Source organism: Acinetobacter sp. YH12128 (assembly GCF_013418655.1).
Classification (GTDB): Bacteria; Pseudomonadota; Gammaproteobacteria; order Pseudomonadales; family Moraxellaceae; genus Acinetobacter; species Acinetobacter amyesii.
Genome location: NZ_VPBO01000021.1, coordinates 1 through 57,671 on the forward strand (window position 1 = coordinate 1; position 57,671 = coordinate 57,671).

The 57,671-nt window shown below is 41.7% G+C and carries 53 protein-coding genes (1 of these 53 running past the window's edge); 14 read left to right on the forward strand and 39 right to left on the reverse strand.

Annotated features, from left to right (window positions below; all coding sequences use genetic code 11):
- Positions 1 to 268 precede the first annotated feature (268 nt).
- Positions 269 to 1,450, reverse strand: coding sequence for a sorbosone dehydrogenase family protein (locus tag FTU64_RS11830; RefSeq protein ID WP_180059793.1), 1,182 nt, complete (start codon positions 1,448 to 1,450; stop codon positions 269 to 271).
- Between the two features lie 208 nt (positions 1,451 to 1,658).
- Positions 1,659 to 1,904: a hypothetical protein gene (locus tag FTU64_RS11835; protein WP_180059795.1), complete on the reverse strand. Its 246-nt coding sequence runs from the start codon at positions 1,902 to 1,904 to the stop codon at positions 1,659 to 1,661.
- Positions 1,905 to 2,153: 249 nt separating this feature from the next.
- Between FTU64_RS11835 and FTU64_RS11840 the strand changes: the two genes are divergently transcribed.
- Positions 2,154 to 2,960, forward strand: coding sequence for a tetratricopeptide repeat protein (locus FTU64_RS11840; protein WP_180059796.1), 807 nt, complete (start codon positions 2,154 to 2,156; stop codon positions 2,958 to 2,960).
- A gap of 72 nt (positions 2,961 to 3,032) precedes the next feature.
- Here the strand turns inward: FTU64_RS11840 and FTU64_RS11845 are convergent, their stop codons facing one another.
- The 4 genes from FTU64_RS11845 to FTU64_RS11860 form a co-directional block, all read right to left on the reverse strand.
- The gene (locus FTU64_RS11845) at positions 3,033 to 3,962 is read right to left on the reverse strand and encodes an AEC family transporter (protein ID WP_180055562.1); all 930 of its coding nucleotides are present in this window, start codon (positions 3,960 to 3,962) and stop codon (positions 3,033 to 3,035) included.
- An 81-nt stretch (positions 3,963 to 4,043) separates the two neighbouring features.
- Complete coding sequence (locus tag FTU64_RS11850; RefSeq protein WP_180055563.1) at positions 4,044 to 5,159, reverse strand: NADH:flavin oxidoreductase/NADH oxidase; 1,116 nt, start codon at positions 5,157 to 5,159, stop codon at positions 4,044 to 4,046.
- Positions 5,160 to 5,171: 12 nt separating this feature from the next.
- Positions 5,172 to 7,340 carry a TonB-dependent receptor gene (locus tag FTU64_RS11855; RefSeq protein WP_180055564.1) on the reverse strand — a complete coding sequence of 723 codons (2,169 nt, stop codon included), beginning with the start codon at positions 7,338 to 7,340 and terminating at the stop codon, positions 5,172 to 5,174.
- A gap of 18 nt (positions 7,341 to 7,358) precedes the next feature.
- Positions 7,359 to 8,621 carry a carbohydrate porin gene (locus FTU64_RS11860; protein ID WP_180055565.1) on the reverse strand — a complete coding sequence of 421 codons (1,263 nt, stop codon included), beginning with the start codon at positions 8,619 to 8,621 and terminating at the stop codon, positions 7,359 to 7,361.
- 389 nt (positions 8,622 to 9,010) lie between these two features.
- Between FTU64_RS11860 and mutM the strand changes: the two genes are divergently transcribed.
- Positions 9,011 to 9,865, forward strand: coding sequence for a bifunctional DNA-formamidopyrimidine glycosylase/DNA-(apurinic or apyrimidinic site) lyase (gene mutM / locus FTU64_RS11865; protein WP_180059797.1), 855 nt, complete (start codon positions 9,011 to 9,013; stop codon positions 9,863 to 9,865).
- Positions 9,862 to 10,146, forward strand: a complete 285-nt coding sequence (locus tag FTU64_RS11870) for a peptidylprolyl isomerase (RefSeq protein ID WP_086198859.1) — start codon at positions 9,862 to 9,864, stop codon at positions 10,144 to 10,146. The genes mutM and FTU64_RS11870 overlap by 4 nt, the downstream gene beginning before the upstream one ends.
- Positions 10,147 to 10,259: 113 nt before the next feature.
- Here FTU64_RS11870 and mscL read toward each other — a convergent pair whose 3' ends face one another.
- Both mscL and typA read right to left on the reverse strand, forming a co-directional pair.
- Positions 10,260 to 10,691, reverse strand: a complete 432-nt coding sequence (gene mscL, locus FTU64_RS11875; RefSeq protein WP_078192339.1) for a large conductance mechanosensitive channel protein MscL — start codon at positions 10,689 to 10,691, stop codon at positions 10,260 to 10,262.
- A gap of 290 nt (positions 10,692 to 10,981) precedes the next feature.
- Positions 10,982 to 12,817: a translational GTPase TypA gene (gene typA, locus FTU64_RS11880; protein WP_180055567.1), complete on the reverse strand. Its 1,836-nt coding sequence runs from the start codon at positions 12,815 to 12,817 to the stop codon at positions 10,982 to 10,984.
- 173 nt (positions 12,818 to 12,990) lie between these two features.
- Here typA and FTU64_RS11885 point away from each other — a divergent pair, with 173 nt between their 5' ends.
- From FTU64_RS11885 to FTU64_RS11895, 3 genes are all read left to right on the forward strand, one after another.
- A complete protein-coding gene (locus FTU64_RS11885; protein ID WP_078191151.1) occupies positions 12,991 to 14,361 on the forward strand; it encodes a uracil-xanthine permease family protein in 1,371 nt (456 codons plus the stop codon).
- A gap of 66 nt (positions 14,362 to 14,427) precedes the next feature.
- Positions 14,428 to 15,462, forward strand: a complete 1,035-nt coding sequence (locus tag FTU64_RS11890; protein ID WP_180055569.1) for a methyltransferase — start codon at positions 14,428 to 14,430, stop codon at positions 15,460 to 15,462.
- Positions 15,462 to 16,925 carry an amino acid permease gene (locus FTU64_RS11895; protein ID WP_078192342.1) on the forward strand — a complete coding sequence of 488 codons (1,464 nt, stop codon included), beginning with the start codon at positions 15,462 to 15,464 and terminating at the stop codon, positions 16,923 to 16,925. Before FTU64_RS11890 ends, FTU64_RS11895 begins: the two co-directional genes overlap by 1 nt.
- A gap of 241 nt (positions 16,926 to 17,166) precedes the next feature.
- On the opposite strand, the gene ligA is transcribed toward FTU64_RS11895, so the two are convergent.
- From ligA to FTU64_RS11920, 5 genes are all read right to left on the reverse strand, one after another.
- Positions 17,167 to 19,200, reverse strand: a complete 2,034-nt coding sequence (gene ligA / locus FTU64_RS11900; RefSeq protein ID WP_180059798.1) for an NAD-dependent DNA ligase LigA — start codon at positions 19,198 to 19,200, stop codon at positions 17,167 to 17,169.
- 98 nt (positions 19,201 to 19,298) lie between these two features.
- Positions 19,299 to 20,351 carry a cell division protein ZipA C-terminal FtsZ-binding domain-containing protein gene (locus tag FTU64_RS11905; protein ID WP_180059799.1) on the reverse strand — a complete coding sequence of 351 codons (1,053 nt, stop codon included), beginning with the start codon at positions 20,349 to 20,351 and terminating at the stop codon, positions 19,299 to 19,301.
- Position 20,352: 1 nt separating this feature from the next.
- Entirely contained in the window at positions 20,353 to 23,802 is a 3,450-nt protein-coding gene (gene smc, locus FTU64_RS11910) for a chromosome segregation protein SMC (protein ID WP_180059800.1), read from the reverse strand.
- A gap of 10 nt (positions 23,803 to 23,812) precedes the next feature.
- The gene (locus FTU64_RS11915) at positions 23,813 to 24,508 is read right to left on the reverse strand and encodes a GntR family transcriptional regulator (protein WP_180059801.1); all 696 of its coding nucleotides are present in this window, start codon (positions 24,506 to 24,508) and stop codon (positions 23,813 to 23,815) included.
- Positions 24,509 to 24,655: 147 nt separating this feature from the next.
- Positions 24,656 to 25,468 (reverse strand): sulfite exporter TauE/SafE family protein, encoded by an 813-nt coding sequence (locus tag FTU64_RS11920; RefSeq protein WP_180008514.1) that lies wholly within the window; start codon positions 25,466 to 25,468, stop codon positions 24,656 to 24,658.
- A 29-nt stretch (positions 25,469 to 25,497) separates the two neighbouring features.
- On the opposite strand from FTU64_RS11920, the gene FTU64_RS11925 reads away from it, so the two are divergent.
- The 3 genes from FTU64_RS11925 to FTU64_RS11935 all read left to right on the forward strand — a co-directional run bounded on the left by FTU64_RS11925 (position 25,498) and on the right by FTU64_RS11935 (position 27,907).
- The gene (locus FTU64_RS11925) at positions 25,498 to 26,253 is read left to right on the forward strand and encodes a biotin--[acetyl-CoA-carboxylase] ligase (RefSeq protein WP_180059802.1); all 756 of its coding nucleotides are present in this window, start codon (positions 25,498 to 25,500) and stop codon (positions 26,251 to 26,253) included.
- Between the two features lie 22 nt (positions 26,254 to 26,275).
- Complete coding sequence (locus tag FTU64_RS11930; protein ID WP_180040873.1) at positions 26,276 to 27,004, forward strand: type III pantothenate kinase; 729 nt, start codon at positions 26,276 to 26,278, stop codon at positions 27,002 to 27,004.
- Positions 27,005 to 27,229: 225 nt separating this feature from the next.
- Positions 27,230 to 27,907: a hypothetical protein gene (locus FTU64_RS11935; RefSeq protein ID WP_180055574.1), complete on the forward strand. Its 678-nt coding sequence runs from the start codon at positions 27,230 to 27,232 to the stop codon at positions 27,905 to 27,907.
- 146 nt (positions 27,908 to 28,053) lie between these two features.
- Here FTU64_RS11935 and FTU64_RS11940 read toward each other — a convergent pair whose 3' ends face one another.
- Complete coding sequence (locus FTU64_RS11940) at positions 28,054 to 28,647, reverse strand: alpha/beta hydrolase (protein WP_168378521.1); 594 nt, start codon at positions 28,645 to 28,647, stop codon at positions 28,054 to 28,056.
- Between the two features lie 282 nt (positions 28,648 to 28,929).
- On the reverse strand, positions 28,930 to 30,333 hold the full coding sequence (gene ffh, locus FTU64_RS11945; protein WP_078191163.1) for a signal recognition particle protein: 1,404 nt from the start codon (positions 30,331 to 30,333) through the stop codon (positions 28,930 to 28,932).
- Positions 30,334 to 30,471: 138 nt separating this feature from the next.
- On the opposite strand from ffh, the gene FTU64_RS11950 reads away from it, so the two are divergent.
- Positions 30,472 to 31,281 carry an inner membrane protein YpjD gene (locus FTU64_RS11950; protein ID WP_180059810.1) on the forward strand — a complete coding sequence of 270 codons (810 nt, stop codon included), beginning with the start codon at positions 30,472 to 30,474 and terminating at the stop codon, positions 31,279 to 31,281.
- A 152-nt stretch (positions 31,282 to 31,433) separates the two neighbouring features.
- On the opposite strand, the gene FTU64_RS11955 is transcribed toward FTU64_RS11950, so the two are convergent.
- The gene (locus FTU64_RS11955) at positions 31,434 to 31,643 is read right to left on the reverse strand and encodes a cold-shock protein (protein ID WP_067761877.1); all 210 of its coding nucleotides are present in this window, start codon (positions 31,641 to 31,643) and stop codon (positions 31,434 to 31,436) included.
- Between the two features lie 449 nt (positions 31,644 to 32,092).
- On the opposite strand from FTU64_RS11955, the gene FTU64_RS11960 reads away from it, so the two are divergent.
- Positions 32,093 to 33,025, forward strand: a complete 933-nt coding sequence (locus tag FTU64_RS11960; RefSeq protein ID WP_180005012.1) for a tRNA-dihydrouridine synthase — start codon at positions 32,093 to 32,095, stop codon at positions 33,023 to 33,025.
- Between the two features lie 56 nt (positions 33,026 to 33,081).
- On the opposite strand, the gene FTU64_RS11965 is transcribed toward FTU64_RS11960, so the two are convergent.
- From FTU64_RS11965 to FTU64_RS12000, 8 genes are all read right to left on the reverse strand, one after another.
- Positions 33,082 to 33,450 carry an SseB family protein gene (locus FTU64_RS11965; protein ID WP_180059812.1) on the reverse strand — a complete coding sequence of 123 codons (369 nt, stop codon included), beginning with the start codon at positions 33,448 to 33,450 and terminating at the stop codon, positions 33,082 to 33,084.
- Positions 33,451 to 33,512: 62 nt separating this feature from the next.
- Positions 33,513 to 34,166, reverse strand: a complete 654-nt coding sequence (locus FTU64_RS11970; protein WP_180059814.1) for a nuclease-related domain-containing protein — start codon at positions 34,164 to 34,166, stop codon at positions 33,513 to 33,515.
- A gap of 39 nt (positions 34,167 to 34,205) precedes the next feature.
- Positions 34,206 to 34,688, reverse strand: coding sequence for a methylated-DNA--[protein]-cysteine S-methyltransferase (locus FTU64_RS11975; RefSeq protein ID WP_180059816.1), 483 nt, complete (start codon positions 34,686 to 34,688; stop codon positions 34,206 to 34,208).
- Between the two features lie 37 nt (positions 34,689 to 34,725).
- Positions 34,726 to 35,043 carry a quaternary ammonium compound efflux SMR transporter SugE gene (sugE, locus tag FTU64_RS11980; protein ID WP_078191206.1) on the reverse strand — a complete coding sequence of 106 codons (318 nt, stop codon included), beginning with the start codon at positions 35,041 to 35,043 and terminating at the stop codon, positions 34,726 to 34,728.
- A 54-nt stretch (positions 35,044 to 35,097) separates the two neighbouring features.
- Positions 35,098 to 35,415: a multidrug efflux SMR transporter gene (locus tag FTU64_RS11985; RefSeq protein WP_078191168.1), complete on the reverse strand. Its 318-nt coding sequence runs from the start codon at positions 35,413 to 35,415 to the stop codon at positions 35,098 to 35,100.
- Positions 35,416 to 35,715: 300 nt separating this feature from the next.
- Positions 35,716 to 36,672: a copper resistance protein B gene (locus FTU64_RS11990; RefSeq protein WP_180059817.1), complete on the reverse strand. Its 957-nt coding sequence runs from the start codon at positions 36,670 to 36,672 to the stop codon at positions 35,716 to 35,718.
- Positions 36,659 to 38,641, reverse strand: a complete 1,983-nt coding sequence (locus tag FTU64_RS11995; RefSeq protein WP_180059819.1) for a multicopper oxidase domain-containing protein — start codon at positions 38,639 to 38,641, stop codon at positions 36,659 to 36,661. The genes FTU64_RS11990 and FTU64_RS11995 overlap by 14 nt, the downstream gene beginning before the upstream one ends.
- 46 nt (positions 38,642 to 38,687) lie before the next feature.
- The gene (locus FTU64_RS12000) at positions 38,688 to 39,149 is read right to left on the reverse strand and encodes a hypothetical protein (RefSeq protein ID WP_180059820.1); all 462 of its coding nucleotides are present in this window, start codon (positions 39,147 to 39,149) and stop codon (positions 38,688 to 38,690) included.
- A 30-nt stretch (positions 39,150 to 39,179) separates the two neighbouring features.
- Here FTU64_RS12000 and FTU64_RS12005 point away from each other — a divergent pair, with 30 nt between their 5' ends.
- Positions 39,180 to 39,398 (forward strand): hypothetical protein, encoded by a 219-nt coding sequence (locus FTU64_RS12005; protein ID WP_180059822.1) that lies wholly within the window; start codon positions 39,180 to 39,182, stop codon positions 39,396 to 39,398.
- Positions 39,399 to 39,797: 399 nt separating this feature from the next.
- Here the strand turns inward: FTU64_RS12005 and rpe are convergent, their stop codons facing one another.
- Positions 39,798 to 40,484, reverse strand: a complete 687-nt coding sequence (gene rpe / locus FTU64_RS12010; RefSeq protein ID WP_168378513.1) for a ribulose-phosphate 3-epimerase — start codon at positions 40,482 to 40,484, stop codon at positions 39,798 to 39,800.
- A 605-nt stretch (positions 40,485 to 41,089) separates the two neighbouring features.
- Between rpe and FTU64_RS12015 the strand changes: the two genes are divergently transcribed.
- Positions 41,090 to 41,386 carry a DUF2218 domain-containing protein gene (locus tag FTU64_RS12015; RefSeq protein ID WP_168378512.1) on the forward strand — a complete coding sequence of 99 codons (297 nt, stop codon included), beginning with the start codon at positions 41,090 to 41,092 and terminating at the stop codon, positions 41,384 to 41,386.
- Positions 41,387 to 41,417: 31 nt separating this feature from the next.
- Here FTU64_RS12015 and FTU64_RS12020 read toward each other — a convergent pair whose 3' ends face one another.
- The 9 genes from FTU64_RS12020 to FTU64_RS12060 form a co-directional block, all read right to left on the reverse strand.
- Positions 41,418 to 42,479, reverse strand: a complete 1,062-nt coding sequence (locus tag FTU64_RS12020) for a M48 family metallopeptidase (RefSeq protein ID WP_180026914.1) — start codon at positions 42,477 to 42,479, stop codon at positions 41,418 to 41,420.
- Between the two features lie 14 nt (positions 42,480 to 42,493).
- Positions 42,494 to 43,600, reverse strand: a complete 1,107-nt coding sequence (locus FTU64_RS12025) for a YjgN family protein (protein WP_180059824.1) — start codon at positions 43,598 to 43,600, stop codon at positions 42,494 to 42,496.
- Positions 43,601 to 43,730: 130 nt separating this feature from the next.
- Positions 43,731 to 44,576 carry an S-formylglutathione hydrolase gene (gene fghA / locus FTU64_RS12030; protein WP_180055587.1) on the reverse strand — a complete coding sequence of 282 codons (846 nt, stop codon included), beginning with the start codon at positions 44,574 to 44,576 and terminating at the stop codon, positions 43,731 to 43,733.
- A gap of 27 nt (positions 44,577 to 44,603) precedes the next feature.
- Positions 44,604 to 45,995 carry a C13 family peptidase gene (locus tag FTU64_RS12035; protein WP_180055588.1) on the reverse strand — a complete coding sequence of 464 codons (1,392 nt, stop codon included), beginning with the start codon at positions 45,993 to 45,995 and terminating at the stop codon, positions 44,604 to 44,606.
- Positions 45,996 to 46,120: 125 nt separating this feature from the next.
- Positions 46,121 to 46,939: a class I SAM-dependent methyltransferase gene (locus FTU64_RS12040; RefSeq protein WP_218950862.1), complete on the reverse strand. Its 819-nt coding sequence runs from the start codon at positions 46,937 to 46,939 to the stop codon at positions 46,121 to 46,123.
- Positions 46,933 to 47,757, reverse strand: a complete 825-nt coding sequence (locus FTU64_RS12045) for an undecaprenyl-diphosphate phosphatase (RefSeq protein WP_180008558.1) — start codon at positions 47,755 to 47,757, stop codon at positions 46,933 to 46,935. Before FTU64_RS12045 ends, FTU64_RS12040 begins: the two co-directional genes overlap by 7 nt.
- Before the next feature lie 12 nt (positions 47,758 to 47,769).
- Positions 47,770 to 48,435 carry a tRNA (adenosine(37)-N6)-threonylcarbamoyltransferase complex dimerization subunit type 1 TsaB gene (tsaB, locus tag FTU64_RS12050; protein WP_180059826.1) on the reverse strand — a complete coding sequence of 222 codons (666 nt, stop codon included), beginning with the start codon at positions 48,433 to 48,435 and terminating at the stop codon, positions 47,770 to 47,772.
- Between the two features lie 162 nt (positions 48,436 to 48,597).
- Positions 48,598 to 49,128 (reverse strand): gamma carbonic anhydrase family protein, encoded by a 531-nt coding sequence (locus FTU64_RS12055; protein ID WP_078192364.1) that lies wholly within the window; start codon positions 49,126 to 49,128, stop codon positions 48,598 to 48,600.
- 36 nt (positions 49,129 to 49,164) lie between these two features.
- A complete protein-coding gene (locus FTU64_RS12060) occupies positions 49,165 to 49,773 on the reverse strand; it encodes a CoA pyrophosphatase (protein ID WP_078192365.1) in 609 nt (202 codons plus the stop codon).
- A 126-nt stretch (positions 49,774 to 49,899) separates the two neighbouring features.
- Between FTU64_RS12060 and FTU64_RS12065 the strand changes: the two genes are divergently transcribed.
- On the forward strand, positions 49,900 to 50,448 hold the full coding sequence (locus FTU64_RS12065; protein ID WP_078192366.1) for an NUDIX hydrolase: 549 nt from the start codon (positions 49,900 to 49,902) through the stop codon (positions 50,446 to 50,448).
- 68 nt (positions 50,449 to 50,516) lie between these two features.
- Here the strand turns inward: FTU64_RS12065 and FTU64_RS12070 are convergent, their stop codons facing one another.
- The 5 genes in view from FTU64_RS12070 to FTU64_RS12090 are tightly spaced (at most 60 nt apart) and all read right to left on the reverse strand, a layout consistent with a single transcriptional unit that may run on beyond the window.
- A complete protein-coding gene (locus FTU64_RS12070) occupies positions 50,517 to 52,532 on the reverse strand; it encodes a hypothetical protein (RefSeq protein WP_180059828.1) in 2,016 nt (671 codons plus the stop codon).
- 22 nt (positions 52,533 to 52,554) lie between these two features.
- Positions 52,555 to 53,904 (reverse strand): putative pilus assembly protein FilE, encoded by a 1,350-nt coding sequence (gene filE / locus FTU64_RS12075; RefSeq protein ID WP_180059830.1) that lies wholly within the window; start codon positions 53,902 to 53,904, stop codon positions 52,555 to 52,557.
- Between the two features lie 14 nt (positions 53,905 to 53,918).
- Positions 53,919 to 55,583 carry an OmpP1/FadL family transporter gene (locus FTU64_RS12080; protein ID WP_078192369.1) on the reverse strand — a complete coding sequence of 555 codons (1,665 nt, stop codon included), beginning with the start codon at positions 55,581 to 55,583 and terminating at the stop codon, positions 53,919 to 53,921.
- A gap of 12 nt (positions 55,584 to 55,595) precedes the next feature.
- Positions 55,596 to 56,795, reverse strand: coding sequence for a hypothetical protein (locus FTU64_RS12085; RefSeq protein WP_180055592.1), 1,200 nt, complete (start codon positions 56,793 to 56,795; stop codon positions 55,596 to 55,598).
- A 60-nt stretch (positions 56,796 to 56,855) separates the two neighbouring features.
- A protein-coding gene (locus FTU64_RS12090) for a C39 family peptidase (RefSeq protein ID WP_180059832.1) crosses the window boundary here: on the reverse strand, positions 56,856 to 57,671 show its 3' portion. It continues 18 nt past the right edge of the window; 816 of the gene's 834 nt are visible here — the last part of the coding sequence; its start codon lies beyond the right edge, outside the window — the gene reads right to left on this strand; the stop codon is at positions 56,856 to 56,858.

The window sequence follows — 57,671 nt, forward strand, 5'->3', positions numbered from 1 at the left end:
AACTGAGGATCAGAAAGCTTGTTTGAATCGATGTATTTCATCCGCAGATTATGCACGAATGCTAAGAAATCCGGAGTGCAAATATTAACCAAAAAGAAGATCGTTTTTTGATTTATGAAAGAGATCTTATGTTCTTACGTTTTAGAAAAATTTTAAAAGAAACTCTACAGCAAACATAGAAATAGAAGAGTTAGAAACATCTCTCATTAATGATCATATTTTATAACATCAAACCCACAGCCAAAGCCTAAAAATTTTGGCTTTTTAATCACTCATTTTTTTCCCTCACATAATAAATCACCCCTGCCCGATCATCTGAAAAATAAAATGATTTTCCATCGATCTTATAAATATCTGCGGGTCGCCCATACACCGTTTTACCGACTAAAAAACCATCCATAAAGGTTTCTAGCTTTTGTCCTTTGCGCATAATTGTAATTTGATAGCCATGACCAATGGCTGCGTCGGTAGAACCATGCAAAGCCACTAAAAAAGCATTTTTAATCGTATCGTCCGTGTTTGGATCATCAAAATAATCAAAACCCAATGCAGAGGAATGTGAAGAAAAATAAGCATAGGGCGATGGAACATTTTTACAGCCTGATGCACGTTTAAATTTAGCATCCGCCAAGACTTTGCCCTGCCATGAATAACATGCGGGCCAGCCATAATCGGTATCATGCTTTAACGCATAAAAAGTTTCATCTGGCTTTTTATTTCCCAAATGATCAGAACCTTGATTAGTTGCAAATAGAAATCTACCGATCCATTTTAGCCCAACAGCATTACGCAAACCTGTCGCATACATCCGTTGCTCTGAACCATCAGGATTCATCTCGATGACTGAGGCTCGCACTTTTTCTTTTTCTACACAGGCGTTACAACTCGAACCAACCGACACATAAACTTTTCCATTCCCACCAATAGCAATCGTCCGCGTCAGATGCCAACCGCCGTATTTATAACTCAAACCATAATCTGGAAATGTCGCTAAAACCTCAGCCTTACCCGAAGGCTGAGTTTCACCTCTGTTGAATTTTTGCCGTGTCAGTTGGTGCGTTTCTGCCAAATAAAGCCAATCCTGTCCTTGAGCATCGGTATAAAACTGAACTGAATTTGGATTTCTCAAACCGGTCAGATAAGGAATGATTTTGCCAAATTTACCTGTGTCAGCATTCCAATCATCCAATATATAGACAGTACCTTTTTTATTATCTGTTAGATCATACATATCCGTGACAAACATTCTGCGATCAGGCGCTTGCGCAAAAAAGCGTACCCGTTTGAGACCTTCAGCAGCAGGAATGATCTCGAAATTTGCAGGCAAATTTAATGAAAACTGCTTGCCATTTTTTAAATGGATTGGATGAGGTACAAGCTTGGGTTGTTGAGCCCAACTGGTCATTGAACAGACGAAACCAAGGATCAAGATGGCGCTTATTTTTATCATATTTAAATACATCTCAATGAATCATGTATATCTGTATTCATCATAGATGCCTTGTATCTATTTTATTCAATTTATATTTTTAGAAAACATTATACTTTTGAAAAGAAAGGTTTTTTTAAATCACATATGCTGGTGCAGCACACAACAGTCAAAAATAAGGAGGAACTTTATTCCCCCTCACGTCTTCGTTTTTAAATCATGATTTTAATCAAAATCCATGAAACAACTTATTCATGTCTTTGCATACATATTCTTTAAAATGATAGGCGCGCGCATATTTGGCATCAAATTTAGCTTCTAAATCGCCTTTTTTGAAAATATAAACCCGATCCTCTTTACTGACTAAAAACTCTGCACCCAGTTTCATCAAAAGCGCATCAATTTTATCTTCATCTGCAATCGATTCATCTGCATTGATTTTATCGTAATTGCGTTTAATGCCTTTAATAAACATCGCGCTGCCTCTGAGAAAATAACAATGCGCGATTAAATCAGAGTCCTGCTTTTTTGCAAAGGCTTTTGATGCAATAAAGTCATGGCATTTAAAGCGCTAAGGGCAATCAACATTATTTTATAAAAACGCTTTAAATCACAATTCCTCACTTTACATTTACGTAAATCTACCTATGATGTAAAAACCGACAAAAATAACCACCAAAACACATAAACGGAATTATGTGCATGATTTACAAAAGGTTTTAAGATGAAAAAAATCCTACTTGCAAGCATTTTGGCAATGAGCACTCAATTCGCTTTTGCTGAAACTAAAACAGATGCCGTCGATCCTGAATTTGCTAAAGTGGAAGCCATGGTCAAGGCCAAAGATATGAATGGCGCCTACCAAACACTGAGCAAGCTTGCAGCAAAAGGTAATGCTCAGGCCATTTATAATTTGGGCTATCTTACTCAAACAGGTCAAGGCGTAGCGAAGGATGAGAAAAAAGCCATCCAACTCTATGAACAGGCTGCAGCCAAAGGCTACCCTGTTGCTAACTATGTTTTAGGTAAAAATTATGCAACGGGCACACTGGGCTTAAAACAAGACACCAATAAGGCCAAACAATATTTAGAACGCGCATCTTCGGCAGGTTTTGACGATGCCTCCATCGACTATGCCATTTTACTTTTTGCAGAAAATAAACCTGAGTCAGATAAATTGGCACTCAGCAAACTTGATCCGCTGATTAAAAAAGGCAACTACCCTGCGATTCATGCCAAAGCACTTTATGACATCAGTGCGGGCTTTAAAGCTAAAAATGAAAAGCCTATTCAGCAAGGTCTAAATAGCATTCAAGAGTTAGTAAAAAAAGGCTATGTCCCTGCATTGATGGCGGTGGGCAATATGTTTGTAAATGGCAATATCATCCCGCAAAATTTGCCTGAAGCTAAAAAAATATTCAGTGCATTAGCCAAAGAAAATATTCCACAAGCCAAAGAATCTTTGGCAACCGTGGATAAAATGATTGCTGAACAAGCCAAAGCACCTAAAGCCAATGCGAAAAAGAGTTAATTGAGCATTAAAAAAAGCCCTGCACATGCAGGGCTTTTTCATGGGTTTAAGCAAATCTTGAGCTGATCAAAATCACGCCCACCACAGACTGATTAATACACCTGTTACGACAAAGCCCAAGATAGTACTCATCAACAAAGGCGTTAAGGTCTTTTCATTTAAGCCATAAACTTGTCCAAGCATGGCAAAAATCGTCGGCATCGGTAATGCGGCAATAATCGTCCCTGCATATAACATCTCTTGGCTGACATCGGTCAAATAACGTAAGCCTAAATAAGTCAGTAAAGGCATCACCAAGTTGCTTGAAATCACCAAATAGAAGCTCTGAGCATTCACATACTTTAAGCTCATACCGACAATCCCACCACCAATTGCAAACAGCGCCAATGGTGAAGCCGTTTGACCTAACATCGCCAGTACATCATTGATTTGATGAGGCAAACGGATTTGGAAAATTGCAAAACCAATCCCTAGCATTACCCCTGCAAAGAGTGGATTTTTTAACAGGGTCAATAAGGTATTTTTGATGATGTCGCCAATATTGGCTTTTTGCTGTGAACTTCCTAATTGCGCAAGGACCAGCACCGTTGGAATCAGCAGCACACTTTCAATGATGACGATTAATGAGGTATAGGTCATCGCATTTTGACCGACCAATAAGCTTAGGACTGCAGTGCCAATTAAACCTGTATTTGACATACCAGCGCCTAATGAAAGTACCGCTGTTTGCGACATATTATTTTTAAAATGTGTCGACAATAGCCAATAGGCCATGCCATACAATAAAAATGTGACTCCGGTATAAACAAAGAAATAGCCGGGATACCAAATTTGATGCAAATCTTTAGAAGCTAATGACTGAAAAAACAAAGCAGGCAGTGCAATCTTAATCACAAATGCGCCAATGGTTCCAACTTGTTCTTTACTCAATAAACTGCATTTTACCGACAGATATCCCAAGGCCAAAAGAAAAAAGATTGGACCAATCACCTCAAAGACCATACGAAATATCCTGTGTAATAGACTCTTCCATCCACACCCTCAACCTGAGAGTGTAGATCGGACCGCTATAAATTTTGAAAATTAGAAAGCCGTAAATTGACTTCTTTGTGCATGCGGCTGACAGCGTAAGTACTGCGGAGAAATTTTTAGGTTTTCACCGAGTTCAGCAGCGGCATGCCATGGCCAACGCGGGTCATATTGAATTGCACGAGCAAGACCAATCGCATCTGCCATGCCATATTGTAAAATGCCTTCGGCTTGCATTGCTTCGGTAATTAAACCCACAGCAATTACGGGAACCTGAACGGCTTGCTTTATGGCTTCAGCAAAAGGCACTTGATAACTGGCTTGTAATTGAATTTTTTGCGCAACATCTAAGCCGCCACTAGAGACATGAATATAGGCTGTGCCTAGTTGTGCAAGCGCTTTTGACAAGCCAACAGCCGAGTCTAGATCCCAACTCGGTGCTTCAGTATATTCCATCCAGTCGGTTGCGGAAATACGTACCCCAATTGGATAATCTTCAGGAACGGCATTTTTCATGGCTTGGAACACTTCAAGCGTCAGCCGAATGCGATTTTCCAGACTGCCACCATATTCATCGCTACGTTGATTCGACAATGGTGACATAAATTGATGCAGCAAATAACCATGTGCAGCATGTAGCTCAATTAAGTCAAAGCCCGCATCTACTGCACGTTTTGTTGAATCGGCAAAGTCTTGAATGATCTGCTGGATTTCATCTCGGCTTAAAGCATGGGGGGCATGATCTGTGGCATTAAAGGGCAAATCACTTGCTGAAACAGTTTGCCATCCTTGAGGATGATCTGGGGGTAATTGTCCATGTCCTGCCCATGGTTTATCTGTCGATGCCTTACGACCCGCATGTGCCAGTTGGATAGCAAATGGCATAGGTGAAAGTGATTTCACCTTGGCCAATAGTGCCTTCATCTGTGCGCGTTGCATATCATTCCAAAGACCGAGGTCTGCATAGCTAATGCGTCCCTCTGCCTGTACAGCCGTTGCCTCGACGATACAAAGTCCGGCACCTGACAAGGCATAATTCGCCCATTGTTGTTCATGCCAATAGCTTAACTCCCCTTGCTCATTGGCAGAATATTGACACATGGGTGCAATCACGATTCGATTACTCAGCCCCAATGTTCCAAACTGAATTGGTTGAAATAACAACGCCACATTACTCTCCTTTTAGAAGGCTTTGGTCACACTTAATCCTGCACTCCAATTCAAACCATCAGCAGGCTCATAATAACGATAGACGCCTTGTGATCCTGATGTATTGACGATAACTGAACCCACATAGTCTTCATCAAAAAGATTATCTATTCGTGCATAGCTACGTACTTTCCAATCATTGTTTTTCCACAAATAGCCAACATTAACAGACGTCACGCTATAGCTTGGAGCTGTTTCAGAATTAGCATCATTGGCATAAATCTTGTCCATATAACGCACTTCAACACCCGCATTAAAACCAGCTTCAGGTTGCCATCCTAGCGCAGCATAAGCTTGGTTCTTTGCAATACCTGGGATGTAATTACCCTTTTCAATTGCTATACCATCAGAATTTGAATAGGGAGAATCAAATTTTGCATCAATATAGCTATAACTCGCTTGTGCAGTTAAATCGTTCCAAAGCTTATGTTGCCAAGAAAACTCAATACCTTTTCTCAATGTTTGATCGGCATTTTTATAAACTGTGCGACCTGCATCACTCAGGTATGAAACAATATCATCATGCGTTTTTATATAAAAACCTGCCAAAGTGAATAAACCATAATCATTTTGCGCCTTAAAGCCTAACTCATAGTTATCACTTGAAGATGGATCTAAATCATTATTTATTCCGCCGATGATTTGACTCGGTTCAACTGGATCTAAACGGTAGGCACTTTCTGTAAAGGTCGGTGTTTCAAAACCTTTCGCAAAACTGATATAACTCGTCAAATCATGAGTAATTTCCCAAGATAATGCCGCTGATGGTAAAAATTTATCATACTTATTTTTACCACTATCATCACCATTAGCTAAATAGCGATCTTTAGATTCATAACGAACATTGCTATAACGCAAGCCAGTGTCTAATCGAACTGTAGGTAAAAATTGCCACGAAGCTTGTAAATAAGGATCTATATTCCAAAGGGTATTATTTTCTTCTCGGCGTAAATTTCCCTTATGACCAAAATCATAATCTGTTGCAGAAGTATTAACAGAAGTTCTTTTGAAATTTTCATAACCACGTCGTTCTTCATCCATTTGATCAACAGCCAAGCCTAAGCTAAGACGTGTATTTGGCAATAAATCCTTACCTGTCCAACGGAAATTTGCTCCATAATAATCCCTATCAAAATCAATCACCCCACCTGCATGCTCGGGATTTCTTTGCACAGTATTTGGAATACCTTGATACTGAGTGACTTCACGATGTCCTACATAACCCATTACATAAATTTCATGACGATCATTGATTGGTTTAGTCCAAGTTAAACCTGTTTGTGTTTGTTGAATCTCTTTACGTACATCATATTTCAAAACATTTGCTTGAACTTGCTTAGGATTTTCTTTCCATTCTTGTTGACTCAACCCTTGTGGATCATCGGCATTAATATCCACATGATTCACAATCCAATTAACCTTGGAACCATCATCCAGATCCCAAGTCAGTTTTGCATTGCTGAGTACCTTATTTGCAGCACTATGATCACGGTAACCATCAGTTTCAAAATAAGAAGAACTGACAACATAGCTAGGCTCATTGGCCCGTTCTGAGCCACCTTGCAGCACAATATCAGCACGACTTTTATGATGACTGCCGCCCGAATAGCCGAGTTCGATAGAGTCTTTTCCAGTACCTTGCTTGGTTGTTGTTAAGATTGCCCCACCCGAAGAATTACCGTATAAAGAGGAAAATGGCCCGCCCAATACCTCGATATGATTTAAGCTACTCATATCGATATTTGACGTCTGTCCCTGACCATCCGGCATGGTCGCAGGGATTCCATCAACATATAAACGGATACCACGCACACCAAATGTTGAACGAGCGCCAAAGCCTCGCATAGACAGTTGCAAGTCTTGTGCATAGTTTTCACGGTTATTCAGTTGTAGTCCGGGCACACCTTTTAAGGTTTCAGACAGATTCACACCCGTATTGTTATTATTTTCAGCTTGCTGTACCCGGTATACCGATGCCGGTGTTTTTAACCATGTGGTATTGGTTCGTGGTGCTTCAATGGTAATCTCAGGAAGTAAAACAGGTTCCGTAGAACCTGTTTCTGCATACAACTGTTGACTAATACATGCCGTCAGGCAAAGTAAATGTGTCTTAAATGATGTGACGTTAAATTTACTTTGCATAGAGCACCTATTTTGACATTAGAATATTACCTTAGAGCTTAAACCAATTAGGAAAGCATCATCAACCCGATTTGTTGAGCCTGGGTTAATCACATATTGTAAACTTGGGCGAATCATCAACCATTTCGTAGGGTTATGGCTATAGTTCAACTCGACATTATATTCTGCGCTTGCATCAAATTTCTCAGCAGAAAGTCGATCATTGACATGCACACGGTTCACGCCCAAGCCAACCATATCGTTTGGTAAACGATCGGCCAATCCAATATATTTCAAACCCAGCTGCTGTGAGTTATCAACTTTTGTGGTGACACGATCATGCCAAGTAAAATTAGCAAAGCTATGCAAGCCACGTTTGCCTTCACCTGTAGACGTTAACTGTTGCTCAATCGCTACCCAACCACCAAAGGTACGATCTTCAGCTTCACCCGAAATAATGTCTTTTTGATTTTTTACATTATCTGCAGTGTTGTACATCGCACCAAAGCGGTAGCTGCCCGGTAAGCCATTGACCAATGATTTTGGTGTCCAAACCAATTCTACGGGAATGGTTACGCCATCAGCATGATCTGTATCTAGACTCCAACCTTGACCTTCTGCTTTGGCATTACCATTGTCAGGGTTAAATTCATAAACACCGACTTGTGCCGCAAGTTCTGGTGTCGCTTGGTATTTCACACGTCCACCCCATTGTGAAACTGGGGTATTCATCCACATAGAACCTTGCCATTTACCCATTTGTGCAGCACAAAAGGCATTGCTGGCAAAATCACACGCCATCACGTTAAAGTCCATACCTAGACCTAAACGGCCTGCTTTAATGCTTAAGCCTTGCTGTTTAAATTGCTTTTCAATAGACAGTTCAGATAAGCGAGTTTTCTGATTACCACGGCCAAAATTGGCTTGTGCATTTGCCAATTGAGGAACATCCCCTTGCAAATCACGAACTGAGGTACTTTGACCTTGACGAGCAGTCATTACAGCACGCACAGTCACGCCATCCCAACCTGCGAGTTTTTCCATATCAAGCTGTGTACCTAACCACAATTGGCTGGCTACCGTTGCTGAATGTCCCGGATTACGACCGCCATCGGCAAGATAGGCAGCATCAGCAGCAATATTGGCCTCAAACTTCACACCTTGTTGTGCAAGTTCGGTACGTTTACCATCCCAATCCCCGAGCATGTACTGACCTTTAGTGTCGAATGCTTCTGCGGCGTGAACATGTGTCATGGCTGCTGCAACAAATGCAGGTAGAAAAGCTAGACTGTATTTTTTCATGGTAAAACCTAAATCTGGAGAGAGTCTCTAGACAAGCCACATGGCTTAAAATCTAATGTCACAAAAATTACATAATTTTTCACGTTCTATCTCAGCATTATTTTTATCATTCACAAAACTTTAATTTATCAATAAGTGATTTTAAATAAATCTATTGTTATGAAATATTTTTAGTTATTATTTTTCAATATTTTATAATTTTAATAATTCAAACTATCTACTTCCAATCTATTATTCCAACTCATTATTGTGACTTATTGGTTTACTATTCTCACAATTAATAATCAATAGCCTGTTCAAACATCCCCTCAGACCGCGATGAAACTTGCATTCTGTTGGGCTAGACCCAATAGTATGCATAACTTGAATGACCCATTGCTTCGACCTTTATGCCTGAATTACCAGAAGTAGAAACCACTAAAACCAGTTTATTGCCATTATTGAATGAAAAGGTTCTCAAAGTTGAGGTTTTTCAGTCGAGCCTGCGTTGGCCTATTCCTGACGACATTCAAAAACTCGTCGGACAAAAGCTGCTTCAGCTCAGCCGTCGATCAAAATATATTTTGGCTGAATTTGAACAGGACAGCATGCTATGGCATTTGGGCATGTCTGGCAGTTTTCGGATTTGTGAAGGTCATGAAGCATTACGAAAGCATGATCATCTGGTGATTCATTTTGAAGATATGCAATTACGCTATCATGATCCGCGCCGTTTTGGCTGTATTTTATGGTTAGATGCATCATCTCAAAGCAAACTGATTGACACGCTTGGCCCTGAACCGCTGAGTGATGCGTTTAATGCTGAATACTTATTCCAAAAATTTAAAAATAAACAGACCGGTATCAAAGTGTCGATCATGGACAATCATATTGTGGTTGGTGTCGGCAATATCTATGCAACGGAAAGCTTATTTAACTTAGGCATACACCCTGCGCAGCCTGCATCAAGTTTGAGTTTTGAACAAGTTGAAAAAATGGTCATCGAAATCAAACGCATTTTAAAACAGGCAATTGATTTAGGCGGTTCGACGTTACGTGATTACACCAATGCGATGGGCGAAAATGGTTATTTCCAACAAACTCTGCTCGCCTACGGACGTGCCGGTGAAATGTGCATCAACTGTGAAACCATCTTGCAAAATATCAAACTAGGGCAACGTGCATCGGTGTTTTGCCCAGAGTGTCAGCCTTTAAAAAAGGTTAAAATGCTGAGTAAGAAAACCGTGAAAGGAAATAACGCATGAAGTCTGCGATTGTTCGCCACATATTAGTTAAAGATAAAGAACTATGTGAGCAACTGAAAAAGAAAATCAAAGGCGGTGCGGACTTTGCCAAAATTGCAAAGCAGCATTCGACATGCCCTTCGGGTAAAAAAGGCGGTGAGCTTGGCGACATTAAAAAAGGCCAACTGGTTGGTCCAATTGATAAGGCAGTTTTTACTTTGCCCGAACGTGAACTGCATGGCCCGATCAAAAGCCAGTTTGGCTGGCATTTGTTAGAAATTAAGTTTCGGATGGATTTTTAATCTCCTAAATCCCCCCTTTGAAAAGAAGGAATTCTCCTCCCTTTTTAAAATGGAGGTCGGAAGGGATTCAATAAAAAACGGCACTTCAAAGTGCCATTTTAAATGCTAAAGGATTAACCTTTACGTTTTAATTCATCACGAATTTCACGAAGTAATTCGATATCTTCTGGAGTCGCCTCTGGAGCTGGCTCTTCAACTTTTTGACGGCGCAATTTGTTCATCAATTTCACTAACCAGAATACGACCCATGCCAAAAGCAAGAAGTTGATTAAGATAGTTAAGAAGTTACCGTAAGCCAACACATTAAGGCCTGCATCCTGTGCTGCTTTGAGCGTGGTGAGGTTATTTGGATTATCGCCCAATACTAAGAACCAATTTGAATAATCAACGTCACCACCAAGGATCCAAGAAATAAAAGGCATGATAATGTCTTTTACCATGGAATCGATGATTTTACCGAAAGCACCACCAATGATGACACCTACAGCCAAGTCCATCACGTTGCCTTTTACGGCAAATTCTCTAAATTCTTGAATAATACTCATGTGATCTCCAGAAATTTTTTCAGCTTTAATTTTGTGACGAAGTATACATTATATCTGTATAACTATTTCCACCTAATTTACTTGGTTTATATTAGATTCTAAATACCATGTATAAAAATTCACACAAAACATTTTTGATTTTGGTAATACATTCTATTAAAAAGGATTTATCAAAATTATGCATGTCGAATTAAATGAATAAAGTCATTCAATTTTTGCATTTTTATTCAAAACGCCCATGCATAAAAAAACCGCTAACCTAAGTCAGCGGTTTTTTTGAAACTGTAAAATTAAACGTTACGGTTACGTTTACGTTCGTTTTCAGTCAACCAGCGTTTACGGATACGGATTGACTTAGGCGTTACTTCAACTAATTCGTCGTCTTCAATAAATTCAAGCGCTTGTTCAAGCGTAAATTCAATGTGCGGAACAAGAGTCAACGCATCATCAGTACCAGAAGCACGTACGTTAGTTAGCTGTTTCGCTTTAGTTGGGTTAACAGTCATGTCGTCTGAACGTGAGTTAATACCAACGATCATGCCTTCATAAACTTCTAACTGAGGTTTAGCGAATAGACGGCCACGGTCTTGTAAGCTGAATAGTGCATAGCCCAAGCAAGTACCTTGAACCATAGAAATCAACACACCATTTTGACGTTTCGCAACAGTACCTTGTTTCATAGGACCGTAGTGCGAGAAGCTTGAAGTCATGATACCTGTACCTGAAGTCATAGTTAAGAATTCAGAACGGAAACCAATCAAACCACGTGAAGGAACTGTTGCTTCAATACGGATACGGCCTTTACCGTCAACTTCCATATTGGTCATTTCACCTTTACGGTGACCCATTTGTTCCATTACAGCGCCTTGGTGCTGCTCTTCAACGTCAAACGTTACGTTTTCGTATGGCTCTTGTTTTTCACCATCAATTTCTTTGATGATTACTTGTGGACGTGATACGCCCATTTCAAAGCCTTCACGACGCATGTTTTCAATAAGAACTGAAAGGTGAAGCTCACCACGACCAGATACTTTGAAACGGTCAGGACTGTCAGTATCTTCAACACGTAATGCTACGTTGTGAATCAATTCGCGATCTAGACGTTCACGGATATTACGTGAAGTTACGAATTTACCTTCTTTACCAGCAAACGGTGAGTTGTTTACTTGGAAAGTCATCGATACTGTAGGTTCGTCTACAGAAAGTGCAGGTAAAGCTTCAACTGCTTTTGGATCACAGATTGTGTCAGAGATATGAAGTTCATCGATACCCGTTACACAAACGATGTCACCAGCAGAAGCTGATTCAACATCGATACGCTCTAAACCATGGTAACCCATGATTTTTAAGATACGACCGTTACGTGTTTTACCGTCTTTGTCGATTACAGTTACAGGAGTGTTTAATTTCACTGAACCACGTTGGATACGACCAACACCGATAACACCTACGAAGCTGTTATAGTCAAGTGAAGACACTTGCATTTGGAATGGACCATCAACGTCAACTGCTGGTGGCTCAACGATGTCTACAATTGTTTCAAACAATGGAGTCATGTCTTCAGCAAGTTCTTCTGGAGAAGGACCCGCTACACCGCGAAGACCAGAAGCATAAACAACTGGGAAGTCTAGCTGTTCGTCAGTACCACCAAGGTTGTCAAACAAGTCAAATACTTGGTCAATTACCCAGTCAGGACGCGCGTTTGGCTTGTCTACTTTGTTGATAATTACGATTGGTTTCAAACCACGTGCGAACGCTTTTTGCGTTACGAAACGAGTTTGTGGCATTGGACCTTCTTGAGAGTCAACAAGAAGAAGTACGCAGTCAACCATCGACATTACACGTTCAACTTCACCACCGAAGTCGGCGTGTCCCGGGGTGTCCACGATGTTAATACGGTATTCAGTGTCAGTACGTTTGTCTAACCATTTGATTGCAGTGTTTTTTGCAAGAATGGTAATACCACGTTCAGACTCAATCGCGCCTGAATCCATTACACGTTCGATCTCGCCTGCACGATCACCAAGAGCACCTGATTGCTGTAAAAGTTTGTCTACAAGAGTAGTTTTACCATGGTCGACGTGCGCGATGATGGCAATGTTACGGAGAGTTTTAATATCTGACATGTGAATTCGATACGCCTAAAGTTTGAGGGCAAATTATACAGAAAAAATATAGATTTTAGTAGTGACAGTTTATTGACAATCGCATTTTTTTTGACGACTGGTACGCTTTTGGTTTTGTAAAGCTGTGTAAACAGATTAGAATAGCGCCACCTAGCCTTAATTTTCAGTGCCGCATGTCTGATTTAAACCAATCTCCCGAAGCAAAAGATCAACTCGATTTAGTCTATGGATTGAATGATCGACCAAAACCTTTTATTGCTTTTCTCGCTGCGTTCCAACATTTATTGGCCATTATTGTCCCGATTGTGACGCCGGGTCTGCTGATCTGTTTAGCACTTGGTGTATCAAAAGAAGACACTAATATGATTCTTTCGATGTCATTGGTGATCTCTGGTATCGCAACTTTTTTACAATGTAAAAAAGTCGGCCCATTTGGTGCAGGTCTCCTGATTGTACAAGGAACCAGCTTTAACTTTATTGGTCCTATTATCGGTATTGGTTCTGCGATGGTTGCGGCAGGCACACCTGTAGAAGCAGTCATGGCATCTATCTTTGGTGTGGTGATCGCGGGTTCATTCATTGAAATGGGTGTGTCACGGATCTTACCGTGGGTGAAAAAACTGATTACCCCATTGGTAACAGGTATTGTGGTGCTCTTGATCGGTCTGACTTTAATTAAAGAAGGCCTGATCAGCATGGGTGGTGGTTATCAAGCTATGGGCGATAAAACATTTGCCAATGCAGACAACCTCATCATGTCATGTACCGTTTTGGCACTGATCATTTTATTGAACCGTGTGCGTATTACATGGGTAAAAAGTTCTGCCATCCTAATTGCCTTAGTCGTGGGTTACATCCTTGCAGGCTTTATGGGTCATTTAAACTTTGATGGCTTAAAAGATGCGCCACTGGTTCAAATTCCAACACCGATGCACTTTGGCTTAAGCTTCTCTTGGAGCTTGTTTATTCCAATGGCATTTATCTACCTTGTGACATCTTTGGAAGCGATTGGCGATATTACCGCGACTTCTAAGCTTTCAAATCAAGCTGTAGATGGCCCTGAATGGATGAAGCGTATTAAAGGTGGTGTATTGGTGAATGGTGCAAACTCATTCCTTGCCGGTATCTTTAACACGTTCCCAAGTTCTGTTTTCGCGCAAAACAACGGTGTCATTCAGTTAACAGGTGTTGCAAGCCGCTATGTAGGCATTTGGATTGCTGCCCTATTGGTTATTTTAGGCTTACTTCCTGCTGTAGCAGGTGTCATTCAGGCAGTTCCACAAGCCGTGCTTGGTGGTGCTGTGATGGTGATGTTTGGTGCCGTGGCTGCCTCGGGTATTAATATCTTGTCAGGCATTCATTTAGACCGCCGCGCACTATTAATCATTGCAATTTCACTGGCATTGGGTCTAGGTGTTGCACAAGTACCACAAATCCTTGAACATCTTCCTGAATTGTTCCGTAATATCTTCAGTTCAGGCGTTGCCACTGGTGGTATCGCTGCCCTTATTTTGAATATTGTTCTTCCTGAAGTGAAGAAGTAAGTTCATTTGTCAAAGAACACTGCCTAGGTTCCGCCCTAGGCAGTGTTTTTTATGATGGAGAAATCTATGGATCTCACAAGTGAAGTCGTTATACGACAGATCGATTTATTACAAGATCGCGTGCTTTTCGTAAATGCACCGACAGATGACTTACTCAGTCAATTGAATGACAATATTAAGCCATCGATTTGGTGCTGGAATTTTAATGATTTTCAGTACTTTCAAAATCAACAGTCAAACGTCCATTTTGGTGTCGATTTTCCTGAAGGTCAGTTTGATCAAGCGGTTATTTTTGTTCCTAAATCAAAAGAACTGCTGAATTATTTATTACACAATGTGGCAAGTCACCTTGCTCAAGGTGCGTCTATTTTCCTCGTGGGTGAGAAAAAAGGCGGTGTTGAACGCGCAGCAAAACAATTACAACCCTTTGGTAAAACCCTAAAAATTGATAGTGCGCGTCACTGTCAAATGTGGCAAACCCTCTTAGAAAAAACTGTAACACTCAAGCCACTACAAGATTGGGTGCAAAAATATCCAGTTGAGACTCCAAATGGTGAGCTTACGATTTGCGCACTGCCGGGCGTATTTAGCCAGAACCGTTTAGATGTGGGTACGGCTACCTTATTGCCTTATTTATCACAAGTCACTTCGGGCAAAATTGCTGATTTCGGCTGTGGTGCGGGTGTCATCAGTGCTTATTTAGCCAAACTGAATCCTAAAAATCGTATCTTTGCCATGGATGTAGATGCTTTTGCACTGGCTTCTACACAAATGACATTTGAACAAAATTTGCTTGAACCTGAACAACTTGAGATTAAAGCGGTCACAGGAATCGAGGATGCACCACTATTTTTACATGCCGTAGTCAGCAATCCACCCTTCCATCAAGGGATTCAAACCGACTACAATGCCAGTGAAAATCTATGCAAAACTTCGCGCAGACATTTGAAGTCTGGGGGTGAGCTTTGGATTGTTGCCAACCGATTCCTCAATTATCCGACTTTAATTGAGCAGCATTATGGTCAATGTACAATCAAAGCCGACCAACAAGGATTTAAAGTCTTGTTTGCGAGCACGCAAAAAAATCTTAAGGAACAATGATGAGCGAAACTCAAAAACCAGCTCAGCTTCAGCGTAAGTTGGGTGCTCGCCATCTCAACATGATTGCAATTGGTGGATCAATTGGTACAGGTTTATTCCTTGCCTCAGGTGCAACCATTGCCAATGCAGGCCCGGGTGGCGCCCTGCTTGCATACTGCTTAATTGGTATCATGATTTACTTCTTGATGACCAGTCTAGGTGAGCTTGCAACACATAATCCAACTTCGGGTGCATTCTTTACCTACGGCACCAAATATGTCGAGGGTGGTTTCGGCTTCGCTTTGGGTTGGAACTATTGGTATAACTGGGCGATTACCGTGGCATTTGAATTGGTTGCAGTCCAATTCATTATGAAATTCTGGTTTCCAGATATTCCGGGCTTTTACTGGAGTGCGATTTTCCTCGCAATCGTCTTTGCCATTAATGCGCTGACCGTAAAAGGCTTCGGTGAATCCGAATTCTTCTTCTCGCTTGTTAAAGTGCTCGCAATTGTTGCCTTTATCATTATCGGCCTGTTTATGATTGGTAAAATCATGCTGACACCGGGCGTAGAAACATTTGCCAACTGGACCAAGGGTGAAGCCCCATTTGTCGGCGGTTTATCTGCCTTGATTGGTGTGGCCATGATTGCCGGTTTCTCTTTCCAAGGGACTGAAATGGTTGGTGTGGCTGCAGGTGAATCGAAAGATCCTGAAAAGACCATTCCTATTGCCATCAAGCAAATTTTCTGGCGTATCTTGTTGTTTTATATCGTGTGTATCTTTATTATCGGCACTCTCATTGCCTATGATGACCCACGTTTATTACAAGCAGCATCTACTGAAAATATTGCACTTTCACCATTTACCTTACTGTATGAAAAAGCAGGTTTTGCTTTTGCTGCATCGGTGATGAATGCGGTGATCTTGACTGCGATTTTATCAGCGGGTAACTCTGGTATGTACTCCTCTACTCGTATGCTGTTTGATATGGCACGTAAAGGCAGTGCGCCGAAAGTCTTTGGTCGCTTAGATGCACGTGGCGTACCGATGAATGCGCTTTATGCAACAACGGCGATTGCGGCACTGTGCTTCTTAACCACTTTTATCGGTGAACAAGCGGTATTTAACTGGTTACTGAACATGTCAGGTATGTGTGGCTTTATTGTGTGGCTCGGTATTGCAGTTTCACATTATCGCTTCCGTAAAGGCTACTTGGCTCAAGGCAATAAATTAGAAGATCTTGCTTACCGTGCAAAATTCTTCCCATTTGCACCGTGGTTTGCCTTTATTTTGTGTGCCATCGTGGTCCTTGGTCAGAACTATCAAGCCGTTTTAGATGGTGAGTGGTTAGCCGTTGTTTCTACCTATATTGGTATTTTCTTATTCCTTGCCATTTGGTTCGGTTATAAGTGGAAACACAAAACTAAGTTTGTTTCATATCAAGAAATGGATGTAAAACCGATGAAAGTTGATCAAGAATAATGTGATCACTGAATAAAAAAAGCAGCTCCTAAGCTGCTTTTTTTATGGCTAAAATTGTATCTCAATACATTCACGCTTTAACAAAATATTTCGTGAGTGATGTTGAGGAATGATGTCTGATCTATCATCAACAACTGATAGGCTGACGCAATCATGTTAAGCAGCAAAATAAAAACGCCCAATGCAATGCATCAGGCGTTTGTTCAAAAGTAACTACGTTTTCAGGTTTGATTTTCAATACTTAAGAAGCATTATGCTGTTGTACAAAGGCAATAAACTCGTCTTCGCTCATCACAGGTACACCCAGCTTTTCAGCCTTTTCTAATTTAGAACCTGCCTTTTCACCTGCAACTACACATTTGGTTTTACCCGAAACACTACCACTGACACGTGCGCCTAAGGCTTGAAGCATTTGCGTCGCTTCATCACGCCCCATGGTACTCAATGTTCCAGTAATCACCCAACTCTCGCCATTCAGCGGCTGACGACTTGGTGCAACAGGTGCATCCCAATGAATCCCAGCTGCCAACAAACGATCAACCACTTCGAGGTTATGCGGCGCTTGGAAAAAGTCGACAATCCATTCAGCGGTAATATCACCAACGTCTGGCGTTTTTTTCAAGGATTCGAGATCTGCATGACGAATCGCATCAAAGGTTTGGAAGGTATTGGCGAGCATGCGTGCCGTGGTTTCACCCACGCCTCGAATGCCAAGTGCATAAATAAATGCGCCTAGTGTCGTTTTCTTACTATTTTCAATAGAATCGATGAGGTTTTGAACCGACTTCTCGCCCATTTTTTCAATAGTCAGTAATTTTTCACGATGCGCATGCAAGCTATAAATATCAGCAACATCTTTGAGCAGATCCAAATGTAAAAGTGATTCCGCCCAACGGTCGCCTAAGCCCTCAATGTCCATAGCTTTACGCGATACAAAGTGACGAATCGCCTCAATACGCTGTGCAGCACAGTACAAACCACCTGAACAACGTGCCAAGGCTTCACCTTCGGGCATCACCACTGGAGATGAGCAGACTGGGCAATATGCAGGTAACTGAACTTCTACCGTATCTACAGGACGGAATTCAGGCCATACTTTTTCCACTTTTGGAATCACATCGCCACTACGGTAGACACTGACTGTATCACCCACACGGACATCTAAACGGTGAATTTCACCAATATTATGTAGAGTGACATTGGAAACCGTTACGCCACCGACTGCAACAGGATTTAAACGTGCGACTGGAGTTAAAGTCCCTGTACGCCCCACTTGCCAATCAATATTTTCAACTGTCGTCAGCGCTGCAATTGCAGGGAATTTATATGCCGTTGCCCAGCGCGGTTCACGACTTAAAAAGCCCAGTGTTTGCTGTTGCTTCAGGCTGTTTACCTTAATCACCATGCCATCAATTTCAACGCTCAGGCTTGGACGATCAATGATCATTTGCTCATATGCAGCTTGTACGTCCTGAATGCTGTCACATATAAAGTGACGTTCACCGACAGCAAAACCAAACTGTGTCAGCCACTCAAGACTTGCAGACATGGTGGTTTGCCCATGATGTGGTTCACACTGTGCAATGCCATAGGCATAAAAAGCCAAAGGACGCGAAGCCGCAATTGCAGGGTCGAGTTGACGTAAGCTTCCTGCTGCTGCATTTCGTGGATTGGCAAAGGTTTTTTCACCTTTGGCTTCGTTTTCAGCATTAAGCTTTTCAAAGCCTGATTTTGGCATCAGAACTTCACCACGGACTTCAAGCAGACTTGGAATTTCAGTCTGTGTAGAAGTCAGTACTTTAGGTAAATTACGAATGGTTTTTACATTTTGGGTAATGTCTTCCCCAGTTTCACCATCACCCCGTGTCACACCACGGACTAAAATACCATTTTCATACCAAAGAGAAATCGCCAGTCCATCAAATTTTAATTCGACATCATATTCAATTTTTTGATTCGGCAAGCGCTCTTCTACGCGGCGCGCAAAGGCAAATAAATCTTCTGCATTAAACACATTACCCAATGACAACATGGGTACTGCATGGGTTACAGATTCAAACTTGGACAAGGCCTTTCCACCCACTTTTGTGGTTGGTGTATCAGGTTGTACTAAATCAGGGTATTGCTCTTCTAAAGCTTTTAATTGGTGAAAAAGTTGATCATATTCACTGTCCTCAATTTCTGGCGTGTCCATGACATAGTAGGCATGGTTATGCTTCGCCAAGAGTTGAATCAGTTGTCGCATCTGTGCAACGACAGTGGATTGTTGTGTCATACATTCACCATAAAAAAGGGCGGTTCATGCTCCGCCCTCAAATTTCATTATCTGTTGCTATTATAGAAACCCACTCGGTGAGTTTCAATCAAAGACGCTTAGACTTCGATAGCTTGACCTTGACGATAATCAATCGCTTGATGACGCCAATGTTCACGCATCTGCGGTGTAAATTCTTGGTTATTTTGATCATACACAGTACCGTCAATTTCACGTGCAATTAGACGTGAAATGCTGTCCATGGTATCAAAGGCATTTTGTACATCGCTGTGTGGCAGCGCTAAGAAGAAGGCCAAACCTTTTACTTCTTCAGTCGATAAAGTTTCAAGATCAAAACCTTGCGCAGCGCCATCATTATTCATTTGCAATACAGAGAATAATAACTTTGTACCTTCTTCATCATAGCGATGGAAACAGGCCATTTCGCCAAAACGCAGGCCGTATTTGAGTAACACTTTTAATGCTTTTTCACCCGACAAGGCACGGCTATCAGGGAACACATTTAAGGCGATATAAGTTTCCGCAGTCGCTAAAGCACTTTCTTCATCAACAATTTTTTGTTCATGTAAATGCGCATCCAAAATACTGCTTTCTTCATCAAAATCGCTAATTTCAGCTTTTTCAATTGCGCTATTTACACTAAACTCTGGCGCTTTTTCTACAGGAACAGCGTCTGCCTGAACGTTCGTCGTAGGAGTCACGGCTTCATTGGCTACATCTACTACAGACGTATTTATCGTAGATTCAGTGGCTTCTGTAGGCAAAGTAGTGTCTTCTGTCGCAGTTTGAGCATTTTCAACTGAAACGGGATCCGTCGTAGTCGCCTCAGTCTTTGCCGTAGCCTCAACGCTCTGCTCTGCTTGTTCCGTTGCCGTTGCTTCTGGCGTTACATTTGCTTGAACAGCTTCAGTCGTTTCAACCGCTGTGACTTTTTCCTCAGCCAAAGTCGGCTCTACACGTTGCGTGGTTTCAGGTGTATTTAACTGATTGCGTACATGGCGCGGAATAACAGGTTGCTGACTATCAGGATCAATATGTAATTCGGTGTCAAGTGATGGCGCTGCATCTGCAGGTTTACGAAACATCATTCGAATACCCACAACCATGATAATTACAGCGATTACAATCCCAGCTATAGTGGTGATTTCCATGTTATGCCTCCGCAGCTAAACCGTATTCTTTGGCTTGCTCTATATTCACAGTCACTAATTTTGAAGTTCCTGGTTCTGGCATGGTCACACCAAGTAAGTCAGTTGCCATTGTCATAGCCAGTTTATTGTGTGTAATGTAGATAAATTGCACTTGTTCTGAAAGCTCTTTTACAAGATTACAAAATCTTCCTACATTTGCATCGTCTAAAGGTGCATCGACTTCGTCTAAAACGCAAAATGGTGCAGGATTTAGGCGGAAAATCGCAAAAACCAAAGCCAATGCGGTCAGTGCCTTTTCACCACCTGACAATAATGCCAAAGAGCTATTTCGTTTACCCGGTGGTCGTGCCATCAGTTTTACACCCGATTGCCAACCATCTTCAAGGCTTAAGCTTGCTTCACCACCATTAAATACTTTCGGAAATAACGCTTGAAGTTCTGTATTGACCTTATCAAAAGTGGTCATAAACAGCTTCCGCGTTTCCTGATCAATGCTTTTCATCGCAGCTTGCAGTTGTTCAACGGTCTTTTGCAAGTCATCAATTTGGTGGCTTAAATCATCAAAGCGTTTAGAAACTTCAGTATATTCTTCTGCCGCAGCCAAGTTGACTGCACCCAATTTATCAAACTGCTGCTGTGCTTTTTCGAGTTTTTGCTGATGGGATACCACATCAATGCTTAAACCTGTCAGCATTTCGCTGTTCATTTCTTTCAGCTGTTCAGAATAATGCTGCAAATCAGACTGCGCGGATTGCCAAGCCAAACGCTTTTCTTCCAATTGCGTACGCAATTTTTCATCTTGCTGTTGATGTGAATGGCGTTGTTCCGTCAATGTCTGTTGTTTGCTCTGAACATTATTGAGTTCAAGCTGCCAGTCATTCCAGGTTTTTTGTAAACGTTCAGTGACTTGAGCCTGTTCAGAATACTGTGACTCAAGCGCAGGCAATTCTAACTGTACTGGATCGACAAATTTCTTCGCCTGTTCCATCTGTCCAATAATTTGCTGAGTTTGCGCTTTTAAAAAGACCGTGTCTTTTTCTAATAATTCAATCTGTTGTTTCGTCTGTACAGACTGACGACGCACAATTTCCAATTCTTGCTGACTGTGTAATGCCACTTGCTGAGCACTTTCCAGTGCTAGACTCAACTCTTCAACTTGGAATTGCAAGGTTTTATAATTGGGCAAAGCTTGCTCAAGCTTCATTGTCAGCGCATGCAAATCAATTTCCAAATCGTCTTTTTGCATGGCATCTTCTTCGAGCTGCGCTTCAAGTTGCTGCAATTGATCTTCTAACTGCTGCTTTTGTAAAGCAAAAGCCTGATTGGAACTTTGTACCTTCGCAATGGCAACATCAGTATTTTGAATGTCTTTTTGCCAAGTTTTTAATTGGCTATGTTGCTGTTGCAGATTTTGCTGTAAAGCTTGTACGGCATTTTGCAACTCAGGCAATTGGCCTTCTAGTTGCGTTAGCTTTGGCTGCTGCGCTGCAAGTAATTCAGTCAATTCATCTAAGCGAATACGGTGGCTCAATGCACCTTGCCCTGCTTGGCTGTCCTCATCATAATCTAGACCAATCACCCAATCTGCACCGACATGATAACCATCGAGCGTGAGTATCGACTGACCAGCAGCCAGTTTAGCCTGATGGCTCAATGCCACTGTCAATGTTTCAGCAATCGCGACCTGCTGCCAGATCGAAAGTTGAGGGGCTTCAATCCACGTCGCCAAAGCATCTAATCCAACGATTTGTACTGCGGTGTGGTGATTGCCTTTGACTTGACGTGCAATACTGTCTTGAAAATTATCACTGTGTCCTAAGACTTGGGCACTCAGCCATTTAGACAAAAATTTCTCGACCAGTTGTGCATGCTGTTTACCCTGTGTGCTCAACTGCAACTGCTGCATTAAATGTTGACGCTGGCTTTGCTGCTTTGGACTGGCTTTAATCATCAATTGGTTTAGGTTTTTCTGCTCTGACAACAGCACCTGTATTTCTGACTTTAGCTGCAGCACCATATTTTTATGCTGTGCCTGCTGTTCTTGTGCAGCTGTAAGCTGTGCTTGAGTTTCGGCAATCACCTGCTCTTGTTGCACAATTTGTTGTTCGAGCTGTTGCTTATTTTGCTGATACTGCTCCAACTCATCTTGCTGCGCCTGATGCTGAATTTGACCTCGTTGCTGTTGCAGAGTCTCACGTTGTTGCTCAATACGACCAATATTTTTGGTCAATTGTTCACTCTGCGCCAGCATTTGTAGCTTTTGCTGTTGCTGCTTTTCGACTTGCCCACGGCATTGTTCAAATTGTTGAACTGCTTGTTGATGCTGAGCTTTCAAATCGGCCAATTGTTGAGTCTGATCTTGACTACTGCTTTCTTGGCGCTGTAATTGCTCAACAAATCCATCTTGCTGTTCTTGCAGCGTTTCCAGTTGTAACTCTAATAGCTGTAAACGTTCTTTGGTTTGAGCTTTTTGCTTTTCAAGCTCCACCAAACTTGCCGAATTTTGTGCAAATAAACCCTGCTTTTGCTCCAGCGTCATTTTCAACTCAGACAGTTTCTTTTCCGCCTGTTGCCATTCGCTTTGTAATGGCGTGGACTGTTGAATAAGCCGTTGAAATAAAGCACTGGTGGAAGATAAGTCATGCTCTAGAGTATTCAGCTCAGAACGAACCAGTTTGAAGGTTTCCCCGAGCTCATTCATCTGAAGCGTGTATTCTTGCTGTAAACGCATACTTTGCTCACATTGGAAAGACAGCACTTCGATCTTAATAGTACGAATTTGGGTTTCTAATTCTTTATATTGCACCGCCGTTTCAGACTGACGCTTTAAGGTTTTCAACTGAGACTTCAGTTCTGAGGCAATGTCTTCGAGACGTTCTAAATTTTGAGTGGTGTGTTCTAGATGCTGTAAAGTTTCACGACGACGAGCTTGATAGCGAGAAACCCCAGCTGCTTCTTCAATATACACACGCATTTCTTCAGGTTTGGCATCGACCAAACGGTTGATCATGCCCTGTTCAATAATCGCATACGAACGTGGACCTAAACCGGTACCTAAGAAAATATCGGTAATATCACGACGGCGGCATTTGGTGCCGTTGAGGAAATATTCGGATTTACCATCACGATTGACCTGACGACGAACTGCTAGTTCAGTATAGGCATTATAAGCGCCACCTAGCTTGCCATAGGTATTATCAAAACGCAGTTCAACACTCGCCATCCCGACTGGTTTACGCTTTGCTGTTCCGGTAAAAATAACATCTTGCATGGTGCCACCACGCAATTGACGGGCACTGGACTCCCCCATAACCCAGCGAATGGCATCAATCACATTGGATTTACCACAGCCGTTCGGTCCAACAACCGCACTACGGTTGCCTTCAAATTTTAGAGTTGTGCTATCGGCAAAAGATTTGAAGCCGGAAAGTTTTAAACTGCTTAAACGCATAATGTCCTGATCAGCGGCGTGAACGTCTCGCCCACGCTAATTCGATTTGTTTCATCCGTGTTAGTGATTCCAACACAAGGTTGCGTAAGTGTCGACAAAAATCTTCCATAAATAAAGTGGCTTGATGTGATTTTCTGATTAAAACTGCATCAGTCACCAATTTAAACAAATCAAAAGATTCTTGTAGTTCACGTCGTGAAATATTCAGTGTCAGAAAATAACTACGTCTGAGTGATGGCAACAATTCTTGGTAATAACGCATCAGGTAGGTATTTCCCACCATTTCATGCTGACGAGCCATGCCCTGAAAAATCAGATCATAAAACTTTTCAGTATTGCCTTGGCGAGTTTCCACGTCTAATTGTTCAAGTAATAACTGAATACGCTCAGCTTCATGGCTGCGCCACGTTTCCGCCATACGATGCACAATTTGACCCAACAATAATGCCGCAATATCAAATAATGAACGCACTTGTAAAGCCGACATTTCAGAGACTAAGGCGCCACGTCGCGGGTAGATTTCAATGAGTTGGGTCCGTTCTAAAATCAATAAAGCTTCACGAACAGAGCCACGGCTCACACCCAATTCGGCCGCAATTCTAAGTTCCTGAATACGCTCGCCTTCGACCAACTCACCGCGAATGATTTGTTCACCGATGTGTTTGGCAATTTGTTCTGACAAACTGTCCGCTTCTTGTTGTTGCATACTGTTCCTATCTTTTTTTTATAAGATGCAATGTTCAGATTTACACTCAATCTATTTGCATTAGAAACGATAAGCAACCTAATTGAACATGACATTGTCTGACAATCTTGTGTCAACAAAGCCAATTTTGTCAGTCAAAAAGGACAATCAAGCGCCAAAGGCTTGCACACCTTGATAAATAAAATAGCAACCAACTGTTGTTAATAAGCATGCAAAACAACGCTTTAGCATAAATGGTGACAACATATGAGCCACTTTCGCACCCAATTTCGCAGTGATGAAGCTCATTACACTAATCCCGATAAATGCATAAATATGGATATAACCAATGGTATTGGGAACCACGATATCGGCTTGATGACCAAACCACATAAAGCCGAGGGCCCCAGCAATCGCAATCGGTAAACCACATGCGGCAGAGGTTGCGACTGCTTTTTGCATAATGACGCCATTTTTATTCAAATATGGGACGGTTAAGCTGCCACCACCAATACCGAAGATCGCAGAGGCAATCCCAATACCACCCCCTGCTGCCATTTGCATGGCTTGTGAGGGTAAATGTTTATTCGGATCGACTGGTGTCGCTGCACCGCGAAACATTTTAAAGGCCACCCAGACCGCAAAAAAGCCAATTAACAGTTGCAAACCCTGCCCTGAGAGATAATCTGCAATGCCAGCACCGAGAAATGAACCGATCACCAAACCCGGTGCCAAATTCCGAAAGACATTCCACAGCACTGCACCTTTTTTATGATGAGCCGAAACCGAACTGAGTGAGGTCACAATAATCGTGGCCAAAGACGTGCCTACCGCCATGTGCATAATCACACTGGGGTCATACTGAAGTTGGGTAAAGACGATGAACAAAATTGGCACAATAATCAGACCACCACCCACACCAAATAGCCCCGCAGCAAAACCAGCGATTGCACCAATCAGTAAATATATGATTAACTCCATCAATATTATTCCACAACTCTCAGATTCAAATGGATTTAGAGACCAGACACTTACAGCAATTGCTGAGCACAATACCTCAACCGCCTGAAGTTTTATTACTGAAGCCCATTACTACATCGACCAATGACGATGTCCGTGAGATTGCCAAAAAAGGCATTCAGCATGTTTTGGTATGCAGTGAAGAGCAAACTCAGGGCCGTGGGCAACGCGATCATCAATGGGTCTCACCCGTTGGTAATATCTATTTAAGCACATTGCTGAATTTACAGACAGCGATAGATGGACGGCTTGCACTCGAAATAGCCTTAAATATCTTGCAAATGCCAAGTTTGCAAAATCTCGCATTACAAGTGAAATGGCCCAATGACCTGTATAGCCCACAAGGCAAATGGGGCGGGATTTTAATTGAACCGATTTCGCCACATCAAGCAATTGTCGGCGTTGGGATGAATTTATTTCCGATTCCATCCACAGGAATTGAGCAACGCGCAACGTCGTTATCTGAACTCGGACTTCCCTCGCCAAACCGTTTACAGTTAATTGCTGAACTCTATGCAGCGATTCAACTTGCAGGTGAATGGTTCAATCATAACTGCTACAACCTCGCTGCAAGATTCAACCATTATGCTGCATTTATGCAACAGCCCGTTGAGCTTGAACACCTGCAAGGCAAAAGCCAAGGTCTCTTTCTCGGTATTGAAAATGATGGTTCGATCAACATCCAAACTTCGCAGCGCTTAGAAAATCATTTCCAAGGTCGCTTACGTTTAGCAGATCAATCATAAACAGGATTGCAAAGGCCTACTGATGAAAAAATTATGGCTCGATGTCGGTAATACACGGCTGAAATACTGGATTACCGAATACGATCAAATCATAGAGCATGCTGCGGAACTGCATTTACAGTCGCCTGCCGAACTCCTACTCGGTTTGATCCAACACTTTAAAAGTTTGGACTTAGATCAGGTCGGGATTTCTTCAGTACTCGACAAGAAAAATAATGATCGGATTCAAAAAATTCTTAAATTTTTAGCCGTTCCTGTCACTATTGCCAAAGTACATGCCGAATATGCGGGCTTACGCTGTGCATATGAAGACACCAGTAAATTCGGGATCGACCGTTGGCTGCAAATGCTGGCTGTGGTCAAAGACCCTACACAAAAATACTGTGTCATTAGCTGTGGCACGGCACTCACCATTGACTTAACGGATGGCTTACAACATTTAGGCGGCTATATTTTGCCAAATTTGTATTTACAACGTGATTCGCTCATCCAAAACACCAAAGGCATTAAAATTCCAGATGCCACCTTTGATGAGCTGTCTCCTGGTAAAAACACCATAGACGCTGTTCATCATGGCATCTTGCTCAGCTTGGTCAGCACCATTGAAAAGGTTCTCGACAAATATCCAAGTCGGTTAATTTTAACCGGTGGCGATGCTGCGCTATTTGCACGCTATTTAGAACAATATCAGCCAGCTGTCGAAGCAGATTTGCTGCTTCGAGGCCTACAAAGTTATGTAAATGGCGTGTAATTTAGCCATTTTTTGATAGCAAACTGTGAAAGCGTGATGACCAATGGTGATCACGCTTTTTTATTGATGGTCATTTCATATAAGCGTGGTTACAAATTGTATCGCGATTCATGACCTTTTTTCGTCCAAGGAATTACAATAGCCTGCGATGATCGACAGATACATCAGCAACTTTATAATTTAAAAATGTCTTTCAAGATAGAATATAAGACGAAGAGTATAGATATGAAATTTAAAAATTTACTGGGTTTAAGCCTGCTCGCCTCTACATTATTCTTCGGCGGTTGTACCACGACACAAAATCTAGCCAACTCTAAAATCCCTGCCGAAATCAAATCACAGCTCAGCACCTCTGAAGCAGTTTTGGGCTATTTTGGAGATGAAGATAATCCTGATTACTGCGGCTGCGTATCATATATTGACTCAAGCTATTACATGACTCCAGTCAAAGACGGCTATTACCGTGTACTTTTAGGTCGTAATGCGACAGGTGATTTTTTAGTCCAAGATTTTTACCAAGAAACCAAAACCCCTCAATCCTCACCTGCTTGGGTCAAAGATCCGATGAAACTATTTAGTTTCAGTGGCAGTGACATCGAAGGTCCGGTAACGCTTTATCGTAAAAATGGCAAAGTAGAATCAACCTTTGTGAACCAAGATGGCGTGAGCATCCACGGCGAAGAGTTTTATCCAACAGGACAACGTGGCGCAGCGTATAAAGTCGATGAAAATGGCAATGATGCCTATCGCTTATGGTATGCCTCAGGAAAAATTGCGGCTGAATATGTCGTCGATACCGATGGTGAATATGTTGGTGCCTATAAAGCATGGCAGGAAGATGGTCGTGAAGCCAATGACGACATTGACGACATTCGTGAACGTGTTGCTTTAGAACTCGACTGATCTATCAACAGTTCGAACAAACAAAAAGGCGCAGATTGCGCCTTTTTTCTCTTCAATTGCACCAATTGCATGATTGTAATCTCAGTCTTCACTAAATATCTTATCTACAAAACACGCGATCTATAAAACACGCGCTCAAAACCTACCTAAGCCGTTAAAATCGGCTCTAACACGTGCCACAGTTGTGGAATCTCAGAAAAGCCATCTTTTGCTGTGAAATGCCCTGCTTCTTTCACTTCATAAATTTGTGCATTTATAAAATTGCCCAATTGGATCGCAACCGGTGGCGGCACGATAGGATCATTGGATGAAATCAAGCTGATACAAATCGGCATATAGGTCTGTAAAACACCGCTATCCATTTTTGCACGTTGAATAAATGCGGTTAATTCAGGTTGTGTCGGTAAACTACTTTTAAAACCTGACACAAAAACGCCCGCTTTAATCCGTGTGCCATGCTGTTCAAAATATTGATTGAGATAATGCAGCGTAGTTAAGCACCCCAAACCATGGGCAATCACAATGGTATTTTCATCCAAATCAGGCATTTGCAACGCTAGAAATTTCTGCCAATGGTCAAAATCAGGTTGTGCTGCATTTGCCATCACGATGCGTCGAGAATAATGTCCTGCTTCTTGCAGCTTTCGTCCTAACCAAGGAAACCAATGATCATTCGGCGAAGTATCATGACCATGAACAATATAGATCTTTTGGCTTTCTGGCGTATGCGGTGTATTCATGATTTGATTCTTATTCTAGGTGATTATTTTTAGTGAAGCTTTCAATTTGCAGTTCGGCAAATTTTCACCTCTGTTTTAAACCTGCCACCTACACGCTCTCAATGTCAATTTGGCATCTTTTTGTAATGATTTAGCTCAGTTCGGTATCTATCGGCTCGTATAGCCAGATTCCCTCATCCAGTACTTGCTATCAAATGCACTCGATCACTTTGCTTGAGCGTACAGTCTCGTTAAATTTCAGCCATAAAAAAAGGCGCTGAATGCGCCTTTTTTAAGTCCAAATTACTTCGGATCTTTACTGCCGAACAATGGACCCATGCCACCGCCGCCAAATTGTTTTTGCATATTGCCCAATGATTTCATCATTTTTGCCATACCTGTTGGGTTGGCAAACTTCTTCATCATTTTCGCCATTTGCGCATGTTGCTTAATGAGTTTATTCACTTCCGCAACATCCATACCACAGCCTGCTGCAATACGTTTTTTACGGCTTGGATTCATCAAGTCTGGGTTACGACGTTCTTTAATGGTCATCGATTGAATAATCGCTTCCATTTTCTTCACTTGCTTTTCAGGATTTGCTTGTGCAATTGCATCTTGAATCCCTGAGTTGCTCATGCCTGGAAGTTTATCCAGGAAGCCCATCATGCCGCCCATTTTGTTCATTTGTTCAAACTGCATCAGCATATCTTCAAAGTTGAAGCTACCGCCTTTTTGCAGTTTTTTCGCCATTTTTTCGGCTTTTTCTTTGTCGATTTTACGTTCAACTTCTTCGACCAAAGAAAGTACGTCACCCATACCCAAAATACGCTGTGCGATACGTTCAGGATGGAATGGCTCTAGGGCATCGAGTTTTTCACCCATACCCAAGAATTTAATCGGCTTGCCAGTAATAGCACGAACAGAAAGTGCTGCACCACCACGTGCATCACCATCCGTTTTTGTCAGGATCACACCCGTCAAAGGCAAGGCATCATTAAAGGCTTTTGCCGTATTCGCCGCATCCTGACCGGTCATGGCATCAACCACGAACAATGTTTCAGTCGGCTTAATCGCTGCATGAAGCTCTTTAATTTCATCCATCATTTCGTCGTCTACATGTAAACGACCTGCTGTATCGACAATCAAGACATCAGCAAATTGAATTTTTGCTTGCTCAATCGCACGATTTGCGATGGTAATCGGTTTTTCGTCTGCGCTAGATTCAAAGAAAATCGCGCCAACTTCACCCGCAACTGTTTGTAGCTGTTTAATCGCTGCTGGACGATAAACGTCGGCAGACACCATTGCTACTTTTTTCTTTTGACGTTCTTGTAAGAAACGTGCAAGTTTTGCCGCAGTGGTTGTTTTACCCGCACCTTGTAAACCTGCAAGAAGCACAACAACTGGTGGTTTTGCCGCTAGGTCTAGGCTTTCATTCGCCTCACCCATCATTTTGGTCAATTCGTCATGAACGATTTTGACGAAAGCCTGCCCCGGTGATAACTGAGTCATCACTTCTTGGCCCAATGCTTCTTCCTTAACTTTCGCGATGAATTCACGAGTTACAGGTAACGCAACATCGGCTTCAAGAAGTGCCATACGTACTTCGCGTAACGTATCTTTAATATTGTCTTCGGTTAGCTGCCCTGAGCCAGTAACATTTCTTAAACTCTGCGTGAGTCGTTCTGTTAAGGTATCAAACATTGCAAAATCCGCTTAAAATAGCCATGAGCAAAAAATTGTTTCTTAAAATAGAAAATTTATGCATAGAATGCTATAGGATACTTTAGTTCTTGCAGAATTTATATAAATGAATATTCAACATCCTGAAAAAGGTTTGACATGATCAGTCTCCCCTTGGTTTACACGATCCTAGCATTAATCGCTTATACCACGTCTTTTTGGTATTTATTCAGCCATTTAATGTCTAAACGTGCGCCGAACCATTGGTTTATTGGTGTTGTACTTGGTTTAGGCATGTTATTGCATGCAGGTGTTTTATATAACGAAATGTTGACGCCTATGGGTGTGAACTATGACGTGTTCAACCTGATGTCATTTACTTCAGGTCTCATGCTATTGCTCAGTGTGTTATTTAGTACCTATCGACCTGTGCTGGCAATGAACCTGTTGGGTATTCCTGTGGCAGCGACGGGGTTGATTTTAGGCTTTGCATTTAGTCGACAAAATCAATTTATAGAACAACATTCACTGGGTTTAGACATCCATATCATCTTGTCACTTTCCGCGTATGCCGTCCTGCTGATGGCAACTATTCAAGCGGTTATTTTGCGTTTACAAGACCGTGAACTGAAAAACAAACAGAAAAAACGTGTATGGGTGAGCCTTCTTCCATCCTTCCAAGCCATGGAATCTTTACTATTTGACTTATTGATTGCTGGTTTTGCACTACTGACCGTGGCACTTGGGTTTGGTTTCTTCACCATCGATAACTTCTTTGCACAGCATTTGGCGCATAAAACTGCCTTTAGCATCATTTCATGGTTCGTCTATGGTGCCTTGCTCATTGGGCATTATCGATTCGGCTGGCGTGGTCAAAAAGCCATTCGCTTTACCATCATTGGTTTTTGTCTCTTGGCAGTCGGCTTTATTGGTTCTAAGTTTATTTTAGAAATGGTTTTAGGCCGCTAAGTCGACGATGAAACGATTTTAAGTTTTATAAAGAAGTAAGTTTTATTACGAAGGGAGCTAAGGCTCTCTTTTTTTTATAGCTTGATTATTCACACAGAAATAACAGGCATAAAAAAAGCGCTATACAGCGCTTTTTTTTCATTACGTCTAAATTATAGAGCAACGATGTTTACAGCATTCGGGCCTTTTTGACCTTGAGCGATGCTGAAAGAAACCTTTTGGCCTTCTTGCAAAGTTTTGAAGCCAGAACCAGTGATTTCGCTGAAGTGAGCAAAAACGTCAGGACCGTTGTCTTGTGCAATAAAACCGAAACCTTTAGTTTCGTTGAACCATTTAACTGTACCAGTAACTGTATTAGACATAATAATACCTATTAATTTGTTGATTTAGCCATTGGATGATGACTGACTATAACTTGGAAAATAATAAAGAATTGAACTTCATTTCTGTAAAAAACGAAGGATTATGACTAACACTGCGATACTTAAAGAAAATTTACGAAACAATACTTTTTTTCTAGTTGCAGCCATCATACATGAAATCTTAAAAGATTCAAGCACAGTATATGTTGTTGATTCCATTAAAAAACAACAGTAAAAGCCATCTTCTTATTATTACTATCCATCTGTATTTACTCATTTTATTGTTTAAGTTTTATGTCAGTCAAGACTTTACGACTTTGGTCCTAATTTCACCAAATAATTACATAAAATTTTGTGATTTCGTATTCCGCGTCACCAGAAGCACAAAACCTAGACATCCCTTTCAAAACCACGTATAACTCCGTTTTTCAATTTTTGGCTGTGTGACCGTGAAACTTGTTCTTGCGCCGATGGAAGGCTTAACCGACCCAATTATGCGAGATGTGTTGACGCATGTGGGGAGTTTTGACTGGTGTGTAACCGAGTTTATCCGTGTCACGGACTCTGTCCTGCCCGACCATATTTATCATAGCTATTGTCCCGAACTGAACAATGAGGGCAAAACTGCAGCAGGAACACCGGTTCATGTGCAGTTCTTAGGTAACAATCCCACTATGCTCGCGGCAAATGCTGTACGCGCGGTAGAACTTGGTGCCCCTGCAATTGATATGAACTTTGGTTGCCCTGCAAAAACCGTCAACCGCCACCGTGGCGGTTCAGTTCTGCTAGATGAGCCTGAAGTGGTGTATGAGTTAGTCAAAGCTGTGCGTGATGCTGTTCCGAGTCATATTCCTGTATCAGCAAAAATGCGTTTGGGTTATATGGACCGTAACTTCACCATGGAAAATGCGCATGCCATCGAAGATGCAGGAGCTGCATGGGTTACAGTCCATGCGCGGACCAAAGCCGATGGTTATACCCCGCCTGCCTTTTGGGATCAGTTGCAACCCATTCGTGAAGCATTGAAAATTAACGTGATTGCCAACGGTGAAATTTGGAATAATGCCGATGCCAAACAGTGCCAACTCGAATCAGGTTGTGAAGACCTGATGATTGGTCGTGCTGCAGTCACCACCCCTGACATTACACAGTGTATCCGTCGTAATACCGATGAGCCGCTGATTACATGGCATGAACTGCTTGGCTTACAAATTCGTTTCTTAAATGGCTCGTATAAGAAAGAAATGAATATGGTCGGTCGTTATAAACAATGGCTCGGCATGATGTCGAAGCACTATCCAGAAGCCAAAGTCCTTTGGGATGAAGTAAAACGTGTCAAACCACTCGATGAAATCGTGGAAAAACTCAAAGCCGGTATGTAAGTTTTAAAACACATATCTCAGCGTAGCCGCAAAGCCTTTGAACACACCTACAGTGTTCAAAGGCTTTGTTGTTTGGCAAACTCTAAAATTGCATCGATCTCATCTGCCAAAAACTCTTTCGGATGTTCCGAAGTCGGGTTCATCACCAAGCTTGCGCCTTTAGTAATCGCAAATAATTTTTCAGCACTGATCATGACAAACTCTGCATCTGCGCCAACATCCTGTTGAAGCATCACAAGACTCAGAAAGAATGGAATGGCTTGCTCGCCCTGCTCCGTTTCCATCAATTGAAAATGCAGATGCTGCTCAGCATCACGCTCACCCAGACAATACACTTGGCTGGCTAAAAATTGCTGATAAAAGTCTTGGTATTGCTCAGGATGATCTAAAGTCGATTCATAAAGATGTTGCAGCGTGTCGTTCATTGTTATTGTCCGTCTATTTTTATCAGTCAGATACTGTTCACAATCCACAGCATACAGGAAGTTTATGAATTATGCCGTTGATTTAAATCCTCAATGTGCTGTCGATTTGTTTTCCACGACTTTTCTAAAATTTCTTTTTCTAAACGTAACTGTATTCGTTTAAGTTTCATTTCAGAGATCACGGGTTGCTGAAAAGTTTGAACATAGTCCACCCAAGCTGTCCCCCGAAAAACATTCGACGGCATCTCTGTTTTAAACACCGCTTCAGGCATAAAAACAATCACAGAATGCATATTGTCTTTATCCACAATATCGCTCAACACCAGTTCTAACACTTTCATATGTTTATAATTTTGGTGAATCGGATTTTGAAATTTAAAACTTTTTTTATAAATCTTTTGCGTCCATTGTTTTTGTCTCTCGCTCCCAAAAATCCAACCCTTATAGTTTTTAGTTTCAATCACAAACACACCAAATGGGCTTAAAAGAAGATGATCAATTTGAGTCGTAGCTCCCTCGCCATCTGGTAAGGTCAAATCATTTAACAAGATATAATGGTCTTTCAAATAAAGTTTAACATGAACGGCGACAGCAAACTCCCCCATTTTCCCCTTTAAAAAAGGTTTAAATGCTTTGATTGCCCCCACAATCAGTAACAATGGAATTAGCCACCACAACGTCGAAATGAGGGGTGCAAAGATTTGAGAAATATTCATTGTTTTGATTCATTATTTTAAATAAGTATATTTTATATTTTATTGTAATTTCTCAATTTTTAACAATATTTCTTTATTTTCTAAACCACCCGCAAAACCCACTAATTTTCCATTTGCGCCCACGACACGATGACAGGGTGCAATAATTGAAATTGGATTTTTACCATTGGCTGCACCGACAGCACGTACGGCTTTGACATTGCCTATCTGCTCTGCAATTTGTTTATAACTGCGAGTTTCTCCAAAAGGAATTGTCAGTAAAGCTTGCCAAACTTGTTGCTGAAATTCGGCACCTTCAAAGTCTAGCGGCAAGTCAAATTGCTGTCTTTTACCTGCAAAATATTCATTTAATTGCTGTGCAGTTTTGAGCAAAATCGGGTGTTGCCGATCTTCAACCAAAGCCGCCAATCGCACACGATTAGGGTTTTCATTTTCCCAAAGGACAGCCACCAATGCGGTTTCATGTGCAACAAGTTTTAATTGTCCAACGGGCGAATCTAAAAACTGATAAGAAAGTTGCATGACATACTCCAAGCTCAAAATCGCAGCACTTCATTATTCAGGAGGACGATAATTTCATCAAGACCAGTCCTGAAATAATCAGTACCGCAGCTAGCATGCGCATGGCATTGGCAGGCTCACCCAATACAACGATGCCGAGGATAAATGAACCCACTGCACCAATCCCTGTCCACACCGTATAGGCTGTACCCAGTGGTAAGGATTTCATTGCATAAGACAATAAAGCGAAACTTGCGATCATGAAAACAATGGTCAAAATACTTGGCGTCAGTTTGCTAAAGCCTTCAGAGACTTTCATACAATAGGCCCAAACCACCTCAAGTAATCCCGCTACAATTAATAAAACCCAAGCCATATTTTTACCCAAAAAAAAGCACAGGGATCAATGACCGCTGTGCTTTAGAACATATTAACTTGAAGATAATTTCATCAAGATTAGACCCGAAATGATCAGTACTGCGGCTAACATCCGCATGGCAGTTGCAGGCTCACCGAGTATAAAAATACCCACGAGGAAAGAGCCAATCGCGCCGATTCCTGTCCAAATGGTATAAGCTGTTCCCAGAGGCAACGTTTTCATGGCATAGGCCAACAAACCAAAGCTCAGGATCATAAAAAATAAAGTGACTAAACTTGGGCCAAGTTTTGTAAAGCCTTCTGAGAGCTTCATCGAATAGGCCCAAACGATTTCAAAAATACCAGCGAATACCAGAACAACCCAAGCCATGATGCCTTCCTCCATATTAATAGAGTCAGGTCGTCCTGACGATTTTTCTTACTGGCTTTGAACAAAGATGTAAGGGAGGTCGTTCCTCCGAATATTTTCTCAGTATAGCAAATATGCTGAATTTTAGTGCAGTCTTTACATTTTTTGACCAAATTCAGGGCGTTATTCAGTTGAGTAAAACTCTAGTGCTGATGATTTGCGCCAAAACATAGCATGTCTGTTCAAAGGACAAATTCAGAAATAAAAAAGGCATCACCAAAACCTATTGATGATACCCTATTTATTTGGTCTATTCGCCGATTAGAACTTCAGACGAAGACCTGCGCCATACCACCATTGCTTTTCACTTCCAGTTTCAGCTTGCCATGCCGTATGCTGATTTCCTTTTTCATAGCTGTAAGCGACATCGATAAAGGGCATCAGCTTTTTATTGATTTCATAGCGTGTTTCTAGCCCTAGCCATACAGAACTGAGTCCTGTTTTTTGTGCATAGGCGGAATCATCACTCAGCACCACATCTAGGTTCAGATACGGTTTTAAAATCAATTTTTGCGTCAGCAGAAAATCACGTTCGGTTTCTAAAGAAAAACTGACCTGTTTATCTGTACCAAGATATAAATAAGCATCGGTTTCAAAGAAATAAGGTGCCAGACCATGCAGACCCACCGCAGCATCTAACTGTTCTTTGTCCGTCACTTGATGTTCATCGACCCGATAACGCGCACCAATTTGCGCATCCCAAAAGTCGGAGATCATACGGCTATACATCAATTGAGCCGCATAATCAGCGTCTTGAGATTCTGCTTTATCTGCATGTAGTTTGATGAAGAGCTTATTTTCATCGGTCCCGATTCGACTCTCAATTTCGGTCTTTAAACGTCCTCGACCATCGGCATTATTGAGCCATCGACTGTCGATCTCAGTCGCTTGATAAATCTGTCCACCATGTTCACGCTTATGATCAACAGGATGCTGCGCAGAATCAGCACGTGAAGCAATAAATGATGCATTTGCATGTTCTGCATGTTCTGCATGTTCTGCATGTTCTGCATGTTCTGCATGTTCTGCAGTATGCTCCATCTTATTCGATTCGATCCTTGTTTGCATCACTTGATGCGACGAATCAAGTGAGGAATGCGACTCATGTTGAGCTGACATCGGCATGCTGTGATGTGCATCTTGCGCCATGGTCATTTGAGTGACCGATGCCAAAGCTAAACTTAGAACCGTATATGTGCATGGTTTAATGATGCGCATGAGACACCTCCTTTTGCGGTACAGATGCCGTTTTCGTATTCTCTGCGACATTTGCGACCACAAGTTTATTCATCATCCCTGCAGACATGTGATACAGCAAGTGACAATGAATCGCCCATTCCCCTAATTCATTGGCCGTTAACAGAGCAGTCACTGTTTTCCCTGGCGGCACAATCACAGTATGTTTATTTGGCATTTCAGAAGACACTTGCCCATTTTCCAATTGCATAAACATGCCATGTAAATGCATCGGATGCGCCATCATGCTGTCATTGACAAATTTCAGTCGAATTCGCTCACCATATTTCACCTTTAGTGGTTCAGCTTCACTGAATTTTTTGCCATTCATGGTCCACATATAGCGTTCCATCGTTCCACCTAAATGAATGACCAAATCTTGCGTCGCTTCACGTGTATCAGGCTGCGGGGTTAACGCTTTTAAATCACTATATTGCAGTGCCTTATTACCAACAAGTGTTGAAGCATTGGCCCAACCCATAACCGTTGCTGAATTTTCAACTGCCTGCTTCTCCTCTTTAGACTGTGCATGCTCCATCGCTGTATGCATATCATGTTTCATGGATGAGTTTATTGAGGAGTGGTTCATAGATGAATGATCCATCACACTATGATCCATATTGGCATGCGCTGAATCAGACATGTTCTGTTTATGCATCTCTGGATGCTGCATAGTAGTATGCGCAGGCATTGGGGAATGGTCCATGTCATGCCCCATTGCAGCATGATCATGTGCTTGATTCGGCTGAATATTTGATGGATTGACAGTATGCGCGCTGTGCTCATGAGCATTCGCTTGCTGGCTTGCTGAAGTTTGGGTTGAACCTGTAGCAGTATGTCCCATGTTGCTATGGTCCATATCCGACATTGAACCATGGCCCATATCTTCCATGGTCAGCAAAGCGCGTGGCCGAGCTTTTGGCATGTGAATGCCTGAGTGCTGAGGCTGCGTTTCATCATGTAAAGTACCTATCGCAAATCCTGTCCGATCGATCGACTCAGCCTCTATCTGATAGTGCGCAGATTTAGGCTCTACGATCACATCGTAGGTTTCCGCAGCACCAATTCGGAATTCATCCACAGCGACCGGTTTTACCGCTTGGCCGTCTGCACTGACCACCGTCATTTTGAGCTGAGGAATGCGCACATCAAAAAACGACATGGCCGCAGCATTTACAAAACGAAGTCTGACTTTTTCATTGGGCTTAAACATCCCTGTCCAGTTCTGCTGTGGTGTTTTGCCATTTACTAAAAACGTATAACCCGTGACATCAGACAAATCCGTTTTCAGCATACGCATCTGATTCCACATTGAACGATCTTGCCAAGTGTTTTTTAAACCTGTTCGTTGAATTTGCGTCCATACATCTGAAACTGTTTCACGCTGATTTTGATAGTATTCGGCAGACTTTTTCAGATTTGCCATAATCTGAGCGCTAGATGATTCATGAAAATCCGACAGCATGACCACATAATCACGTTGCGTCTGTTCATGTGCGGCAAGTGCTTGTTTACCTTTCGGATAAATTACCAAAGCGCCATACAATCCGTCTTGTTCTTGGCCTTTGGAATGCGCGTGATACCAATAGGTTCCGCTTTGACGGACTTTAAATTTGTAAGTAAAGCTACCATCAGGCTGTATTTCATTGAAACCATTAAAGCCGGGTACACCATCCATTAAGCCGGGCAGCAATAGACCATGCCAATGCACCGAGGTATTTTGTTTTTTGAGCTGATTATGCACATGGATGACCGCATCATCGCCTTCTTCAAACTCCAGTAAAGGTGCTGGAAACTGACCATTGACACTGATTTTTTTGACCGCTTTACCTGTCAAATTGATGGTCTTTTCATCAATATTCAGATGATATTCTTTAATGGCTGCAAACGCCCACATTGGAGACAGCAGACACACCCCGAGCACGAGGCCTGATTTATATAAACTAGACATGACTTAACCTTTATAAAATAACGAAAAAACGTATTTAAAACTCAGGTTAAGCTTGCGGAGGTCTTAAAATTTCTTGCCAAAAGCCTTTTAAATGCTGTCCAGCAAAAATGAAACGAGGGGGTTCTACATAATGATGCACATGGAAGGTCTGCAATGCAACCAATGCGCTATCGACATAAGAGGTAGTGATTTGGCAATGTGCGAGTGTACAGTCCTGACAGTCTGTGTTTTGTATCGTTGAATGATGCACCTGACCATCTTGCAGTGCAGATGTCGCATCGAAAGATTGATGACAATCCATCATTGAAATGACGTCAGGTGTCGTCTGCTTGCCATGATGTGCTGCATGCTCTGGAACAGCTTGCCGCTGATTTTGATGGCAATTTGCTATATTTGAATGTGAAGGATCAGTATGTGCTGCATGAACTGATACCTGATGGGCATTTGCGTTCATCATTTGTTGATGTTGAAAATTTTGCTGTGCACTGACCACACTGCTCCACCCCATGACAAACGCCATGAGCCAAGCAAAGCCAAGATGCTTACGCAAAAAATTGAACAATTTAGTATCCTAATTCAACACAATGATGCACTGTGGCAACACGTTCCTAATAATACATTGCTAGAAGCATCACGCCGCATGAAACACCATGATGATGTTATTTATGACTCAACTCAATCACATGACATTCGTATCAACATGACATGCAGCTCGACCGATTTATCCATCATGAACGATACATTCAGAAATATCTAAAAGCACTATCCAGTGCGATCGATGATGTGTTTTGCCAGTCGCAGCGTATCTCAATAGTTGCTAACAGCATAATTAATTGTGCAGTTATTCACAACAGTTTTAAATTTATTGCGCTGTCATAAAAATCAGCGCATATCTTCCAGTTAAAACATAAAAGTTATTTTTTAAACTGATTAATTATTTACCATAGATTAATAAACATACAGCATTTCAAACACTTTACCCCATAAAAAAAGGACTCAATTGAGTCCTTTTTATACTTAATACGTCTAATTATTAAACCATTGATGCACAATCGTTTATAATTTATCCAAGTTATCCATATAGTTATCTACACAGATATCCATACAGTTATCCATATAGTTATCCACAAGCGAGGAATAACTTATACCCAAAGACTTAAGCCTCTTGAGCATGCACTTTTGCCAACTCTGAACGCATGTCATCAATTACAGCTTTATAATCAGGCTTACCAAAAATCGCTGAACCTGCAACAAACATGTCTGCACCGGCTTCAGCAATGTCACGAATATTGGCTGGAGTAACACCACCATCCACTTCTAAGCGAATATCACGACCTGAAGCATCAATAATTTTTCGTGCTTGACGCAGCTTTTCCAAGGTCATTGGAATGAACTTTTGACCACCAAAACCTGGGTTCACACTCATCAACAAGACTTGGTCAACTTTATCTAAAACGTAGTCTAAATAATGCAAAGGTGTCGCAGGGTTAAACACCAAGCCCGCTTGCGCACCACCAGATTTGATTAACTGTAAAGAGCGGTCAATATGGTCAGTTGCTTCGGGGTGGAAAGTGATGATATCTGCACCAGCGTCTAAGAAATCGCCAATCATACGGTCTACCGGTGAAACCATTAGATGCACATCAATTGGCGCTTTAATGCCGTATTTTTTCAATGCCTTACAAACGCCCGCACCAAAAGTTAAGTTCGGTACATAATGATTATCCATGACATCGAAATGAACAACATCTGCACCTGCTTCTAGAACATTTTCAACTTCTTCACCTAAGCGCGCAAAGTCTGCTGACAAAATTGAAGGTGCGATTAAGAATGGCTTGGACATGAAAAACCTAGCTTTGAAAAGGGAGTGATTGACGCATTATAGCAAATTGTCCCCCTATTCGCTGCCCATGCCCTTAGTCGTTTTTTCGATGCCGATGATTGAGATCTCTATAATAAAGAAACCTAGGATGAACTGATATTACGCAGTAACATCAGAACCGAAATTTGATTCAAATAAAAGAACGATACGCGGTAACGTCATCCGCAATTGTTTGAGACAGCACGACTTCTAATCAAAAATGTTTTTGCAATACTTTAATTAAATAGACGCTAGAAAGCGAGTTTTGCGGTGAGGAGCATTGCTCTGCAAGATGGTTTCCTTGCGAAGCTTCGCTTCTCATTTTGCCTAATGAGAATCATCGTTTCGTAAGAGTACCTCCAGCCGAAGGCTAATCCCTTTATTTAAGCCCTAGATGTAAGACTCAGTCGAATTGACTTAAATATCATTTTAAAAATGCAAAATTATTTTTTGCGTGCGTAACATCAGTGATTAATATGGATAAAGATCTCAGGGATAGAAACACAGCGTTGCATTTTTAGACTTAACGGGCATCTATGTACTTTGCTAAGTTAAAGGACTGACGACTTAACAATAAAATTGCATCTATGAAAAGTTCAACACACATCACCACCGCCCAAGCAGCGCGTGTTGCTAAACGCCTAGTCAATCATTGGAAACATAAATTTGAAGTCAATGAACAGCTCATTGGAGAAAATACTGCATTCAAGATTCAACTACCCTCTGCAGAGGTCAATCTTTTACCACAAGCTGCTTTTTTAGATGTAGTAATTTCAGCCCAAGATCCAAGTGCAAATCTAGATCAATTGGAACATGTGGTTTTAGATCATTTGATCCGTATGGGACAAGAAGAACTCAGTGCAACATGGCAACGCGAACCGTAGTCTACGTCGCCATATTGTCAAAGCCTTTCACTCAATGCTGATGTGATTGATAATTTCTAACTGCATCAATACGGGCTTTCGTCGCTGGATGTGACTCAAAGAAATCTGTCCAAGATCTCTGATCTTTGGCAGTTTCATCCTTTGCACCTTTCTCTTTTGCTATTTCACCGTCAGCTTCATCTTCCATACGTTGTAAGAAGTTTGCAAAATGTGCCGTTGGAATTTGATGTTTTGAAAGTTGTTTTAGGGCGTATAAATCTGCTTCAGATTCAAAGTCTCGTGAGTAACTTGCACCTACCGCAGCAACCGGTAAACTGGTGAGAATATCTGAGCCATCCCCTGTAATCATCAACAAAATAATACTGATGCCTAAACCTGACAAACTTTGCTGCAAACTATGGCGTTGAACTAAATGCCCCTGCTCGTGGGCAAGCACACCTATGAGCTCATAATCATTTTTCGCTAATTTAACCAACTCATCTGTCACGATAATGGTGTTATTGGGTATCGCCAATGCATTTGCACCGATGCTACCACCACCGCGGAATAACAACTTCGCAGGACGATTTTCAGCCACCAATTGTTGATATTCTTGTTTCAGTTTGTCTTGGCGTGCTTGTGGCAATTTTGTGGGTTCAGTCATATCGATAATATATTTTTCCGCCTGATCGCCCCAACTCGTTAAAGCGGTCTCAGGCAGTTGATTGGCCACCACATGTGACGCCGCAGGTATGCCCCATTTAATCAAGACAAAAGCAAAAGCCACCACAAAAATCACACTAAAAATGATTAGAGAAGGTGAACGCTCTAATTTCCAAATCGAATGCCAACGCGACTTCACATCGAGATTAAACCACTCCGGCAAGGGTTGATGAAACTCTAAACGAGCATCGTCCTTTAACTCGATCACTGGCTGAATATCACCTAACGCTCCAATCAGCGTCATATCTTGATAGGTGTAATGCTGCGTTTGTTCTAGGTCTTGACCATAACGCACAATCACGGCATGTTCCCCATCTGCGCTGATTTGAGCAACAAAGGGTTTTGACACTTTCCCATCATAATAGGTTGCATTCACTACTGATGTTTTCATGTAATTCACCTACGTTATAAGGAAATATCTAGGTCAAAAATATCGGATAATTCTTCAGCAATTGCATTGTGATCTTGCTGCATTTGATTTTGTAATTGGTCTGGATCATCGACCAACATTAAGTGCAAAGATTCAGTCTGATATTTATATAGTCGTACAACTGCCCATGGTGTCAGTAAACCGAGGCTAATCACTTTAGCCAACCAATTGCTCAAGACAATCCATGCATAGCGCCATTGATTACAGTCCGTATGAAACTGACTGCGGCTCAACGTAGTGTTATTCCAAGTGGTAATAAAAATACGTGCAGCTGTGAGTGGCCAAATAAACATATAGCCAATCAAATACATACCAAAAATAATGAAGACATAAGATGCGTCATTTAAACCATCTGAACTACCAAACAGTATCGCAAAGATTACTGCCAGCAATGCACCAAAGCCCATAAACAGAAATAAAGGCACATACATGGCACGCATATAATCGCCCCACGTATTATTCAGATTAAATTTCAACTGACCTAGATATAAATGATTCAGACATTCACGTTTATATAGCCAGACCGCAACTGGTGTAAACAAACCGAGGGTAAAGACAACCACTGCAAGACATTTAACAAAGCACCAATACGCGCTTTTATTTGTCCCTGAAAAAAAGAATCGGCTATTACTGAACTTACTGTTACGGGCACGGAAACGAATCGTAGATCGAATAAGCCAAGGAACCGCGAAAAAGATCAGGACAAAGCCCGCTAAGAAAGCTTCCCAAGAATATTTTGCAGCAAAAGAGAAACCGCCATAGACCACTAACGCAATGATTCGTCCGACTAAAATTTTTGTAGGCAAACCTGTAAAGTCAAAACGACGCTGAAATACCCAAGTATTACCATAAAAATAACGTAAACGGCGGACCTTTGCCCAAGGCGCATAAAGTCCAAGCGTGACAATCGTCAGTAAGATATTCACAATCCAAATACCGAAATATTCAGACGCATTACCTTTAAACCTAAAATGATAATTTCGTCCCAAAACATCAGCCTGTTCTGTCTCACCAAATAGACTCGGTGAATTCATCACGGGCAGCTCTGGCGGAAGCGGCGTTTCCATTTGTGAATTTTGCATAAGTACCCTAAATTATTTTTTTTGGTATGTCGAATTTATTCATTTGCATGGCAATGCTCATCACCATGCTTTATTTATACGTATATTAAAGCAAGCTATGCCTCAACAATTTTAACCACTGGCTTTTAGATTAATGAACTACTGTTTGCAATTGGACAGCGTGAAATTGCAAATGATCGTCCATAAAACTTTGAATAAAATAATAACCATGATCATAGCCTGCATGTTCACGCAGTTCGAGTGGCTGCCCAACTTGCTCACACGCTTTCTTAAACAAAGCTGGATTTAACTGGCTATAAAATTGATCATCAATACCTTGGTCAATCAAAATGGCTTTAAACAAAGCCCCTTTGGTTTGCACTAAAGCTGTAGCATCGTGCTGAAGCCACTGCTGACGGTCTGAACCTAGATATTGATTAAAGGCTTTTTCGCCCCATGGACACTGACTCGGCGCACAAATCGGTGCAAAAGCAGAAACCGATTTAAACAGGTCAGGATGCTTCAACGCTAAAGTTAATGCACCATGACCGCCCATACTATGTCCGAATATGCCAATCGCACCTTTTTGTACCGGAAATTCTGCCTGTACCAGCGAATACAATTCCTCAGTGATAAAACGTTCCATTTGATAATGCTCGGCCCAAGGTTGTTCCGTTGCATTAATATAAAAGCCCGCACCCTGCCCAATATCCCAATGATCGCCTTGCGCCACCTGTTCCCCACGTGGAGAAGTATCAGGGCTGATTAAAATCAGGCCAAGCTGCGCAGCTAAACGCTGAGCATGCGCTTTAATAGCAAAGGTTTCTTCAGTACAGGTTAATCCCGCCAAATAAAATAATGCAGGACACGCTTGGCCTTGCAAGGCTGTTTCTGGCAGAAAAATACCAAACTTTGTTGGGGTTTTTAAACTTGAAGAATCCAATTGATAAATACGCTGCTCACCCGAGAAACAGGCATTTCGTTGTACTAATTCCATGATCTTTATCCTAAACTTTTTTATCTTTTAAGGCGTAACCGTCGTAGCCGGTGAAGTAGTCGTCGGCGGGAACAATCGTTGTTCTAATTGAGGCAACATTAATGCCATGTTTTTCCCCATCGACCACTGCGGTTCAGAAGGTTCGAAACCTTGCGCTGCTTCCCATTTCGCTACAGTCGCTTTGGTTTCATTAAATGCCGCTTGAATACTGGTCTGCTCACGCATCGCCTGATCAAAGAACGCACGACCAAAATAGGTGTATTCAGCTTCATTCGAACAGCCAAAAGACTGACGATCTGCTGCCGATGCAGTAATGATTAAAGTATTATCATTTTGCAGTGCTGGAATAAAACTTCCTGAATAACATGAAGAAATGACAATCACACGCCAACGAATTCCGGATGCATCCAAGGCTTCTTTTAACCATTTAGGATCGACTTGCGCCAAATCCAAAGGTGCATTTTCCATTTCAAAGACATTCGGTAAACCATGTGAGGTCATATATAAAAATAAGACATCACTTTCTCGGTTCATCTGTTGACCAATACGACGCAGCGCCAACTCCATACTGGTTTTAGATGCCAGCGGAATTTCAGTACGCGTTGCGGGGTTATTGATAAGCTCAACCGAACGCCCATAGGTGCCAAAACGTGTATCAAACTGTTCTTTAATCCGTTCAATTTCCAGTTTAAAGACATCTTGATAACTCGCACCTGCCACCCCTAAGAAGTACCAATGGGATTGGGCAAATTCACCATATTCCACTGCATCCAAGGATTTATTGAGTAAACGGCTTTGTGCATAAAATGCATCTTCAGCAAAGCTTGGAGGAACTTCTTCAACTTTCCAAATCGGCTGATCTTTGACTGAGACTTGCCACACGACCAAAGTAAATAGCGTCGCACCCATAATCAGTGCACGCTCCCACCATGGCCATTTCAGCTCACGTGAAAACACCCAAACGACAGCCAAACTTTGCCAAACAAATAGAATAATGAATAACGTTGGAATGTAGTCATACAGAAAGTATGGGAGAAAATCGAGATCTCCTAAATATTGAATCAAACATTGAAACAACATGATGTGCGTATCAAGCACCAACCAAAGCAATGCAGGGACCAACATTAACCGTGGATTATTTACACGTTGTGATAGGAAAATCCCCACAATTAAAGCAATAAATGGCCACAATGCATAACTTATAAGACCTTGAGCGTTAAATTCACCAATACGCCCCGTGCTCAGCCAACTAAATAAACTGTTAGCACAACCACCTAAAATCCCCCAAAACACCAATTGTAAAATCGATGGACGAACGATTTGTAAAGAACGACGAGACCCAAAAAATAACCACATCCCCGCAGTTTGGTTGCTTTTAAAATCATGCCAAAAATTGATGGAGGGTTTGAAATCAATCATAGAGTTCTAATGGTGGCCTTGGCTCGCTTAATTGCACAAATAATTTTATGCCTGATGTCGTTTTTAGCAATGCTATTTTTTAACTATATAACAAATCTTTGAACAATATTGAAGCAAATATCATTTTAAGTCACAAGATCATGTTGGAAATATGCATCAAAGCGACAAGCATCACCTTGCCACTGATGTTGCGGCTCTTGATTCGCTAAAAAAACCGCCAATCGTGGACGTTTAACCACGACACGTTTAGCAATTTTTTGTGCTAAATCCAGTAAATTATCACCTAAATCCATCTCACCATCTTCAGGTAACAGCAAATGCAATAATTGCATTTGTTTTTTGACCTGAGCTTGCTTTTTGACGGCTTGCTGGTTTTGATCTCGCTGCGGAAACATCGGATCGAGATAAACCACATCAAAGATTTGATTAGTCGTCGACAAATGTTTCAAAAAGTCTGCCGAATCTGAAAAGACCAATTCAATTCGAGCTACAACCGAACTTAAAAATGCATCTTGCTGCGCACGTTGATGTGAGTCTTCCAATAAGGTAAATAAAATTGGATGACGTTCCACAAGGGTCACATGAGCACCCAAATAGGCCATCAATAAACTATCGTGCCCTAGCCCTGCGGTTGCATCCACAAGCTGTGGCTTTTCAGCCAAATTACACGCACGTGCAATCATCTCAGACTTTAAGGATGCTCGCTTTAAACGTCCCACTTCTGCTTTCCAATCGGGTTGCATTTTCATGCCATTGGCCGCCAACCACAAACCATCTGCATCGACACACAAACTGAGTTCAGGGTTTGAACGTAAAAAACGCGCGTTTAATTTTTCAATCAATTCAATATTTACAGATACACCACGTGAAGAAAGCACAGCAGAATACTGCTGTGCTTTCTCATGAAACTCTTGTTCTGTGTATAAGCGGATTTCGCTTACCATAATTTCCAGCCTGTAAATGCGAACAATAAAATCAATAAACCTGAAACAATTCGATACCACGCAAAAATCATGAAATCACGTTTTGCCACATAAGCGACAAGCGCACGAATCAAAAGTAATGCCGAGACAAACGAAACAATCAAACCAACGGCAATCACAGTCCAATCTTGAGTGCCTTGAAATACATCATAGCTTTGATATAAATCCAGCAAACCTGCACCGACAATAACCGGAATACCCAAAAAGAATGAAAACTCAGTGGCTGCTTTACGAGAAACACCTAAGAACATGGCACCAATAATGGTCGCACCTGAACGTGAAGTCCCTGGAATTAAAGACAAAACTTGAATTAAACCAATCCAAATCGCATCTTTAATGGTTAAATCTTCTACTTCTTTGGCACGCACCTGCGGTGGATTTTTTTCGATCCAAATAATGATCAAACCACCGATAATCAACCCCATAGCAATCGCAATGTTATTGAACAGCAGCTCTTTCACCGTCTGACCAAACGTCAAACCAATCAACACGATTGGAATCGAAGCGAGAATTAAGCCAAAACCTAAACGGCGACCTTTTTCTTCACCCGTCACCATACCGGTTGCTGCGCCCCACAGGCGGCCCCAGTATTCATAAATTACCGCAGCAATCGCACCCATTTGAATTGCGATCACGAAAACATCACTTTTTTCTTTGGTCCAGAAGTTCATTAATTCTGAGGCTAGAATCAAATGCCCTGTACTTGAAATCGGTAAAAATTCGGTAATACCTTCAACAATACCCATGATTGCCGCTTTGAGCAGCAGTAGAAGATCCATATATAACCCTAATTATGGCTTGCCTTGTTCTGAAATTTTCTTCCAGGCGTTATCTCGTAAATATACGGGCAATGCAAGTTCAGCACTCACCCATGCTTTTCTTTGCGCCGCTTCGCGGGCAATAGTAGCAATATCTTGTGCTGTTGCACTTAAGTCTTTGTATTGTGTTTGTTCTGATTGAATGAGCTCACTACCAGAACCCACGACAGTAAATTTGATCTGTGGTGTGGCATCTGCGTAGCTTAATAGTTGTTCTTCATCTACAGCCTGCATAATGCCATTGGCATCGAGTTGATAGCTTGCGATATACACTTCTTGCATGCGAGCATCAAGGACTGCTGTTACTTCAGTCAAACCCTGTACACGATGCGCCGCTTGAGCCAAAGCTTGCAAAGTCGAGACTGGAACAACAGGTACGTCATTGGCCCATGCCAAGGCTTGTGTTACCGCTGCATTAATACGAACACCACTAAATGAGCCAGGCCCACGACTAAATGCAATCGCAGTTAAACCCGCTAACTCAATAGCAGTTTGATTAAGCCCTTGCTCAATCATTGGGAGAATGGTTTGTGTCTGCGCTTTTGCCCGTAAATCGAGTTGAAAATAAAGCTCTTGAGTTTCATCTACAATCGAGACGGAACACTGCTCATTGGCAGTTTCCAATGCCAGTAATTTCATGCGCAACCTTAATTAAATTTAATCTTAAAAAACGTTGAATATGATACTCCACTCCATCGCAGTTCGCGAGATTTTCCACCACAGACTCAGCGCTTTCTGTATTTAATCTATAAAAAAGCCTCGACAAACGTCGAGGCTCTTTTGCTTGCCATATATAGCGCTCTAAAGTTCAGCGACTTCGAGTTGAGTAAAATGTTTAAAATGAGCGGCATAGTGCATGGCACTCATTTTTAGACGTGCTTCCGCTTGTTCATCTAAAGTCTTAACAACTTTACCCGGTGACCCCATCACAACAGAGTTATCCGGAATCACCTTCCCTTCTGGAATTAAAGCATTTGCACCAATGATGCAATTTTTACCAATCACAGCATGATTTAGAACCACGGCATTGATTCCGATCAGACTATTATCACCTACGGTACATCCGTGTAGCATGGCTTGATGCCCAATCGTGACATAATCACCAATGATCATTTCAATGCCCGCATCGGTATGCAGCACCGCATTTTCTTGTACATTGGTAAAATCACCCAGTTTGATACGACTATTATCCCCTCGGATGACGGCTCCGAACCAGACACTCACTTCTCGGCCTAATTCAACTTGGCCAATGACCGTTGCATTTTCTGCAACCCAACCATCCCAAGGTTGATGCGTGGCTTTCGGGCTATATCCTTGAAATTTGTACAACATGATCAAACATCCTATTTTGACTTTCTAAATAAAGGTTTATGGCTCACGGCCCAAATGAAATGAAGGAGAATTTAATAAAAAAGGCCATTCTTTTTGATAATTCAGACCATATTGAAATAAGGAAATCAGCATCCGTGCAGTCAAGCCCCATACGATTTCGTTTTCGATTCTTAAACTGGGAAAATAAAGCGATTGCTGGGCAAAACGAACTTCATATGGCGTTGGCGGTGTTTCTAAAAGCTGTCTTAATGATGCAAAAAAAATACGGTCAATTTCAGTGGGTTGAGGTATTAAATTTACGTCAGGCGGGATCAATCCCACGATCGGTTTAACCAACATCCCATTCCGTGCTTTTTGCATTGGTAAATCACCCAAAAGTTGCACATCAAATGGATTTAGAGCGGTTTCTTCTTGAGCTTCTCTTAAAGCCACCACGATATTACTGGTGTCTTGGGCATCACGTTTGCCACCGGGAAAGGACACTTCACCGGCATGATTATTCATATAGAGCGAGCGGCGGGTCAATAAAATACGTGGATTATCTTCTTGGGTAATCGCAATCAATACAGCAGCATGCGCAGGTTGAATACGCTTAGAAAAACGTAAACTTTGCTGCAATCGCTGAGTCAATAAACCCTCATCCATCCACATTACAACCTTATAATTATCTTGTTTTCATCATAGCTGAATTTCGGCCAAGCTGGTTAGAAATGATGCCAAAGTTTTATTTTTAAGTTATTCTGACGGTTCACACAATCCATGACGATGAATATGAACTTTTGCTCAAACTGCGGACAAAAAACAAAAGAAGCGATCCCGCTTGGAGATCATCAGATACGCCGTATTTGTACCGCATGTGGGTTTATTCATTATGTGAATCCTAAAGTCATTTGTGGTGCTTTAGCCGTTTGGGACAATCAAGTTTTACTTTGCCGTCGAGCGATTGAGCCACGCTATGGGCTGTGGACATTACCCGCTGGCTATATGGAACTCTATGAGACAATGGAGCAAGGCGCAGCACGTGAGACTCGCGAAGAAGCCGAAGCAGAAGTCAACATAGAGCAACTGTATTGCATGTATAACATTCCCCGTATTGGGCAAATTTATGCCTTGTTCAAATCTGAACTAATCAATGGAGAGTTTGGTGCGGGTGATGAAACCATTGAATCACGATTATTTAGTGAAGAAGATATTCCTTGGGATGATTTAGCCTTTCCTAGTGTGGAAAGAACGCTGCGGCATTATTTTGCTGACCGCAAAACAGGTCAGTTTGAAATGCATCTCGAAACCCTCGGTACGCGACTCGATCACACAGGTTAATTTACAGATCTCTTAATTAAAAAAGCCCATCATAAGATGGGCTTTTTTATTTTACTCATATTTGATGATTATTTTGCCTTGATGGTGTAACAAGGAGCCAAATCTAAAGAAATATCACCACCGCTTAACTTCGCCGTTTGAGCCGCAGCAGTATCATTTGGATTCTTTAAGCTATAAATATAACTAAAGCTGGCCAAACTATTCCCCCACTTCACCACTTTATTATCCGAATCCGTCAAAGCAACGCCAGATGGACGCGTGCCTGCATTGGCGTTAATCATATTGTGTAACTGCACTAAAGCACCGCCCACAACCATTGTGGTATCCGCAGATGTTTTCACACTTGAGTTCATTCCAATCAGCGCGCCATCAAGGGTATGGAAATATGGGTCAGCTAAAATCATACGAATCGAAATGGTATTTGGATTGATATTTCCTTCTGGTGTAAAGGTACGGGTTGTCGTTCCGATACGGTATTGCTGTACACCTTTGTCATCTTTCATTAACAGTGGATCGAGCACATCTTTTCCACTACAGCCTTCCGTCGCGTGTGTAGACAAATCGACAATTTGACTATCTTGACGAGTAAATACATCATCTGGCACGCCAGATTTTATATTTGTGCGAATATCACCATTACGGTCAATCACCACACCCAATTTCACTGTTTTGATCGAGGTATCGGTAAATTTAAAGGTTAAATCTGCATATAACGGGAAGATATAATTTTGTCCAGCAGCAACATTTTCAACAGACTTAAAGACTTTTTTGTCTAAATACGACAGCGGATAGAGCTTGTATAAATCCATCGTGCCTTTAAATTGCACTTGGTTAATGTTTTGCTCCCATAGGCCTAATTTTTTCTTATCATCGGCCGTCAGAACATAATCGTCTTTTTTACCCATCAAAGTTTTATATAAACTTCCACCCGTACCGACCACCATTTTGTCAGCAAGTAGCGTCCCTTGTTTAATAATCAGCGGACCAGAGTTTGCTTCTTCCGCATCAAAACGGAAACCCAGTATGCCAGGTTTATCAATTTGCTTTGTAAGCGGATCAATCCAATTGTCCTGCGGCGTTGCTGTTAAACGTGTTGGTCGTACCTGTGTCAAGAGCAAGACATTCACACCACCAATGGTACTCAACTGTTGATCAACTTTGCCCTTCCACTGTAAACCACTACCAAATGTCATGCCTTGGCGGTCCGTCATTAACATGAAATGACCGAATAAATTGACTTTTGAACTATCGGTCGGCAAACATTCATTTTTGTCACAGCCCACCAATCCATTTGAACCACTGGCATTGGTAATCACGCCATCAGTTGAAAATAACGCAAACTCAGGCTGATATACCGCAGCCGTTGAGATATTCATGAGTTTTGAAACTAAGGTAAATGCATTTTCATTGCTGACTTCGGACAGGTCTAGCCAAGGTGTAAACAGGTCATTAAATTCCGTATCTGAACTGATACTGAAATCTGCTGTCGCGACATTTCGAGTGATTTGATCAATCAAAACTTTATCTGCATTGTTGATATAAACCGCTTGGATGTCTGTAGCTGTAACTGCACTATTATTTTTCAATGCCAAGGCTTGAATGATTTTGGCTAAACGCATGGCCACTTTAACCGTTGCGTCGCTATTTGAAATCGTTGCAGCAGGTTTACCCGCGATGCCGGCAGCCAAATCCAATAAGGTCAAACGTGGGGGTGTCGTGCCACTGGCTACATTTGAAATTTGCTTCAAATCTACTTTACCCAAATCAATTCGACGTGATTTTTCACCTTGGACAAAGAAAGTTACCGTATCGCCAATCTTACAAGCACCTGTCGAAACACCTTCTTTTAGATCAAACAAGGTAATATAGGTATTTTTAACGTCGCTCGAACAATTAAAGTTCAGACCTTCAATTGGATAATCTAAAACAAACTCGACACAGCCTTCGGTATTACTTTTACAAGTACCATTAGTCGTACTGGTATCATAAATTTCAGGATTCACATTTGCACTTTCACCGCCACAGCCACTGAGCGCTGCAACCAATGCCGTTAAAGCAAACGGTAATAAAATTTTATTTTTCATCCTAATTCTCTTTCTTATGTCCTTAACGGATTGCTGTTAATTTAAGTTGGCCTTGATTGGTTAATACGCGGCCATCGACGTCTATTGCTGTTGCTAAAGGCGTTAAGAATAAATACTGGCTACCTTTAGGCACTTGAATCACGCCTTCTATTTTTTCATGGTAAAGATGATCCGCTTCACCTTGGTTATTTTTAAATCCACCTGCGCCTTCCATGACACAGCCATTTCTGTCTAAAAATACCGCAAATGGCCAATAAAATGTAGGACTTTGTACTTTGGATGCAAATGAATGTATACGAATATTTTGTAATGGTGATTTTAGTTTTACGACTTCATAGTCAAATTCGTCCGACAACGGTGCTCGAGGCCATAAATTAATATCTTGAGCTAAGTCGAGCTCTTTGGCTTTCTTCATTTTTTTATTCGAAAAACATTGCTGACCTAAACCTTGAATGGTGTCAGCTTGTGAGACCCGATAATACGATGTGGCTAAAGTGATTGGGCCTGTATCTTCGGGTTGATTGCGTTTAAATAAATTATCAATGACGGAGCGACTGACACCTTTTTCACGTTCAATGGTTTGCATCCGCGTTTGCCCCATCTTGCTGTCAATAACGCCTTCGGGCATGGTGTAAAAGCGCTTTTTGCCTTCTAAGTTAAACTCTTTATCTTCAAGATATTCATTATTGACATACTTTTCACCAGCCATGGTCGAAAAGCCTTGTTCTTGTTTTACCTTAGCCGCTTGTTTTGAAGGATTATTTTCTAAGTTTTCACCTGAAGATTGTACGGATTGATCAGTGCTGACTACTTTCTCAGCAAGGATCTTTTTCTCGACGACAGGTTTATCTTTTTCAGCTAGAACTTTGGACTGATACGCTTCACGAGGTTGGGTTAGCTCTGATTGCTGTAACTTCTCTGTCCATGTTGTTGAAGGTAAGACTTTTGCTGAAGTATCTGACGCTTGTACTGACTTTTCAGATTTGGGAACTTTATCACCTGAGACGTTTTTAATTTTATCTACTGTGACAGCTTTAATTTCATCCCGTTTTTCCGGCTCACGTACACTTAAACGTTGAGACTTCAGTGATTCAACAGTCTGTGCTGTTGGACTCGTTTGACGTGTTATCGGTGTCTTGGTTTGAGACGGACTAATGCTTACAGATGGTTGAGTAATTTGTTGTATAGGTTGAGAATCAATCGTTTTTGCAGTTGGACTTTCTTTAGATTTCTTTGCCGGTTTTTCTTGCACTTGTACCACCATTGGGCGCCCATCTGGCCCAATAATGGTATGAAACGCCCCAGCGTTGGTATACGACACTTGCACCACAGACAGTGCAAGTAACGTTTTTATGAATAAAATCCTTTTCATTCTGTCTGCTTATCCTACCAACGAGTTCTGTAATTTAATCCTAGGATGGTGATTTTCGTATCGGTTTTTACATTCAGTCCAGCATATGGGTTTAAAAGTAAGTTATTCACACCGGTTAAGTTTGCAAGACTACTAGTATTCGCTGGAATGTTATCTTTACTGCGTAAAAAGCCGATTGATAAATCTAAATCCGTATCTGCATCAAAACGATATCCAATCCCCATACCAAAGAGCTGCGCACCATTAATTGGGACCATGGTATTTCGCTTACCATCAGGAATAGACGTACTCCGTGGTTCATAGCCTGCACGTAGTTTCAAACGATCTGTTGCAGAATATTCAATACCAATACCCCAGTTCCAAGGCGATGTAAATTTCAAAGGTAAGGCCAAAGAATTATCGGTCACATTTTCAGATAATAATTTTGCAATTTTCAGCGCTGAAATTTGACGGTCGAATTCAAAACGGAATTTGTCCCAAGCACGATAATCGGTCCAGCCCACATCAAAATTGATTTGTAAATCAGGCATGACCTTATATTTGATCCCGGCCTGTACATGCTGTGGATATTCAAAATCCATCGAAACTAAACCCGACTCCGAGTTTGGCACGGCATTTGGGAAACCTAAAATTGCAGCTAAAATTTGACCTGTTGGTGATGACATTAATCCCTTAATCATCTCCTGAGGCGCTTTTGCATTATGAATGCGATAACGGCCTTTCATGCGCATTTTCGCAGCGCTTTGGTACACCATACCAAAACTAAAATCTTCGCGTGGCTCCCACAAAACCCCTAAGTTATAACTTGGGCTCAGCGACTGCTCTAAAGCCAATTCCATCTGACCAAATTTACCAAATGGGTTCATCCCTTCTTCGGTATTACACATCCCCAATAGCAAGATGTCGGTAATAATGTCCGAATTTTCCTTGAATGGCGTACAGACGACCTCATCAATCATCCTTAACATGCCGATCAACTCATTAGGAAATCGTAGATCAGATTTCAATCCAATGGCTTGATAGGACATCCCGACACCACCACCAATCGATAGCTCATCACTGACTTGATAACCTACAGTTGGCGATAGATAAGTAATACGCTCTAGAGCAACTTGTTGCCCCATGAAATTACCCGGGTTACCATTTTCAGCACCAAAACCCGCAATCAAAGGTGCATAAACGGCTGATGCAAATGTTGCTTTTGAACCCGGTGGATTGTAGGCAATCCCCATCGTTGGCGCGGCAATGGGTTGTCCAGCACCAAAATCCACCATCTTTTTTAAGACAGGTACATATAGGGATGCATATTCAACATCACCAGAAACCTTATCTTTAAAGTCCGTACAAATATCTGCCGTTACTTCAGGGCCATCATTACAGACCATTGGATCATCAGAATAGCCAAAGACGTTATAACCCGCAGGAACGGTAAATTCACGTTGAATATCAAAGTTTGCAATGATCCCCTGCATATCGGTTTGCAAACCTTCAATTTTGGTTAATGCTGCAGGGTTAAAATGCACGGCACTAATCCCCGGAGGATCAGCAGTCACAGCATTACCTAATGCAAGTGACCTTACATCAACTGAAAGGTTGGTACCCAATTGTGCAAAAGCAGCACTAGAACAGCCCGTTAAAACGATCGCACTAACAAGTGGGCTGAGTCGAATTTTACGCATACGACAGCCCTCTTAACGAAGTTTTTTTCCAAAACCTAGAATATCCAACGGGAAAGACAACCCTAATGACACATCTGGTGCATCTTCAGTTAAACCTAACCCCACCGTACCATTCACAATGGTCTCTGGAGATACACGTACACCTAAAGAAATCGCTAGAGTTGAACTGGTTTGGTCTGCAGGTGAATAGGATTCGCCACTGCTATACGTAAATTCTGCGCCGGTATTGAAACTTTGTTGATATGACATGGTAAGGGAAACATCGTAGTTAAACGAGTATGCAAAACCGAATGCAAAACCGCCACTAATCCCCGGTTCAAACTCTTCAATGACTCGCGAACCACGACGTTGGTTTAAGTCAGTTTCTTTGAAACCATAGTTTGCCGAGACGGATGCAAACAACACAACGGGATCAATATATTTACGTGTGCTGGCACCGATACCTGCAGAATAGTAACCTTTACCTGTTGCTAGATCATTTACAGCATTAATTTCGTATGGACTATCACCAGTTTTCGTGGACAAATTACCAAATAAAATAAGAGGCAAACGACCTTGCTTCAGTGGGAATGGTTCCCAGCGTGCGCCTAAAGAAATATCCCCTAAACCAGCAGTTGAAGTATCTTTTAATAAATCAGTTTTTGCTACTAAAGGCACAGATGCAGAGAATGTCAAATTGTCCATTACACCGTATTGCACGGTAAATGTATTGGTCATTGAGTGTGTGGCATTCTCTTGTACACGGAGTTGATAAAGTTGGCCTTGTGCCATTTCCATATCAAGTTGAGTATCACGGTAATAGGTATAATCGATATCGTAAAAAGATGATATTTCACCTTTTTTAATCAATGAATACTGACGTTCATTCGAGCTAAATACTTCCTGTAAGTTAGCTTCTTGACTCGCATCACCCTCTTGCTGTTGAAGTGCTGTCGATGCCTTTTCAGTGGCAGTCGCACTTTCTACTGGTGGTACCTCAGCTTGTACTGGCTCTTCAACAGATTCATACTGTCCAATTTCTGGCTCGGCAGCAGCTTCTTGTACAGTATCAGCCTGGGTTACAGCAGTAGGAGATACAGACTCTTCTACTGCTGTCTCTTGTTCAACCGGATCATATTCTCCAAGGCTTGGCTCTTCAGCTGCATAGGCAACCCCCATCACCACCTGAATACTCATGGCTAGTAGTGTTTTGTTCATCCATTTACGATTCATGTTCCTTCCCACCGTTTTTATTTTTTTAATCCTGACGCTTTGTTATACGCATTCATCTAATTATTTACTCTTATAGTAAAGCCTTAGAAAGTTGTAATTCGATTTACCATATGATTCCGACTCTTCATTCATATTTTTATCAAGTCGTATCGTAGATGCCTTGTCTGCAATTTTTTCCATGTAAAACTGCGGATATTGAATATCAACCAATGCATAACGGTTCACGGTTGCATCTTCAACATGTCGCAAGTCTGAATCTTGCAAAGCCAATAAATTTTTACGTTGCTCAGGCGCAACATTGATTAAAAATAATGTGTTGTTTTCCCATATTTCTTGGAATCGAACTTCATCGAAACTGATATTGCCCAGTGCTGGATCTGCAACATAAACACGCCCATCTTTATAGGCTTTAAACACCACAAAATGTTTAAAACCAGCATATGAAATGGGAACAATCGCAGGTTGGCCTTGCTTAACTAGATCTGAAAACTCCCCTTTGTAGCCCCCACTTTCTAGCCCGACAGCAGCGACAAAACGTTTCATGTCTAATAAGGAGAAACTTCGACGTTCGATAATTTTTTCAGTTTCACCAAATTTCAGCAAACCATTCATGGTCTGTTGCTCAGTCAGCTGTGTACCTACATAACCATTTAATAAAGTAGTTAAGGCCGCCGAACCACAACTGTAGTCGTAGGCTTGCCGAACGATGCCTCGAAATTGATCTTCTATGGCAGGTTTAATTTTTACAGATTCACGGTGCATCCGAGTAAAGGAATCATTTCGTGAATCCAATGTTTCGGTATAGTGAACTGTTCCGACTGGCTTTTCTTTTAATTCGAAGGACTCTTTGGCAAAGTAATACATCAATGCCGAGCC

Coding starts and splice junctions, on each gene's coding strand:
- FTU64_RS11830 (WP_180059793.1), bottom strand. CDS start 1,450: ATGATAAAAATAAGCGCCATCTTGATCCTTGGTTTCGTCTGTTCAATG.
- FTU64_RS11835 (WP_180059795.1), bottom strand. CDS start 1,904: ATGTTTATTAAAGGCATTAAACGCAATTACGATAAAATCAATGCAGAT.
- FTU64_RS11840 (WP_180059796.1), top strand. CDS start 2,154: ATGAAAAAAATCCTACTTGCAAGCATTTTGGCAATGAGCACTCAATTC.
- FTU64_RS11845 (WP_180055562.1), bottom strand. CDS start 3,962: ATGGTCTTTGAGGTGATTGGTCCAATCTTTTTTCTTTTGGCCTTGGGA.
- FTU64_RS11855 (WP_180055564.1), bottom strand. CDS start 7,340: ATGCAAAGTAAATTTAACGTCACATCATTTAAGACACATTTACTTTGC.
- FTU64_RS11860 (WP_180055565.1), bottom strand. CDS start 8,621: ATGAAAAAATACAGTCTAGCTTTTCTACCTGCATTTGTTGCAGCAGCC.
- mutM (WP_180059797.1), top strand. CDS start 9,011: ATGCCTGAATTACCAGAAGTAGAAACCACTAAAACCAGTTTATTGCCA.
- FTU64_RS11870 (WP_086198859.1), top strand. CDS start 9,862: ATGAAGTCTGCGATTGTTCGCCACATATTAGTTAAAGATAAAGAACTA.
- mscL (WP_078192339.1), bottom strand. CDS start 10,691: ATGAGTATTATTCAAGAATTTAGAGAATTTGCCGTAAAAGGCAACGTG.
- typA (WP_180055567.1), bottom strand. CDS start 12,817: ATGTCAGATATTAAAACTCTCCGTAACATTGCCATCATCGCGCACGTC.
- FTU64_RS11885 (WP_078191151.1), top strand. CDS start 12,991: ATGTCTGATTTAAACCAATCTCCCGAAGCAAAAGATCAACTCGATTTA.
- FTU64_RS11890 (WP_180055569.1), top strand. CDS start 14,428: ATGGATCTCACAAGTGAAGTCGTTATACGACAGATCGATTTATTACAA.
- FTU64_RS11895 (WP_078192342.1), top strand. CDS start 15,462: ATGAGCGAAACTCAAAAACCAGCTCAGCTTCAGCGTAAGTTGGGTGCT.
- ligA (WP_180059798.1), bottom strand. CDS start 19,200: ATGACACAACAATCCACTGTCGTTGCACAGATGCGACAACTGATTCAA.
- FTU64_RS11905 (WP_180059799.1), bottom strand. CDS start 20,351: ATGGAAATCACCACTATAGCTGGGATTGTAATCGCTGTAATTATCATG.
- smc (WP_180059800.1), bottom strand. CDS start 23,802: ATGCGTTTAAGCAGTTTAAAACTTTCCGGCTTCAAATCTTTTGCCGAT.
- FTU64_RS11915 (WP_180059801.1), bottom strand. CDS start 24,508: ATGCAACAACAAGAAGCGGACAGTTTGTCAGAACAAATTGCCAAACAC.
- FTU64_RS11920 (WP_180008514.1), bottom strand. CDS start 25,468: ATGGAGTTAATCATATATTTACTGATTGGTGCAATCGCTGGTTTTGCT.
- FTU64_RS11925 (WP_180059802.1), top strand. CDS start 25,498: ATGGATTTAGAGACCAGACACTTACAGCAATTGCTGAGCACAATACCT.
- FTU64_RS11930 (WP_180040873.1), top strand. CDS start 26,276: ATGAAAAAATTATGGCTCGATGTCGGTAATACACGGCTGAAATACTGG.
- FTU64_RS11935 (WP_180055574.1), top strand. CDS start 27,230: ATGAAATTTAAAAATTTACTGGGTTTAAGCCTGCTCGCCTCTACATTA.
- FTU64_RS11940 (WP_168378521.1), bottom strand. CDS start 28,647: ATGAATACACCGCATACGCCAGAAAGCCAAAAGATCTATATTGTTCAT.
- ffh (WP_078191163.1), bottom strand. CDS start 30,333: ATGTTTGATACCTTAACAGAACGACTCACGCAGAGTTTAAGAAATGTT.
- FTU64_RS11950 (WP_180059810.1), top strand. CDS start 30,472: ATGATCAGTCTCCCCTTGGTTTACACGATCCTAGCATTAATCGCTTAT.
- FTU64_RS11955 (WP_067761877.1), bottom strand. CDS start 31,643: ATGTCTAATACAGTTACTGGTACAGTTAAATGGTTCAACGAAACTAAA.
- FTU64_RS11965 (WP_180059812.1), bottom strand. CDS start 33,450: ATGAACGACACGCTGCAACATCTTTATGAATCGACTTTAGATCATCCT.
- FTU64_RS11970 (WP_180059814.1), bottom strand. CDS start 34,166: ATGAATATTTCTCAAATCTTTGCACCCCTCATTTCGACGTTGTGGTGG.
- FTU64_RS11975 (WP_180059816.1), bottom strand. CDS start 34,688: ATGCAACTTTCTTATCAGTTTTTAGATTCGCCCGTTGGACAATTAAAA.
- sugE (WP_078191206.1), bottom strand. CDS start 35,043: ATGGCTTGGGTTTTATTAATTGTAGCGGGATTACTTGAGGTGGTTTGG.
- FTU64_RS11985 (WP_078191168.1), bottom strand. CDS start 35,415: ATGGCTTGGGTTGTTCTGGTATTCGCTGGTATTTTTGAAATCGTTTGG.
- FTU64_RS11990 (WP_180059817.1), bottom strand. CDS start 36,672: ATGCGCATCATTAAACCATGCACATATACGGTTCTAAGTTTAGCTTTG.
- FTU64_RS11995 (WP_180059819.1), bottom strand. CDS start 38,641: ATGTCTAGTTTATATAAATCAGGCCTCGTGCTCGGGGTGTGTCTGCTG.
- FTU64_RS12000 (WP_180059820.1), bottom strand. CDS start 39,149: ATGGGGTGGAGCAGTGTGGTCAGTGCACAGCAAAATTTTCAACATCAA.
- FTU64_RS12005 (WP_180059822.1), top strand. CDS start 39,180: ATGCTTACGCAAAAAATTGAACAATTTAGTATCCTAATTCAACACAAT.
- rpe (WP_168378513.1), bottom strand. CDS start 40,484: ATGTCCAAGCCATTCTTAATCGCACCTTCAATTTTGTCAGCAGACTTT.
- FTU64_RS12015 (WP_168378512.1), top strand. CDS start 41,090: ATGAAAAGTTCAACACACATCACCACCGCCCAAGCAGCGCGTGTTGCT.
- FTU64_RS12020 (WP_180026914.1), bottom strand. CDS start 42,479: ATGAAAACATCAGTAGTGAATGCAACCTATTATGATGGGAAAGTGTCA.
- FTU64_RS12025 (WP_180059824.1), bottom strand. CDS start 43,600: ATGCAAAATTCACAAATGGAAACGCCGCTTCCGCCAGAGCTGCCCGTG.
- fghA (WP_180055587.1), bottom strand. CDS start 44,576: ATGGAATTAGTACAACGAAATGCCTGTTTCTCGGGTGAGCAGCGTATT.
- FTU64_RS12035 (WP_180055588.1), bottom strand. CDS start 45,995: ATGATTGATTTCAAACCCTCCATCAATTTTTGGCATGATTTTAAAAGC.
- FTU64_RS12040 (WP_218950862.1), bottom strand. CDS start 46,939: ATGGTAAGCGAAATCCGCTTATACACAGAACAAGAGTTTCATGAGAAA.
- FTU64_RS12045 (WP_180008558.1), bottom strand. CDS start 47,757: ATGGATCTTCTACTGCTGCTCAAAGCGGCAATCATGGGTATTGTTGAA.
- tsaB (WP_180059826.1), bottom strand. CDS start 48,435: ATGAAATTACTGGCATTGGAAACTGCCAATGAGCAGTGTTCCGTCTCG.
- FTU64_RS12055 (WP_078192364.1), bottom strand. CDS start 49,128: ATGTTGTACAAATTTCAAGGATATAGCCCGAAAGCCACGCATCAACCT.
- FTU64_RS12060 (WP_078192365.1), bottom strand. CDS start 49,773: ATGGATGAGGGTTTATTGACTCAGCGATTGCAGCAAAGTTTACGTTTT.
- FTU64_RS12065 (WP_078192366.1), top strand. CDS start 49,900: ATGAACTTTTGCTCAAACTGCGGACAAAAAACAAAAGAAGCGATCCCG.
- FTU64_RS12070 (WP_180059828.1), bottom strand. CDS start 52,532: ATGAAAAATAAAATTTTATTACCGTTTGCTTTAACGGCATTGGTTGCA.
- filE (WP_180059830.1), bottom strand. CDS start 53,904: ATGAAAAGGATTTTATTCATAAAAACGTTACTTGCACTGTCTGTGGTG.
- FTU64_RS12080 (WP_078192369.1), bottom strand. CDS start 55,583: ATGCGTAAAATTCGACTCAGCCCACTTGTTAGTGCGATCGTTTTAACG.
- FTU64_RS12085 (WP_180055592.1), bottom strand. CDS start 56,795: ATGAATCGTAAATGGATGAACAAAACACTACTAGCCATGAGTATTCAG.